The sequence below is a fragment of the Morganella sp. GD04133 genome (assembly GCF_029835375.1).
GTDB classification, from domain to species: domain Bacteria; phylum Pseudomonadota; class Gammaproteobacteria; order Enterobacterales; family Enterobacteriaceae; genus Morganella; species Morganella morganii_B.
Genome location: NZ_JAODZS010000019.1, coordinates 1 through 57671, shown reverse-complemented (window position 1 = coordinate 57671; position 57671 = coordinate 1). Strand labels below are relative to the sequence as shown.

50 protein-coding genes and 3 tRNA genes (1 of these 53 running past the window's edge) are annotated in these 57671 nt (G+C 53.2%); 38 read left to right on the top strand and 15 right to left on the bottom strand.

Annotated features, from left to right (window positions below):
- Together hemD and hemC are read right to left on the bottom strand one after the other, a co-directional pair.
- Positions 1–15: the 5' portion of a uroporphyrinogen-III synthase gene (hemD, locus tag N7387_RS11050; RefSeq protein WP_279798931.1), read on the bottom strand. It extends 723 nt beyond the left edge of the window; only the first 15 of its 738 coding nucleotides appear in the window; it begins with the start codon at positions 13–15; its stop codon lies beyond the left edge, outside the window.
- Positions 12–953 carry a hydroxymethylbilane synthase gene (gene hemC, locus N7387_RS11045; RefSeq protein ID WP_262860426.1) on the bottom strand — a complete coding sequence of 314 codons (942 nt, stop codon included), beginning with the start codon at positions 951–953 and terminating at the stop codon, positions 12–14. Before hemC ends, hemD begins: the two co-directional genes overlap by 4 nt.
- 672 nt (positions 954–1625) lie before the next feature.
- Between hemC and N7387_RS11040 the strand changes: the two genes are divergently transcribed.
- Positions 1626–4226, top strand: coding sequence for a class I adenylate cyclase (locus N7387_RS11040; RefSeq protein WP_279798928.1), 2601 nt, complete (start codon positions 1626–1628; stop codon positions 4224–4226).
- 38 nt (positions 4227–4264) lie between these two features.
- Here N7387_RS11040 and cyaY read toward each other — a convergent pair whose 3' ends face one another.
- Positions 4265–4582 carry an iron donor protein CyaY gene (gene cyaY / locus N7387_RS11035; RefSeq protein ID WP_025154625.1) on the bottom strand — a complete coding sequence of 106 codons (318 nt, stop codon included), beginning with the start codon at positions 4580–4582 and terminating at the stop codon, positions 4265–4267.
- A gap of 79 nt (positions 4583–4661) precedes the next feature.
- On the opposite strand from cyaY, the gene N7387_RS11030 reads away from it, so the two are divergent.
- The 7 genes from N7387_RS11030 to corA all read left to right on the top strand — a co-directional run bounded on the left by N7387_RS11030 (position 4662) and on the right by corA (position 11397).
- Complete coding sequence (locus N7387_RS11030) at positions 4662–4841, top strand: lipoprotein (RefSeq protein WP_262860423.1); 180 nt, start codon at positions 4662–4664, stop codon at positions 4839–4841.
- A gap of 45 nt (positions 4842–4886) precedes the next feature.
- The gene (dapF, locus tag N7387_RS11025; RefSeq protein WP_025154627.1) at positions 4887–5711 is read left to right on the top strand and encodes a diaminopimelate epimerase; all 825 of its coding nucleotides are present in this window, start codon (positions 4887–4889) and stop codon (positions 5709–5711) included.
- Positions 5712–5735: 24 nt separating this feature from the next.
- Positions 5736–6446 carry a DUF484 family protein gene (locus tag N7387_RS11020; RefSeq protein ID WP_279798923.1) on the top strand — a complete coding sequence of 237 codons (711 nt, stop codon included), beginning with the start codon at positions 5736–5738 and terminating at the stop codon, positions 6444–6446.
- Positions 6443–7360, top strand: a complete 918-nt coding sequence (gene xerC / locus N7387_RS11015; protein ID WP_274371367.1) for a tyrosine recombinase XerC — start codon at positions 6443–6445, stop codon at positions 7358–7360. Before N7387_RS11020 ends, xerC begins: the two co-directional genes overlap by 4 nt.
- On the top strand, positions 7360–8076 hold the full coding sequence (gene yigB / locus N7387_RS11010; protein ID WP_262868435.1) for a 5-amino-6-(5-phospho-D-ribitylamino)uracil phosphatase YigB: 717 nt from the start codon (positions 7360–7362) through the stop codon (positions 8074–8076). Before xerC ends, yigB begins: the two co-directional genes overlap by 1 nt.
- Before the next feature lie 86 nt (positions 8077–8162).
- A complete protein-coding gene (uvrD, locus tag N7387_RS11005) occupies positions 8163–10334 on the top strand; it encodes a DNA helicase II (protein WP_262860419.1) in 2172 nt (723 codons plus the stop codon).
- 112 nt (positions 10335–10446) lie between these two features.
- The gene (gene corA, locus N7387_RS11000; protein WP_025154632.1) at positions 10447–11397 is read left to right on the top strand and encodes a magnesium/cobalt transporter CorA; all 951 of its coding nucleotides are present in this window, start codon (positions 10447–10449) and stop codon (positions 11395–11397) included.
- Between the two features lie 9 nt (positions 11398–11406).
- Here corA and N7387_RS10995 read toward each other — a convergent pair whose 3' ends face one another.
- Together N7387_RS10995 and rarD are read right to left on the bottom strand one after the other, a co-directional pair.
- Positions 11407–11916 carry a VTT domain-containing protein gene (locus N7387_RS10995; RefSeq protein ID WP_072872209.1) on the bottom strand — a complete coding sequence of 170 codons (510 nt, stop codon included), beginning with the start codon at positions 11914–11916 and terminating at the stop codon, positions 11407–11409.
- 52 nt (positions 11917–11968) lie between these two features.
- Positions 11969–12865 carry an EamA family transporter RarD gene (gene rarD / locus N7387_RS10990; protein ID WP_025154634.1) on the bottom strand — a complete coding sequence of 299 codons (897 nt, stop codon included), beginning with the start codon at positions 12863–12865 and terminating at the stop codon, positions 11969–11971.
- Positions 12866–13232: 367 nt separating this feature from the next.
- On the opposite strand from rarD, the gene recQ reads away from it, so the two are divergent.
- From recQ to yigL, 3 genes are read left to right on the top strand one after another with little or no spacing between them, the layout of a single operon-like run.
- Positions 13233–15059 carry an ATP-dependent DNA helicase RecQ gene (gene recQ / locus N7387_RS10985; protein ID WP_262860418.1) on the top strand — a complete coding sequence of 609 codons (1827 nt, stop codon included), beginning with the start codon at positions 13233–13235 and terminating at the stop codon, positions 15057–15059.
- 11 nt (positions 15060–15070) lie between these two features.
- Positions 15071–16072, top strand: a complete 1002-nt coding sequence (gene pldB / locus N7387_RS10980; RefSeq protein ID WP_279798916.1) for a lysophospholipase L2 — start codon at positions 15071–15073, stop codon at positions 16070–16072.
- Between the two features lie 21 nt (positions 16073–16093).
- Positions 16094–16897, top strand: a complete 804-nt coding sequence (yigL, locus tag N7387_RS10975) for a sugar/pyridoxal phosphate phosphatase YigL (RefSeq protein ID WP_279798914.1) — start codon at positions 16094–16096, stop codon at positions 16895–16897.
- Positions 16898–17019: 122 nt separating this feature from the next.
- Here the strand turns inward: yigL and N7387_RS10970 are convergent, their stop codons facing one another.
- From N7387_RS10970 to rsgA, 4 genes are all read right to left on the bottom strand, one after another.
- Positions 17020–17943: a hypothetical protein gene (locus N7387_RS10970; protein ID WP_279798912.1), complete on the bottom strand. Its 924-nt coding sequence runs from the start codon at positions 17941–17943 to the stop codon at positions 17020–17022.
- Positions 17944–18680: 737 nt separating this feature from the next.
- On the bottom strand, positions 18681–22043 hold the full coding sequence (gene mscM, locus N7387_RS10965; protein WP_274371364.1) for a miniconductance mechanosensitive channel MscM: 3363 nt from the start codon (positions 22041–22043) through the stop codon (positions 18681–18683).
- A gap of 12 nt (positions 22044–22055) precedes the next feature.
- The gene (gene asd, locus N7387_RS10960) at positions 22056–22991 is read right to left on the bottom strand and encodes an archaetidylserine decarboxylase (RefSeq protein ID WP_262883869.1); all 936 of its coding nucleotides are present in this window, start codon (positions 22989–22991) and stop codon (positions 22056–22058) included.
- A gap of 89 nt (positions 22992–23080) precedes the next feature.
- Positions 23081–24130 carry a small ribosomal subunit biogenesis GTPase RsgA gene (gene rsgA / locus N7387_RS10955; RefSeq protein WP_262860412.1) on the bottom strand — a complete coding sequence of 350 codons (1050 nt, stop codon included), beginning with the start codon at positions 24128–24130 and terminating at the stop codon, positions 23081–23083.
- 164 nt (positions 24131–24294) lie between these two features.
- Here rsgA and orn point away from each other — a divergent pair, with 164 nt between their 5' ends.
- The 4 genes from orn to N7387_RS10935 all read left to right on the top strand — a co-directional run bounded on the left by orn (position 24295) and on the right by N7387_RS10935 (position 25351).
- Positions 24295–24840, top strand: coding sequence for an oligoribonuclease (gene orn, locus N7387_RS10950; RefSeq protein ID WP_279798907.1), 546 nt, complete (start codon positions 24295–24297; stop codon positions 24838–24840).
- A gap of 214 nt (positions 24841–25054) precedes the next feature.
- Positions 25055–25130, top strand: a tRNA-Gly gene (locus N7387_RS10945).
- A gap of 36 nt (positions 25131–25166) precedes the next feature.
- Positions 25167–25242 (top strand) — tRNA-Gly (locus N7387_RS10940).
- A 33-nt stretch (positions 25243–25275) separates the two neighbouring features.
- A tRNA-Gly gene (locus tag N7387_RS10935) sits at positions 25276–25351 on the top strand.
- A gap of 692 nt (positions 25352–26043) precedes the next feature.
- On the opposite strand, the gene queG is transcribed toward N7387_RS10935, so the two are convergent.
- Complete coding sequence (gene queG, locus N7387_RS10930) at positions 26044–27201, bottom strand: tRNA epoxyqueuosine(34) reductase QueG (RefSeq protein ID WP_279798905.1); 1158 nt, start codon at positions 27199–27201, stop codon at positions 26044–26046.
- Positions 27202–27394: 193 nt separating this feature from the next.
- Here queG and tsaE point away from each other — a divergent pair, with 193 nt between their 5' ends.
- From tsaE to rplI, 16 genes are all read left to right on the top strand, one after another.
- Positions 27395–27859, top strand: coding sequence for a tRNA (adenosine(37)-N6)-threonylcarbamoyltransferase complex ATPase subunit type 1 TsaE (tsaE, locus tag N7387_RS10925; RefSeq protein ID WP_024474246.1), 465 nt, complete (start codon positions 27395–27397; stop codon positions 27857–27859).
- Positions 27860–27872: 13 nt separating this feature from the next.
- Positions 27873–29165, top strand: coding sequence for an N-acetylmuramoyl-L-alanine amidase (locus tag N7387_RS10920; RefSeq protein ID WP_279798903.1), 1293 nt, complete (start codon positions 27873–27875; stop codon positions 29163–29165).
- Positions 29166–29184: 19 nt separating this feature from the next.
- On the top strand, positions 29185–31083 hold the full coding sequence (gene mutL, locus N7387_RS10915; RefSeq protein ID WP_262864326.1) for a DNA mismatch repair endonuclease MutL: 1899 nt from the start codon (positions 29185–29187) through the stop codon (positions 31081–31083).
- Entirely contained in the window at positions 31076–32014 is a 939-nt protein-coding gene (gene miaA, locus N7387_RS10910) for a tRNA (adenosine(37)-N6)-dimethylallyltransferase MiaA (protein ID WP_262882584.1), read from the top strand. The genes mutL and miaA overlap by 8 nt, the downstream gene beginning before the upstream one ends.
- A gap of 107 nt (positions 32015–32121) precedes the next feature.
- Entirely contained in the window at positions 32122–32427 is a 306-nt protein-coding gene (gene hfq / locus N7387_RS10905; protein WP_004241361.1) for an RNA chaperone Hfq, read from the top strand.
- 98 nt (positions 32428–32525) lie between these two features.
- On the top strand, positions 32526–33806 hold the full coding sequence (gene hflX / locus N7387_RS10900; protein ID WP_262882585.1) for a ribosome rescue GTPase HflX: 1281 nt from the start codon (positions 32526–32528) through the stop codon (positions 33804–33806).
- Positions 33807–33892: 86 nt separating this feature from the next.
- Positions 33893–35173 (top strand): FtsH protease activity modulator HflK, encoded by a 1281-nt coding sequence (gene hflK / locus N7387_RS10895; protein WP_279798899.1) that lies wholly within the window; start codon positions 33893–33895, stop codon positions 35171–35173.
- 2 nt (positions 35174–35175) lie between these two features.
- Positions 35176–36189 carry a protease modulator HflC gene (gene hflC, locus N7387_RS10890; protein ID WP_046894248.1) on the top strand — a complete coding sequence of 338 codons (1014 nt, stop codon included), beginning with the start codon at positions 35176–35178 and terminating at the stop codon, positions 36187–36189.
- 191 nt (positions 36190–36380) lie between these two features.
- Positions 36381–37679 carry an adenylosuccinate synthase gene (locus N7387_RS10885; protein ID WP_046894249.1) on the top strand — a complete coding sequence of 433 codons (1299 nt, stop codon included), beginning with the start codon at positions 36381–36383 and terminating at the stop codon, positions 37677–37679.
- A 205-nt stretch (positions 37680–37884) separates the two neighbouring features.
- Positions 37885–38313, top strand: a complete 429-nt coding sequence (gene nsrR / locus N7387_RS10880; protein WP_004241364.1) for a nitric oxide-sensing transcriptional repressor NsrR — start codon at positions 37885–37887, stop codon at positions 38311–38313.
- Between the two features lie 27 nt (positions 38314–38340).
- Positions 38341–40779 (top strand): ribonuclease R, encoded by a 2439-nt coding sequence (rnr, locus tag N7387_RS10875; protein WP_279798895.1) that lies wholly within the window; start codon positions 38341–38343, stop codon positions 40777–40779.
- A gap of 78 nt (positions 40780–40857) precedes the next feature.
- Entirely contained in the window at positions 40858–41592 is a 735-nt protein-coding gene (gene rlmB / locus N7387_RS10870) for a 23S rRNA (guanosine(2251)-2'-O)-methyltransferase RlmB (RefSeq protein WP_262861147.1), read from the top strand.
- A gap of 151 nt (positions 41593–41743) precedes the next feature.
- Entirely contained in the window at positions 41744–42133 is a 390-nt protein-coding gene (gene rpsF, locus N7387_RS10865; protein ID WP_046894253.1) for a 30S ribosomal protein S6, read from the top strand.
- Between the two features lie 5 nt (positions 42134–42138).
- Positions 42139–42456: a primosomal replication protein N gene (gene priB / locus N7387_RS10860; RefSeq protein ID WP_072056886.1), complete on the top strand. Its 318-nt coding sequence runs from the start codon at positions 42139–42141 to the stop codon at positions 42454–42456.
- Positions 42457–42460: 4 nt separating this feature from the next.
- Complete coding sequence (gene rpsR / locus N7387_RS10855) at positions 42461–42688, top strand: 30S ribosomal protein S18 (RefSeq protein WP_004234502.1); 228 nt, start codon at positions 42461–42463, stop codon at positions 42686–42688.
- A 38-nt stretch (positions 42689–42726) separates the two neighbouring features.
- Complete coding sequence (rplI, locus tag N7387_RS10850) at positions 42727–43176, top strand: 50S ribosomal protein L9 (protein WP_025154545.1); 450 nt, start codon at positions 42727–42729, stop codon at positions 43174–43176.
- Positions 43177–43252: 76 nt separating this feature from the next.
- Here rplI and N7387_RS10845 read toward each other — a convergent pair whose 3' ends face one another.
- Positions 43253–43846 carry a LysM-like peptidoglycan-binding domain-containing protein gene (locus N7387_RS10845; protein WP_279798891.1) on the bottom strand — a complete coding sequence of 198 codons (594 nt, stop codon included), beginning with the start codon at positions 43844–43846 and terminating at the stop codon, positions 43253–43255.
- A 217-nt stretch (positions 43847–44063) separates the two neighbouring features.
- Here N7387_RS10845 and fklB point away from each other — a divergent pair, with 217 nt between their 5' ends.
- From fklB to N7387_RS10830, 3 genes are all read left to right on the top strand, one after another.
- A complete protein-coding gene (gene fklB, locus N7387_RS10840) occupies positions 44064–44684 on the top strand; it encodes an FKBP-type peptidyl-prolyl cis-trans isomerase (RefSeq protein WP_262861150.1) in 621 nt (206 codons plus the stop codon).
- Positions 44685–44818: 134 nt separating this feature from the next.
- Entirely contained in the window at positions 44819–45559 is a 741-nt protein-coding gene (gene cysQ, locus N7387_RS10835) for a 3'(2'),5'-bisphosphate nucleotidase CysQ (RefSeq protein WP_025154542.1), read from the top strand.
- 331 nt (positions 45560–45890) lie between these two features.
- Positions 45891–46097, top strand: coding sequence for a DUF1107 domain-containing protein (locus N7387_RS10830; protein ID WP_004234508.1), 207 nt, complete (start codon positions 45891–45893; stop codon positions 46095–46097).
- Between the two features lie 35 nt (positions 46098–46132).
- Here N7387_RS10830 and N7387_RS10825 read toward each other — a convergent pair whose 3' ends face one another.
- Both N7387_RS10825 and msrA read right to left on the bottom strand, forming a co-directional pair.
- Entirely contained in the window at positions 46133–47503 is a 1371-nt protein-coding gene (locus N7387_RS10825) for a hemolysin family protein (RefSeq protein WP_279798886.1), read from the bottom strand.
- 178 nt (positions 47504–47681) lie between these two features.
- Complete coding sequence (gene msrA, locus N7387_RS10820) at positions 47682–48347, bottom strand: peptide-methionine (S)-S-oxide reductase MsrA (RefSeq protein ID WP_279798884.1); 666 nt, start codon at positions 48345–48347, stop codon at positions 47682–47684.
- A gap of 191 nt (positions 48348–48538) precedes the next feature.
- On the opposite strand from msrA, the gene N7387_RS10815 reads away from it, so the two are divergent.
- The 3 genes from N7387_RS10815 to N7387_RS10805 are packed head-to-tail and all read left to right on the top strand — an operon-like array spanning position 48539 to position 54417.
- Positions 48539–50281 (top strand): autotransporter assembly complex protein TamA, encoded by a 1743-nt coding sequence (locus N7387_RS10815; protein ID WP_279798883.1) that lies wholly within the window; start codon positions 48539–48541, stop codon positions 50279–50281.
- On the top strand, positions 50281–54051 hold the full coding sequence (locus tag N7387_RS10810) for a translocation/assembly module TamB (protein ID WP_279798882.1): 3771 nt from the start codon (positions 50281–50283) through the stop codon (positions 54049–54051). The genes N7387_RS10815 and N7387_RS10810 overlap by 1 nt, the downstream gene beginning before the upstream one ends.
- Positions 54052–54054: 3 nt before the next feature.
- Positions 54055–54417: a gamma-glutamylcyclotransferase gene (locus N7387_RS10805; protein WP_025154537.1), complete on the top strand. Its 363-nt coding sequence runs from the start codon at positions 54055–54057 to the stop codon at positions 54415–54417.
- A 67-nt stretch (positions 54418–54484) separates the two neighbouring features.
- Here N7387_RS10805 and ppa read toward each other — a convergent pair whose 3' ends face one another.
- Positions 54485–55015, bottom strand: coding sequence for an inorganic diphosphatase (gene ppa, locus N7387_RS10800; protein ID WP_025154536.1), 531 nt, complete (start codon positions 55013–55015; stop codon positions 54485–54487).
- Positions 55016–55110: 95 nt separating this feature from the next.
- Positions 55111–56124 (bottom strand): class 1 fructose-bisphosphatase, encoded by a 1014-nt coding sequence (gene fbp / locus N7387_RS10795; protein WP_262882592.1) that lies wholly within the window; start codon positions 56122–56124, stop codon positions 55111–55113.
- A gap of 167 nt (positions 56125–56291) precedes the next feature.
- On the opposite strand from fbp, the gene mpl reads away from it, so the two are divergent.
- Positions 56292–57644 (top strand): UDP-N-acetylmuramate:L-alanyl-gamma-D-glutamyl-meso-diaminopimelate ligase, encoded by a 1353-nt coding sequence (gene mpl / locus N7387_RS10790; protein WP_279798878.1) that lies wholly within the window; start codon positions 56292–56294, stop codon positions 57642–57644.
- Positions 57645–57671: the final 27 nt, after the last annotated feature.

The following is a 57671-nucleotide window of genomic DNA, read 5'->3' as shown; positions in this document are numbered from 1 at the left end:
GACCAGGATGGTCATGCAGGCGCGTGCCCCTGATAGACGTCCGTCAGGATAGCCCGCGCACCGTTATCCAGCAGCTCCTCTGCGAGAGAAACCCCGGCAGCGGCGGCATCCTGCGGGTCGCACAGGCGTTCCCCGCGGACAATGTCACTGCCGTCCGGTGCGCCGACCAGCGCACGCAGCCAGATTTTATCCCCCTGCCAGATAGCATAACTGCCGATCGGTACCTGACATCCCCCTTCCAGCCGGGTATTCATGGCGCGTTCGGCACGGACACAGATATCGGTCTGCGCGTGATTCAGGGCGCTGAGCAAAGAGCGGGTGCGTTCATCATCCAGGCGGCACTCAATCCCGACCGCACCCTGACCGACGGCGGGAAGGGACTCTTCCGGCGGCAGCGCACAGCGGATGCGTTCATCCAGTTTCAGGCGTTTCAGCCCGGCAACGGCCAGGATAATCGCGTCATAGTCGCCGTTATCCAGTTTGCCCAGCCGGGTACCGACATTGCCGCGCAGATCGCGGATCACCAGATCAGGACGGCGTTCGCGCAGCTGGCACTGACGGCGCAGACTGGAGGTACCGACGATACTGCCGGGCGGCAGGGCATCCACACTGTCATAATGGTTGGAAACAAAAGCATCGCGCGGATCTTCCCGTTCACAGATAGTGACTAACCCCAGTCCGTCCGGGAAATCGACCGGGACATCCTTCATGGAGTGCACGGCGATATCCGCCCGTTTTTCCAGTAATGCCAGTTCCAGTTCTTTGACAAACAGCCCTTTACCGCCGACTTTCGCCAGCGGCGTGTCGAGAATAATGTCACCTTTGGTGACCATCGGGACGAGTTCGACGTGCAGTCCCGGATGATGCTGTTCCAGTTCCTGTTTGACAAATTCAGCCTGCCACAGTGCAAGCGGGCTTTGGCGGGTGGCAATACGCAGAGAGTGAGTGGTCATGATAATTGTCAGGGATCCTTGTCTTTTTATCCGGTGTTTTTCAGGCGAAACCCGGCCGGAAAAATAAGAAAAACTGCCTTTGTTTTATCATTTTGCTGATTATTTTTCCAGTTACGTGACGAGACCTGCCCGGCAGATAACAACGAAAAAAGACGATCAGGAATAAATAGTCTCAGTCCGGCGGCCGGTATCTGTCAGTAAATAATTAAAACATATTTTAAATAATAAAAATATTTTGTAATTATAAGAAATATATTAATTAATCAGGTTTAATTTAAATAACTATTTCATAGCATAATTAAAATAAATGAACACACCCGGTATGAGTAAGCCGCATTACATTTTTGGTTAAAAAACAGGCAAAAACAGGTGCGCGCAGAATTTCCCGGATATTTCCTTAGATTTTTTGTGTGTATCACGGTGATTTTCAACGAAAATATATATTTTACAACTAGTTATCCGGGTGATAACAACTTTGTGTAATCGTGCCTTTTTTAGTGCGAAGCTTTACCCTTTGTCCCGAAGGTGTTAGATTGATCACGTTTCCGGCAATTTAACTTTGGTTCGATTCTTATCATTTTTCAGCATTACATTATCAGTCTGTATTCATATACGTATAAAGCCGGACATCAGGTCGTTTCCAGTTACATGAAATAAAATCAGGCGAATCCTTTGTATCTTTATATTGAAACACTCAAGCAGCGTTTGGATGCAATAAATCAGCTCAGATCAGAGCGCGCGACCATCGGGATGAGTCGTGCGTTTAAAGATGTGTACAGTCTGTTGCCGGTACTGTTGCATCATCACCATCCGGATATGCCGGGCTATGTGCCGGGTAATGTACCGCACGGTGTCTGTTTCTGGGCGTCCGATGATGACCAGTCACACTGGCTGGCGGAGTTTTCCCGTCAGCACGGCGGGGGCCTGCCATGCAATACCGGCGGGGAATTGCCGATCACCGGTATTTATTCCATGGGCAGTACCTCATCTGTCGGGCAAAGCCACTCTTCTGATCTCGATATCTGGGTCTGTCATCAGTCCTGGCTTGATCACGATGAAAAACAAAATCTGCGCCGCAAATGCACACTGATTGAAGAATGGGCGGCGGCAAAAGGTATCGATGTCACCTTCTTCCTGATTGATGAAAACCGTTTCCGTCATAATGCCAGCGGCAGCCTCAACGGTGAGGACTGCGGCTCAACTCAGCATATTTTACTGCTTGATGAATTTTACCGGACCGCCGTGCGGATGGCCGGTAAGCGCCTGCTGTGGACCATGGTTCCTGCAGAAGAAGAACATCACTATGATGAATATGTTCTTTCCCTTTATGCGCAGGGTGTCTTAACCCCGAACGAGTGGCTGGATCTGGGCGGACTGGGCGAACTGTCGGCGGAAGAGTATTTCGGTGCCAGCCTGTGGCAGCTTTATAAGAGTGTGGATTCCCCGTATAAAGCCGTGATCAAAAGTTTACTGCTGGAAGCGTACTCGTGGGATTACCCGAACGGGCAGCTTCTGGCGACCGAGTTTAAAAAGCATCTGCATGCCGGTGAGATTGTTCACCACGGCCTGGATGCGTACGCGATGATGCTCGACCGCGTCACCCGTTACCTGAAAGCTATCAATGACGAAACCCGTCTTGATCTGATCCGCCGCTGTTTCTACCTGAAAGTCTGTGAGAAACCGCCTGCGGATGTCAGTGAACGCGCCTCCTGCGGTTGCTGCGGCTGGCGCTGTCAGGTGCTGTCTGAGATGGTGAAAGGCTGGGGATGGTCCCCGGAACGGCTGGCGGTGCTGGATCGCCGGAATTCGTGGAAAATTGAGCAGGTGCGGGATGCACATAATGAGCTGCTCGATACCATGATGCAGAGCTACCGCAACCTTATCCGCTTTGCACGCCGTAATAATCTGAGTGTCAGTGCCAGCCCGCAGGATATCGGCGTGCTGACACGGAAACTGTATGCCGCGTTCGAGGCACTGCCCGGGAAAGTCACCCTGGTCAACCCGCAGATTTCACCGGATCTGTCAGAAGAGAATCTGACCTTTATCTATGTCCCGCCGGGCCGGGCCAACCGCAGCGGCTGGTATCTGTATAATCAGGCGCCGACAATCCATACCATCATCGGCCATCAGCCGCTGGAATATAACCGCTATCTGAATAAGCTGGTTTCCTGGACTTACTTCAACGGCCTGCTGACAGACAGAACCCGCGTCTATATTCATAACGGTGAGTCGCACTGCGACGAACAGAAACTGCACGAGCTGGTGCATGATGTATCACAGAATTTCCCTATCCGTCTGCCGGCCCCGACCCCGCGTGCGCTGTACAGCCCGTGTGAAATCCGCCATCTGGCGATTATTGTCAATCTGGAGCAGGATCCGACCGCCGGTTTCGCCGAGCAGGTCGTGCATTTCGATATGAGTAAGCTGGATGTGTTCAGCTTCGGTCAGGAGCAGAAATGCCTGGTCGGCAGTATTGATCTGCTGTACCGCAACTCCTGGAATGAAGTGCGCACACTGCATTTCAGCGGTGAGCAATCTGTGCTGGAAGCACTGAAAACCATTCTCGGCAAGATGCACCAGGATGCCGCACCACCGTCAGGCGTGGAAGTGTTCTGCTACAGCCGCCATCTGCGCGGGCTGCTCAGTACCCGCATCCGCCAGCTGGTTTCCGAATGTATTGAGCTGCGCCTGACCACCAACCGTCAGGATCCGGGCCGCTTTAAGGCGCTGCGCCTGGCCGGTCAGACCTGGGGGCTGTTCTTTGAGCGCCTTAACGTCTCGGTGCAGAAACTGGAAAATGCCGTGGAATTTTACGGCGCGATTTCCAACAACAAGCTGCGCGGGTTTCCGGTGAAAATCAGTACGGAAACCGGTCATCTGCCGGATGTGGTGGACGGCTATGCCAGCGAGGGGATTATTCAGTTCTTCTTTGAAAACCGTGATGATAACGGCTTCAATATTTATGTGCTGGATGAATCAAACCGGGTGGAAATCTATTCCGGCTGTGAAGGCAGTAAAGAAGATCTGATCCGGGATGTCAGCCGGTTCTATTCCTCTTCCCATGACCGCTTTACATACGGTGCCAGTTTTATCAATTTTAATCTGCCGCAGTTTTATCAAATCCTGAAAACGGACGGTAAAACACAGGTCACGCCGTTCCACAGCACGATGTTCTCCCCGCCGGTCACGGAAGAGCCGCGTGATACCCCGTATCCGGATTTCCGGGCGGATGTCCGGCCGTTACAGTACCAGGCCGCCGGGCAACGCGGCTGACATGCGACGGCACAGGCTCTGTGCCGTCAGTCTGATTTTCAGAAGCTGAACGGTTCGCCGCTCTGCTCGCTGATGGCCTGTGCCAGCATGGTAAACAGCTCGCCGCCGCTGCGGTCACAAATCCATTTATCTGATTTCAGATCAAAATGATAGCCGCCGTTGCGCGCCGCCAGCCAGATCTGATGAAATGCTTCCTGCTTGTTGATGATAATTTTTGAGCCGTTTTCAAAACTCAGTGTCATCACGCCGCCGTTGGTTTCGCAGTCAATATCCGCATCGCCGTCGTAATCATCTAATTTTGCTTCAATATCCTGCAGCAGTGTATCCGCTGTCTGATGAAATTCTGTATCGTTCATTGTCATTTCCTATTTGCTTTTCGACATCTAACTGCGATTATAGAGGGTATTGACTGATGATTAACAGGCATGACTGTAAATGAAGAAAAAAATGATCTGTGCGGTATCCGCCGTGATGCTGCTGACCCTGTCCGGCTGCGGACTGAAAGGCCCGCTTTACTTCCCGCCGGAAGAGCCTGCCGCCGCGAAAAGCGCTCCTGCCGCAGAGCAGTCTGCTGTGCCGGCTGACAACGCTGAGACCGGCAAAACGCAAAAATGATCACCGGATAACTCCCGGTTACTGAGGCGCAAACAGGATCTGAACATGCAGTTCACCAAAATGCACGGCCTGGGTAATGATTTTATGGTGGTGGACGCCGTCACCCAGAATATCTATTTTTCTCCGGAGCTTATCTGCCGTCTGGCAGACCGGCACACCGGTGTCGGCTTTGATCAGCTGCTGGTGGTGGAGGCCCCCTATGACCCGGAACTGGATTTTCACTACCGCATCTTTAACGCTGACGGCAGTGAAGTGGCGCAGTGCGGTAACGGCGCACGCTGTTTTGCCCGGTTTGTCCGCCTGAAAGGGCTGACCAACAAGCGGGATATCCGTGTCAGCACGCAATCCGGGCGTATGGTGCTCACGATCGCCGATGATGATAATGTCCGCGTGAACATGGGTGTGCCGGTGTTTGAACCGGCGCTGGTACCGTTCCGTGCGGTCAAAGAAGAGAAAACCTATATTATCCGCGCCGCCGAACGCACTGTTCTGTGTGGTGTGGTGTCGATGGGCAATCCGCACTGTGTTATCCAGGTGGAAAGTACGGAAACGGCGGAAGTTGAGGTTATCGGCCCTGTTCTGGAAAGCCACGAGCGTTTCCCGGAACGGGCAAACATCGGCTTTATGCAGATCCTGTCGCGTGACCATATCCGTCTGCGGGTGTATGAGCGCGGTGTCGGTGAAACACAGGCCTGCGGCAGCGGTGCCTGCGCGGCGGTCTCTGTCGGGATCCGCCAGGGGTTGCTGGCAGAGAATGTACAGGTGGATTTACCCGGCGGCACTCTGTTTATCAGCTGGGAAGGGGAGGGAAAACCCCTGTTTATGACCGGCCCGGCCACGCATGTATATGATGGTGTTATCCATCTTTAATCATCATAAAGAGGATAAATAGCAATGGACAGTCAACAGGATACCGCGGTATTCGCCGCTTCCGGAGAGCCGGATGATGCGACAGTGCTGGCGTATCTGAAAGCACATCCGGATTTTTTCATCCGCAATGCCGCGCAGCTCACGGAGATGACCATCCCGCACCCGGTAAAAGGTGCGATCTCGCTGGTGGAATGGCAGCTCGGACGCCAGCGTGAGCGGATCGGCACATTGACCGGTGATCTGATGCAGCTGATGGTACAGGCCCGTGAAAATGAGCACCTGTTTTCACGTCTGCTGAAACTGCTGGCGTCATTGTCCGCTGCCACTTCTCTTGATGATTTTTCCGAACGCCTGAATCAGTGGGCGAAAGGGCTGAAACTCAGCCATGCCAAAATCCGTCTGTTTACCGACAGCTGGCGGCTGGGCGCGCCATTCCGTCATCAGGATCTGGCCTTGTCCCGCGCACACTTTGAAACCATCCGCCTCTCCCGTTTCGGTGACCACAACCATTATCTCGGGCAGCTGACGGCCCCTGAAATTCAGCTGCTGCTGCCGGACAGTGCGTTTGTCGGCTCAGCGGCGGTATCGCTGCTGGGCGGACAGCATGATCTCGGTGTGGTGATTTTTGTCAGCCGTGATAAGCAGCACTATCAGAAGGATATGGGCACTGCGATGCTGGAACATATCGCGTATTTCCTGCCGCAGCTGCTGCAACGCTGGGTGGAACTGGCATGACAGACAGCACGGCGGATGACCTGCTGGTCACGGCAGAGCAGTTTCTGCAGTATCTGCGGGTGGAGCGCCGGTTAAGTCCGGTCACGATTACCAATTACCGCCGTCAGCTCACCACGCTGGCGGACATGATGGTCAGCAGCAAACTCCGCAGCTGGGCACAGCTGGAACCGGCAACCGTGCGGATGCTGGCTGCAAAAAGCCGCCGCAACGGGCTGCAGCCCGCCAGTCTGGCGCTGCGTCTTTCTGCCCTGCGCTCATTTCTTGACTGGCAGGTCAGTAACGGCCTGCTGCCCGCTAATCCGGCGAAAGCGGTCAGTGCCCCGAAACAGGGGCGGCATTTGCCGAAAAATATGGATGTGGATGACATTGCCCGGCTGATGGATATCAGCAGTAATGATCCGCTGACCGTGCGTGACCGTACCATGCTGGAAGTGATGTATGGCGCAGGGTTGCGTCTATCTGAACTGGTCGGGCTGAATACCGGGGATTTTGATCTGGCCACCGGTGAAGTACGGGTGCTGGGGAAGGGCAGCAAAGAGCGCAAAGTGCCGCTCGGCAAAACAGCGGTGTCTTGTCTGGAACGCTGGCTGCCGCTGCGTGAACTGTATGACCCGGAAGACCGGGCCGTATTTATCTCCACCAAAAGCGGTAAGCGGATCTCAGCGCGTAATGTGCAGAAACGGTTTGAATACTGGGGTCTGCATCAGGGGCTGAACAGTCATCTGAACCCGCATAAGCTGCGCCACTCCTTTGCGACACACATTCTGGAATCCAGCGGCGACCTGCGCGCCGTGCAGGAATTGCTGGGGCATGCTAATCTGTCCACCACGCAAATCTATACCCATCTGGATTTTCAGCATCTTGCCAATGTGTATGATGTTGCCCATCCGCGGGCCAAACGAGGAAAACCGTAATGCGTTTTTACCGTCCCCTTTCACCTGTCCGCGCCATGACGTTCGACCTTGACGATACGCTGTATGATAATCGTCCGGTGATGGATAAAACCGAGGAGGAGGTCATTGCGTTTATCCGTCAGTATGATCCGCGTTTCAGTGACTTACCGGCTGACTATATTAATGTGTTCCGTGACCGGATCCGTCGTCAGCAGCCGGCGATTTTCCATGATGTCAGCCGCTGGCGTTTGCTCTCCTGGCGCACCTTTTTCCTGCATTACGGCTATACCGCCGCCCGTGCTCAGGCCGGGGCGGATGCGGTGATGGCGCATTTTGCACAGTGGCGCAGCCGTATTGATGTACCGCAGTCCACGCATGACACGCTGACCGCGCTGGCGGCAAAAATCCCGCTGGTGGCGATCACCAACGGCAATATGGAACCGGAGAAATGCGGGCTGGCGGACTATTTTGCTTTTATTCTCAAAGCCGGTCCTGACGGGCGCGCCAAGCCGTTCTGCGATATGTACCGCACGGCGGCGCAGCGGCTGGCTCTCCCGGCAGAAAATATTCTGCATGTCGGTGATAACCTGAATACCGATGTGGAAGGTGCGCTGTGCAGCGGTATGCAGGCCTGCTGGATCAACCTCGACGGCCGCGATGTTTATCACGACCCGGAAACCCGCCTGCTGCCGCATATTGAAATTACACAGTTGGATTCTTTAACCGGACTGTTATAATTTTATCTGTATAAAAAACCAGTTCTTCCGGATCCGGCTGTCCGGAAGCCGCTTTTTCTTTCGCGGCGCTGCCGCACAAAACACTGATGGAAATTATGGACGTCTCTTATCTGCTTGAAAGCCTTAATGATAAACAGCGCGAAGCGGTGGCGGCTCCCCGCTCAAACATGCTGGTGCTGGCGGGTGCCGGTTCCGGAAAAACCCGGGTGCTGGTGCACCGTATCGCCTGGCTGCTGGCAGTGGAGAATGCGTCTCCGTTTTCCGTGATGTCAGTGACCTTTACCAACAAAGCGGCGGCGGAAATGCGTCACCGTATTGAAGAGCTGGTCGGCACCAGTGAGGGGGGGATGTGGATCGGAACGTTCCACGGTCTGGCACACCGCCTGTTGCGCGCGCATCATCTTGATGCCGGATTACCGCAGGATTTTCAGATCCTCGACAGTGACGACCAGATCCGCCTGATCCGCCGCCTGATCAAAGCCATGAACCTTGATGAAAAACAGTGGCCGGCCAAGCAGGGCTGCTGGTATATCAACGGCAAAAAAGATGAGGGGCTGCGGCCTCAGCATGTTGAGAGCTACGGCAACCCGGTGGAAGCCACCTGGCTGCGGATCTACCAGGCGTATCAGGAAGCCTGTGATCGTGCCGGGCTGGTGGATTTCGCCGAACTGCTGCTGCGCGCACATGAACTGTGGCTCAACAAACCGGCGATTTTACAGCACTACCGCGACCGTTTTACCAATATCCTTGTGGACGAATTCCAGGACACCAACAGCATCCAGTACGCCTGGGTGCGTATGCTGGCGGGTGATACCGGCAAAGTGATGATTGTCGGTGATGATGATCAGTCTATCTACGGCTGGCGCGGCGCACAGGTGGAAAACATCCAGCGCTTCCTGAAAGACTTCCCGGGCGCGACCACTATCCGCCTCGAACAAAATTACCGTTCCACCAATAATATCCTGAAAGCGGCGAACGCCCTGATCTCGCACAACAGCGACCGGCTGGGGAAAAACCTCTGGACGGACGGCGAGGACGGCGAACCTATCTCCCTGTATTGTGCCTTTAATGATCTGGATGAAGCACGCTATGTGGTCGGGCGCATTAAACAGTGGCATGAGAACGGCGGTGCGCTGGCGGACTGCGCTATTCTTTACCGCAGCAACGCCCAGTCCCGTTTACAGGAAGAGGCACTGTTACAGGCTGCATTACCGTACCGTATTTACGGCGGTCAGCGCTTCTTCGAGCGCCAGGAAATCAAAGATGCACTCGCGTATCTGCGCCTGATTTCAAACCGTCATGACGATGCCGCATTTGAGCGCGTGGTGAACACCCCGACACGCGGGATCGGCGACCGCACACTGGACGTGGTGCGTCAGACTGCCCGTGAGCGGGAACTGACCCTCTGGGAAAGCTGCGGTGTGCTGCTGGAAGAAAAAGCACTGGCGGGACGCGCTGCCTCCGCGCTGGGACGTTTCCTCGAACTGATCAATCTGCTGGCACAGGAAACCGATGGCATGCCGCTGCATGTGCAGACTGACCGCGTGATCCGCGATTCCGGTCTGCGGGCACACTACGAGCAGGAAAAAGGGGAAAAAGCCCAGGCGCGGATCGAAAACTTAGAGGAACTGGTGACCGCAACCAATCAGTTCAGCTATCAGGATGCTGATGAAGGGCTGACGCCGTTACAGGCATTTCTGTCCCACGCCGCGCTGGAATCCGGCGAAGGTCAGGCGGACCGCTATCAGGATGCCGTCCAGCTGATGACACTGCACTCCGCCAAAGGGCTGGAGTTTCCGCAGGTCTTTATCGTCGGGGTGGAAGAGGGCATGTTCCCGGGCATGATGTCGATGGAAGAGAGCGGTCGTCTCGAAGAGGAGCGGCGGCTGGCCTATGTCGGCGTGACCCGCGCCATGCAGAAACTGACCCTGACCTATGCCGAAACCCGCCGTCTGTACGGCAAAGAAGTGTATCACCGGCCATCCCGTTTTATCGGTGAGTTGCCGCCGGAGTGTGTGGAGGAAGTGCGCCTGCGTGCCACCGTATCCCGCCCGGTCAACCATCAGCGGCTCGGCACACCGATCACCGCCAATGACAGTGGTTACACTCTCGGGCAGCGTGTTCGTCATCCGAAATTCGGCGAGGGCACTATCATCAATATGGAAGGCAACGGTGAGCATACCCGCTTACAAATAGCTTTCCAGGGTGAAGGGATCAAATGGCTGGTGGCCTCCTACGCCAAACTGGAAAAACCCTGATTTCCCGCAGAGTAAAGTGTTAACCGGGGAATAACCGGTTGACACTCTTTTTCATCTGCGCATAACATGCGCACACTTTTTCTTTTCCTTTCGTTTCCGGAGGCCGCACACCATGCTGAGCGCATTTAAAGTTGATAATAAGCGTTTGCAACGTCTTGATTTAGAAGAGGGCGACGCCCTGACAGATGCGCTGTGGGTGGATATTTCGGAACCGGAAGAGCATGAACGGCAGCTGATCCAGACCCAGTTCAACCAGGAACTGGCAACCAGCCCAGAACTGGATGATATCGAAGCCTCCGCGCGTTTCTTTGAGGACGATGACGGTCTGCACGTCCACTCCTTTTTCTATTACGAAGATGCGGACGACCACGCCGGAAACTCCACGGTGGCATTTACCCTGCGCGACGGGCGTTTATACACGCTGCGTGAGCGGGAACTGCCTGCATTCCGTCTGTACCGTATGCGCGCGCGCAAACAGACCATGCAGGACGGCAACGGTTACGAAATCCTGCTGGATCTGTTTGAAACCAAAATCGAGCAGCTCGCGGATGAAATCGAAAATATCTACAGTCATCTGGAAACACTCAGCCGGGCGATTATGAAAGGCAAACAGGATGATGAGTTCGATAAAGCGCTGTCTGCGCTGGCTGAACAGGAAGATATCGGCTGGAAAGTCCGTCTGTGTCTGATGGATACGCAGCGGGCGCTGAACTTCCTGGTCCGCCGTACCCGTCTGCCCGCGAATCAGCTTGAGCAGGCGCGTGAGATCCTGCGCGATATCGAATCCCTGCTGCCACACAATGAATCCCTGTTCCAGAAAGTGAACTTCCTGATGCAGGCGGCAATGGGCTTTATCAATATCGAACAAAGCCGCATTATCAAAATCTTCTCAGTGGTATCCGTGGTGTTCCTGCCGCCGACACTGGTGGCATCCAGCTACGGGATGAACTTCAAATTTATGCCGGAACTGGATTGGTCGCTGGGCTATCCTGCCGCGATCGGGGTGATGGTTGCCGCTGCACTCGCGCCGTATCTTTATTTCAAACGCAAGAACTGGCTGTAACCGCCTTCCTCAGAAAAATGTAAACTCAATGCCCTTTGCAATCAGCATGTAAAGGGCGGTCCAGACCCCGGCGGACAGCAGACAGGTCACCAGCACGCGGGTTTGTGTGAAACGCAGCAAGCCGGCCGCCATCGGGATCAGATAGCGCAGCACCGCAATAAACCGTGAGGTAAACAGGATCAGCAGCCCGCTGGTCTGAAGCCGCGCCTGGGCTTTGCCGAGGGCGGTTTTGTATTTCGCCATCAGCCCGGGAAAATAGTTGCGGGTGACAATCAGACGCCCCAGATAATACGAAATCATCGAACCACAAGCGGCACCCAGCGTAATTACCAGCCAGATAATCACCACCGGAACGACCGGAAATGCCAGCGTTACCACCGTCATCAGCATGACCGAGGCGGGCGGCAGGACGGAGGAAAGAATAATCGTGGATTTGCTCAGGGCGATAACAAACAGAATGGCCAGCAGCCAGAGCGGGTGGTCGTGCAGTACCGCCAGATGATGCGTGATCCAGTCCATCGTTATCCTCCCGGTGACAGCACCGGCACATCCGGCGCTGTCTTACAGGATATCACGCTTTTTTGTAGCGGTGTCGCTGGGTGTACAGCGCATCCAGGGTAAAGACAATCAGCCCTGCCCAGATAAAGGCGAACGTGATCAGCCGTTCGGCGGAAATGGCCTCGCCATACGCGGTGGTCGCCAGCACAAACATCAGGGTCGGGCCGATGTACTGGAAGAAGCCGAGCGTGGAGAGACGCAGATGATTAGCGGCCTCAGTAAACAGCAGCAGCGGCACGGTGGTGATAATCCCGGCGGCAATCAGCAGCAGATTCAGCGTCAGGCTGTTCATGGTCATATTGCTGGTGGCGCTGTTGGCAAAGAAAAGCAGATAAATACCGGCAACCGGCAGCAGCCACAGGGTTTCCACCAGCATACCGGCCTGGGCATCCACCCCCAGCTTTTTACGCAGCAGACCATACAGACCGAATGTCATGGCCAGACTCAGCCCGATCACCGGCACGGTGCCGAACTGCCAGAGCTGGATCAGCACGCCGGTAAAGGCGAGACACACCGCAAACCATTGCAGGCGGCGGAAACGCTCACCGAGAAAGAGCATCCCGAACAGCACATTCACCAGCGGGTTAATAAAGTACCCGAGGCTCGCTTCCAGCATATGGTTGTGGTTCACCGCCCAGATATAGATCAGCCAGTTTGAGGCGATAATACAGGCGGTCAGCGCGAGGATCATGATTTTCTTCGGCTGGCGGATAATCTGGCGGATACGCGGCCACTGGCGTGACACGGTGATCAGCAGGATCATAAAAAAGAATGACCAGATAATCCGGTGTGTCAGGATCTCATCCGCAGGCACCTGTTGGATCAGTTTGAAATACACCGGGGCAATACCCCAGATAAAGTAAGCGCCGAGAGCACAAAGGACGCCTTTTACGGTCTGTTGCTGGCTCATGATAGTCCAAGTCTGAAAGAAAAAGAAAAGAAGATACCTGCCGGTGCGATCATGTTGCGCATTGTCATCACATCATATTGAAATTATATAGTTACAACGTGATTAATCACGTCATTAATTAATTATTCGTAAAATGTGATCGCCTGCGATACGCCGGATGGCGGTAAAGACGTTAAAAAGATGTGAAAGTGTAACGTGCATCACAAAATTACACCAGCAGCTGTACGCAAAAAAACTCAGCACCGATCGAATATTATCACCGTCCGTGCGGATAGTCTGTTATCTGATGGCAAACTGAGCTAGCATAGAAGCATCTTTTTACCGGCAGAATGCACTGCCCGGATTTCTGTTTCACCTGAGGAGCTGCGTGTCTACCGCTGAAGTCATCAATACCCTGCCCGACGCTGACGCTATCCTGCGCCAGGTCTTTGGTTATCAGCAATTTCGTGCCGGACAGTCCGATATTATCGGTACCGTCACCGGCGGACGCGATTGTCTGGTGGTCATGCCGACGGGCGGCGGAAAATCACTGTGTTATCAGATTCCGGCACTAATGCTGCCGGGGTTGACAGTGGTGGTGTCACCGCTGATTTCCCTGATGAAAGATCAGGTCGATCAGCTGCGCCTGCTGGGGGTGGAAGCCGGTTATCTGAACTCGGCGCAGACCCCGCAGGAACAGCAGAAGGTATTGGAAGGCTGTCACAATAACCGCATCAAACTGCTGTATGTGGCACCGGAACGCCTGCTGATGGGCAGCTTTATCCGTCAGTTACAGCAGTGGCAGCCATCGCTGCTGGCAGTGGATGAAGCGCACTGTATCTCCCAGTGGGGGCACGATTTCCGGCCGGAATACTGCGCGATAGGCGAGCTTCGCCAGCATCTGCCGGGTGTGCCGGTGATTGCCCTGACAGCCACCGCCGATAACACCACGCGCTCTGATATCTGCTCGCGGCTGCGCCTCAGCGATCCGCTGATCCACATCAGCAGCTTTGACCGCCCGAATATCCGCTACACGCTGGTGGAAAAATATAAAGCATTTGATCAGCTGTGGATGTTTGTCCGTGGTCAGAAAGGCCAGTGCGGCATTATTTACTGTAACAGCCGTAATAAAGTGGAAGATGTCGCCGCCCGTCTGCAAAAACGCGGGCTGAGTGTCGCGGCCTACCATGCCGGTCTGGATAATTCACAGCGTGAATGGGTTCAGGATGCCTTCCTCAAGGACAACTTACAGGTCGTGGTCGCCACGGTGGCGTTCGGGATGGGAATTAACAAATCCAACGTCCGGTTTGTCGCGCACTTCGATATCCCGCGCAATATTGAATCCTATTACCAGGAAACCGGCCGCGCCGGTCGTGACGGGGTCAGTGCGGAAGCGGTTCTGTTTTATGACCCGGCGGATATGGCGTGGCTGCGCCGCTGTCTGGATGAAAAACCGGCCGGGCCGCAAAAAGATATCGAACAGCACAAACTGAATGCCATGGGAGCGTTTGCCCAGGCGCAGACCTGCCGCCGCCTGGTATTGCTGAATTACTTTGGCGAGAACCGCCAGACACCGTGCGGCAACTGCGATATCTGCCTGGATCCGCCGAAACAGTATGACGGGCTGGTTGAGGCACAACAGGCGTTGTCCTGTATCTACCGCGCCGGGCAGCGTTTTGGTCTGGGGTATGTTGTGGATGTGCTGCGCGGCTCAAATAACCAGCGGATCCGCGAATACGGACACGACAAACTCGCGGTTTACGGCATCGGCAAAGACAAAAGCCAGGAACACTGGGTGAGTGTGCTGCGTCAGCTGATCCACTTAGGGCTGATAACGCAAAATATTGCCAATTATTCTGCGTTACAATTAACCGAATCCGCCCGCCCGGTTCTGCGCGGCGAGGTGCCGCTGCAACTTGCGGTGCCGAGGATCCAGAATATCAAACCGCGTCAGACTGCCCGCAGTTACGGTGGTAATTACGATAAAAAACTGTTCGCAAAACTGCGTAAACTGCGCAAATCCATTGCGGATGAGGAAAATATTCCGCCGTTTGTGGTGTTTAACGATGCCACACTCATTGAAATGGCGGAACAATGCCCGGTCAGGGCAAATGATTTACTCTTGATAAATGGCGTCGGAGAGCGGAAACTGGAACGATTCGGCGATGCATTTATGGCCCTTATCCGCGAACATCTCACCGGATTTGACGACTAAAGGAGCACCCTATGCTGCCACCGGATACCCTGAAAGCAAGCTGGCTGGAACGCGAAGCGGAATATTCTGCCTTTGTGAACGGTCCGTTACTTGATTTCTGGAACCGGCGGGATGAGCGGGCATTTCAGGGCACGGATGATGTCACTATCCGTTATGTGCAGTTTACTGATCCTGCCCATGACAAAGTGCTGGTGATCAGTTCCGGGCGCAGCGAAAGTTACGTCAAATATCCGGAAGTGCTGTACGATTTTTTCCACCTCGGTTTTGATGTCTTTATTATGGATCACCGGGGGCAGGGGCTTTCTGGGCGGATGCTGGATGATCCGCAAAAAGGCCATGTCGAGCGTTTTGACGACTATATTGATGATTTTTCTCAGTTCACCGGCATCGCGCTGGCGGAGAAAAATTACGCTTACCGCTATGCACTGGCACACTCGATGGGCGGTGCGATACTGAGCGGTTATCTGTTACGCGAGCCGGACACCTTCCGTGCTGCAGTATTATGTGCCCCGATGTTCGGCATCAATTTACCGATGCCGATGTGGCTGGCGAATATGATTGTGAACCGGGCCGATAAACGGCCGTCGGAACGCAATGAGTATGCGGTATCAACCGGGAAGTGGCAGCCGTTGCCGTTTTTAATCAACATGCTGACCCACAGTTACCCGCGGTACCGGCGTTACCTGCGCTGTTATGCTGATTATCCTGCTTTACGTCTCGGCGGACCCACGTATCACTGGTTACGCGAAAGCATTGATATCGGGCAGAAAATAATTGCGCAGGCGGGAGAGATAAACACCCCGCTGATGGTGCTGATGGCATCAGAAGATAAGGTGGTGGACAATCGGGAGTTGCTGGCTTTCTGCGAAAACCGCCGTAAAGCCCGGACAGGACAAGAAGAAGAACATATGCCTCTGACGTTTGAGGGAGCTTATCACGAGATCCTGTTCGAAGAAGACGCGTTGCGCGCTGTCGCGCTCAATGCGATTTGTCATTTTTTCGGACTCCACTAATCAATTTTCAGGAATTTGCATATGTATCATGTGGTTGCTTCAGATTTAGACGGAACGTTATTATCACCTGCCCACAGTTTAACCCCCTACACCAAGGAAACCCTCCGCCTGCTGACCATCAATAAAGGCGTGCATTTTGTGTTTGCCACCGGTCGCCATCATGTGGATGTGGCGCAGATCCGTGATGCACTGGGGATTGATGCGTTTATGATCACCTCCAACGGCGCGCGGGTACATAACACCAAAGGCGAACTGGTATTCAGTCATGATGTGGACCCGGATGTGGCCCGCGAGCTGTGCCTGATGGAGTTTGATAATCCGGATATCCTCACCAACTATTACCGGGGTGACGGCTGGATGATCAACCGGGAAAGCCCGGAACAGAAAGCGTTTTTTCAGGAATCTGTTTTTATGTATGAGCTGTTCGACCGCAATGATTTTCCGGTGGATCAGGTCTGCAAAGTCTACTTCACCTGTGATGACCACGAGAAACTTGTCGCGCTGGAAGCCAAAATCCGTGTGCGTTTCGGTAACAGAGTGAATGTCAGTTTCTCGCTGCGCAGTTGCCTGGAAGTGATGGCCGGGGGGGTTTCAAAAGGTGAAGCGCTGCAGCAGGTAGCAGAATCTCTGGGCTACCGCCTGAATGACTGTATTGCTTTCGGTGATGGTATGAATGACCGCGAGATGCTGGAAATGGCCGGAAAAGGCTGCATTATGGCGGGAGCACATCAGCGCCTGAAAGATATTCTGCCGGAGATGGAAGTGATTGGCTCTAATGCGGATGACGCGGTTGCTCATTATCTGCGCCGGTTATATCAGCAGTAAGTGTTATATTCCGCTGCACAAAAAACCGCCGGATGTTATTATCCCGGCGGTTTTTACCTGAATAAGCGCTAATCACACCCGGCTGGTCTTTTCATTCAGGGGAACATTTTCTCCCCGGTGGCTTACCAGGGATAATTCGCTTCCTGTTTTACCTGTTCAACTGATGCTACCGCCAGCCAGTGGCAATATTGCGGGATAATGCTGCGATCCAGTGTGTCAGGATCTATTGACTGATACGCTCCGTCACGCAGTTTAAATTTAGAAAAGTAGTTAGAGTTATGCACCGCATGAATATGAAAAGTCATTGAATCAATCGGATAATTATCACTGCATGAAATATCCAGAATGCGCTCATACCCGTTATACAGCATGTTCCAGTAATCTTCATTTGCGGCTATTTCTGCGGCATACATGGTCGTCACTCCACGAAACCAGCCGGGCCACTCTCCCCAGTTTTTTGGGTCTTTACCAAACTCATCCATTAATTGCCGGCACCAGTATATTTGGCGGCGTAAAAAAGGAATCATGAGTTCAGAGGAAGACATCAGAGAACTGCCGCAGCCGAAATGACCAAAGTGTTTAACGCCGTGCCGTTGGCAGAAATCCAGCATTTTTTCTTTGAAATCATCATCGATGTGATATCTCCCCCGTCCGTGCACAGGAAAATTGGGGCGAAAATCGGCCAGTTTGGGGGTGAGGAAGATATCTGCATCTGTTCTCAGGAGCCAGGGATACTGAGCTGCAATATCATCAATATGTTCACCTGAAAGACAGCCAATTGAATTAAAATAATGATAGCCTTCAAAAGGTGTCCCTGCTGTAGCGTGTGGCAGGCACGGAATAAGAATAACACCAGGTTCTTTAGGTAAAAATTGTTCCACTTCCGGGTGATGTACTATAAGTAAATCAGAGGAATGATAACAACCACTGTAAATCCAGCTTTTATACAACCAACTGAATTCCTCTAACATTTTTTCTGAGTTATCAATATATGCCATGATACCAAGCGATTTGACACTATCCGTTAAAATATTTTTAATTTCCATATCGTTTTTCTTGTAAGGTGGTTGTAAGTTTGGTCGTTGCCGGTATAAAAATGATAGCGTTTAATTAAACTCTATCATCACCTTAAATTTTTTGCAAAAATACACTTTGTTTATGGGTAGATAATTGAATTAACTTCATAAAATTAAATTCTGCCTGAGAATATACCTGAAAGGGATATGTGTCAGATACAGATATAATAACAAATCATGGTATTATTACTGAATTTTTACTTAAAAAGTAAAGTTAAATCAATAAGATAGTTTTTATTTTTTTTATGTGGTTTTTTGCTTTTTCGACTGGGGGTATGTGCAATGATCATTTCCGGATGAGGCCTCCGGACAGCGGCATATTAAAATCAGCGTTATTATCAGATTGAATACATAGTTTATCTCAGTTCGAACGAGTGGTTAATAAATCTGGCGATGAAAAAAACCTGTTATTAAATGAGGTAAATAAATCAGAAAATAGCTGAAAAAGTGAAAGATATTCTGGTTGACGATTAAAGTATGGTTTTATTGTCAGTAGGAATCTCAGAAATAACATCTAAAGTTCAGGTTGTCCGCATTCAGATTATTACTCATCTTCTGTCGGAAAAAATGTACGATATTATCGGTGCATTCGGTTATATTACTTATGACCCGAATATAAAAGCCGTCTGCAGAGACGGCTCTTATTCTGCCCCGAAAGGACGCGGCACTTGTTCACATCACGGCGGTGTGGATCACTGTCTGTGATATCACAACGCCCCTGATTTCCGTGACGGGTTACGGCCCGACAGATTCTTTGTGCCGCTGCGCAGAATATTCCCCACCATATCCACCCGCGCTTCAAACGGCGGGAACGGCAGAATAATGTTGTTTTCCGCGAAGCTGCGCAGGATATTCTGATGGATCTCATGACGCGCCGGCAGGCGGTGCCCCATTTCAGCGGCGTAGGCGCGCAGTTCAAAGATCTGAATACCTTGTTGTAAATCAACCAGGTAAGCTTCCGGATTTGGCGTATCCAGAATCATTGCCGAGTCCTGTGCTGCCATCAGCAGCAGAATGGTGACCTGCTCCGGATTGGCTTCTGCCGGGACCGGGATGGTCAGGACGATACGGGTGACGGTATCCGAGAGCGACCAGTTGATAAACTGCTCGGTAATAAAGGCTTTGTTCGGAACGATAATCTCTTTGCGGTCCCAGTCTGTCAGCGTGGTGGCGCGGGTGTTGATGCGCGTGATGCTGCCGGTCAGGTCACGGATAGTCACGGTATCGCCGATACGGATCGGTTTTTCGAACAGGATCATCAGGCCGGAAACAATGTTGGCGAAAATCTCCTGTAAACCAAAGCCCAGCCCGACACCCATTGCAGTAACAAACCACTGCATTTTCGACCATTCAATGCCGATCAGTGAGAAGCCGACAATTCCGCCGACCAGTGTGATCGCGTATTTGGTCAGGGTAGTGATGGCGTAACCGGTGCCGGGTGTCAGATCCAGATGCTGTAACAGCGCCAGTTCCAGCAGTGCCGGAAGGTTCCGCACCAGTTGCGTGGTGATGATAATCACCAGAATAGCCACAAAGACAGAGCCGAGCGTGATGGGCTGGAGGGTATCCACGCCGTTGATACTGCTGCTGACATCCCACAAGCGGATATTTTCCATAAAGGAGAAGGCGGTGTGCAATTCAGACCAGAGCAGAATACAGGATACCAGGGCAATCATGGTCAGGATGGAGCGGACCAGCCCGACCGACTGCGCACTGATGGTATCGAGGTCAATGACCTGCTCTTCAATATCAATCACACCTTCCGCGCTGTTGGCATTGCTGTTGACGCCGCTGTCATCATCACTTTTTGCCCGCTGGGCCAGGATTTCAGCACGGCGCTGTTTGGCGCGTTCAAAGGCGATACGGCGGCGCTGGATCAGCATCCAGCGGGTGATGATGTTATAGATCACCAGCAGCATAAACCAGATGGCGACCGAGGTTTCCAGGCGGCCGAGCAGCGCCTGTGAGGTCGCGAGATAGCCGAGCAGAGCAGCAATCGCTGCCACAACCGGAGCCAGCAGAAGCAGCCACCACATCCCTTTGCTGACGGCATTGTCGCCGCTGCCGTGGCGGTCAAGATAGAGCGGAACCCCCGCACGGCGCAGGCTGCTGGTAATGATAAACAGTGCGGCACACAGCAGCAGGAAGCAGAGGCGGCCGAGTGTCGGGGCGAACTCCCGGTCATTGAAATATTCAAAAGTGGTCATTGCCATCATCAGCGGCACAATGACAAAAATAGAAAGCTGATAGAAACGCATTGCCCGTTTAACGCGGGCTTCCGGCCAGCGGAACTGTGCGATAAACAGCCCGTTAGGCCGGGCAAAGGTCGCACAGAACATAAACAGCCACAGCACCGGCGTGGTGGCGCTGACACCGTCACCGATCGCTTTTGCCATCGGGTACTGCCAGGCATTCTGTAACCCGTAGCCGATAGCCGACCACAGCACCGGCAGCGGCAGGGAGACAAGTACAGACCAGAACAGAGTGCGCAGCGTGATAGAGAAGCGATCCAGTGTCACTTTACCGATGCGCTGACTGGTTCTGTCCAGGAATGCCTGATAATGGCGGCGGTAGTTCAGGCCGAAAATCGCCAGCAGCAGGGTGCTGATAATATAGAGTGAAATCTCTTTGTTCTGCCACGAGAACATGGTTTTAAATGCACCGCCGAGCTGCGCCAGGGTATCCAGGGACAGCAGTTTGGTCAGGCTGGTCAGTACTTCAATCGGGTAATTGAGGTAAACCGGTGTGGCATCCGCCACCCAGAACAGATAGCGGTGGGTGTCGTCGCGGACTTCAATCAGCACATCACTGAGCTGACTGGTGGTCACTTTGAGCTTGGTCAGCTCCAGAATTTCGGTATCGTAACCGGAGAGCAGGGAGCCGAGCAGTTCTTTGCGGTTCTGAATCAGTTGCTGATAGAGCGAGGCCTGATCCGCAGGGAGGGAGGCTGTCTGTGACGTATCCGGCTCATTATTATTGCCGGACAGGGCATCGAGCATATTTTCATATTTCAGACGCTCAACACGCAGGTCGGTGATCTCTTTATCCAGCTGCTGCGGTTTCGGCATATCCGGCAGGCGGCTGAGCTGGGCGCGCAGGGCTTCTCCCAGCGCGGTTGAGCCGTTCAGCCACTGTGCCTGCTCCTGAATAGTGCTGAGCACCTGGCGGGCTTTCTGGATATCGGTCGCCGCCTGGCGCTGCATCTCCCCGATATCACTCATGTGCGCGGCCTGATCATTCAGTACCTGCGACAGCTCGCGGTTGATATCAATCTGTTCTTTCAGGTACGGCGGTAAATCACCGGCCTGTTCGGCCAGCAGTTCGGTGCGCTCCAGCGCCAGTTCCGCTTTCTGCTGACGTTTGCCGTTAAGCACGCTGCGCAGCTGCTGAAGTTCGAGATCCAGCCGCTGATAGCGTTTACGCAGCAGTTCGAGACGGATACGGGTCAGTTCCTGGCGGTTATTGGCAGAAAGTTGTGCCAGTTCCAGCTCATTGACCGTTGCTTTGCGTGCCTGGACTTCTGCGGCGGCCAGTGTGGCCTGAGCCTCGGCAAGCGGGGTCAGCGGGGTTGCCAGTCCCTGCTGGCGGGAGGTGGCTTCATTCAGGAGACGGCGGGCTTCGGACTGCTGCTGGGGCAGGAGAGTCAGGGAATCGCTGATTTCGCGGTTTTTGTCCTGCTCCTGCTGTAACAGCCGTCCCTGCTCCAGCAGTTGTCCGCTGAGCTGAATAACCTGCTGCTCAAGGTCGCTGATAGGGCGGGTGGTCAGAATTTTGGCCGGGGAATCACTCTCTTCCAGCAACTGCTGGCGTAACGCTCTGACCAGCTTCGGGAAGTTATCGATGGTGTCCTGATAGCTCTGCGCCCGCTCATTTGCGGCTTTGCTGTCTGCCAGCCAGTTCAGGGTCGCCTGTAACGCCTGCGCCATCTCAATATCTTTCGGATCTTTGCTGCTCTCAATCCGCTTCAGTTCCTGGCGGATCTGCGGCTCGTTGATGTCCGATGCCGCATATACCGCTGTCAGCGGGGAGAAAAGAAAAACCGCCAGTAAAAATGAGATAATCAGGCGCACAGGGGAGAGTCCTCAGTGAGTGGCAGCGGTGTCCGGTTGTGACGGACTTACAGGGCTTTCTTCCGCGCAGGCAGCATCATCTGCGGTGATGCGGGTGGCCAGCAGTTCACCCATGCGGGTGGAAACGCCGTTTGCCAGTGCGCTGTTCAGTGCAACGGTATCCGCCGGGAACAGGTTGATCACGGTGGAGCCGAGCTTAAAGCGGCCCATCTCTTCGCCTTTTTTCAGGTTTACCGCACAGACACTGTCGTGTGCCGGGTAAGTCCAGCGGCGGACAATCCCTTCACGCGGCGGTGTGACCATACCGCACCAGACGGTTTCCATACTGCCGACAATCGTGGCGCCGACAAGAATCTGTACCATCGGGCCGAAATCCGTGTCAAATACACAGATCAGACGCTCGTTACGGGCAAACAGGTTCGGTACATTCGCGGCGGTCAGCGGGTTAACGGAGAACAGATCGCCTGGGACATAGATCATTTCGCGCAGATGACCGTCACATGGCATATGCACGCGGTGGTAGTCACGCGGAGATAAGTAAGTGGTTACAAACTGCCCGTTGCGGAACTGATCCGCCAGCTGCCAGTTTCCGGCGAGCAGGGCTTCCAGGGTGTAGTTATGCCCTTTGGCCTGTAAAATCTGATCGTCACGGATAAGCCCCAGCTGACTGATGGTGCCGTCTGCCGGCAGCGCGAGGGTTTCACTGCCCTGCACGATCGGGCGGACTTCCTCTTTCAGCGCGCGGATAAAAAACTCATTGAAGGTACTGTAAGCGATAAACTCGCTCTCTTTCGCTTCCTGCATATCCACGTTGTAGGCTTTGGCGAATGCTTTGATCGCCAGCTGCGTCAGCCAGCCAAGTTTTTTGTTGGCAAAGCGGCCTGCCAGCTGAGTAAGACACTGTTTAGGCAGCAAATATTGTAATTTTATTTTAAGAGTATCCAGCACATCGACCTCTGGTATTGTTTGTTATCTGCCGGTTTTTCCGGCGAATTCTGAACAAAAGGGGGCTATTGTACCTGTGCTTATTGCGCTTGTCAGTCTTCACCGGCCGTAAAATTACGGCGTGGCTTGACCTGTGCCATACTTTCCAGAATGCGGTGATAATTTTCAAAGCGTTCCGCACTGATTTCGCCGTTCTCCACAGCGTCGCGCAGCGCACAGCCCGGGTCATCCCCGTGTTTGCAGTCCCGGAATTTACAGCCGCCGAGATAATCGCGGAACTCGGTATATCCCTGCGTGACCTGTTCCGGTGTCAGGTGCCACAACCCGAATTCACGCACTCCCGGTGAGTCGATCACATCCCCGCCGTGCGGGAAATGATACAGCCGTGAGGCGGTGGTGGTGTGCTGACCCAGCCCGGAAACATCAGAAACGTTATTGACCAGGATATCGGCGTTTTCCGGCAGCAATGTATTGAGCAGGCTGGATTTTCCGACACCGGATTGTCCGGCGAAGATGGAAATCCGTCCGGCAAGTGCTGCCGTCAGTGCATCAATCCCCTCGTTGGTGTGGCCGGACACTTCCAGCACACGGTACCCGATATTACGATAGATATTCATTAAATCATTGACCAGGTCGCGGCTTTCGTCATTCAGCAGGTCAATTTTGTTGAGGACAATCAGTGGTTCCACACCGAGTGTTTCACAGGCGACCAGATAGCGATCAATAATATTGAGTGATAATTCCGGTAAAATCGCGGAAACAATCACGATTTGGTTGATATTGGCGGCGATCGGTTTTAAACCGTCATAAAAATCCGGCCGGGTCAGTACCGACTCTCGCTCATGCACCGCCTCAACAATGCCGTTAACACGGCCTTCTTCGTTATTCTGCAATGCAGCACGCCAGACCACACGGTCACCGGTGACCAGTGATTTGATGGTGCGGCGCAGGTTGCAGCGCTGTACCGAGCCGTCTGCGGCTTCAATATCCGCATGCTGCCCGAAACGGCTGATTACCTGTCCTTCCTGAGCCTCACCGAACAGGCTGTCTTCAGGCTCCGGGCGGTTCTCTTTGCGCAGTTTGCGCTGCTGGTTTGCCTGAACACGCCGTACCTGACCTTTGGAAAGTTTTTGTTTAGCCAACGAAACCTCGTCTGTTTTGACACCACGTAAAGAAGAAAGTGCCCGCCGGGGTGACTCGCGGCAGGGCGGATTACGCGCTATGATACACCATTCATTTTACCCGTCATCATTCAATCCGTGTGAACAAAAAACAGGCGGATACTCAGGTAACTATAGGATACAACATGGCTAAAAGTGAACAGAACCTTATCTGGATCGATCTGGAAATGACCGGACTTGACCCGGAACGTGACCGGATTATCGAAATCGCCACCATTGTGACGGATGCAAACCTGAATATTCTGGCGGAAGGCCCGGTTCTGGCGGTACATCAGTCTGATGAACAGTTAGGCCTGATGGATGACTGGAATGTCCGCACACACGGTGCCAGCGGGTTAATTGAACGTGTCCGCGCCAGCACGTATTCTGACGCACAGGCCGAGCAGGCGACTATCGCGTTTCTGGAACAGTGGGTGCCGCAGGGGGTTTCTCCTATCTGCGGTAACAGCGTCGGCCAGGATCGCCGTTTTCTGTTCCGTTATATGCCGGCTCTCGAGCAATATTTTCACTACCGTTACCTGGATGTCAGCACCCTGAAAGAGCTGGCCCGCCGCTGGAAGCCGGAAGTGCTGGGCGGCTTCACCAAGAAAAACACCCATCAGGCGCTGGATGATATCCGTGAGTCAATTGCGGAACTGGCTTACTACCGCGAAACCTTTATCCGCCTGTGATAAAAAACGGGGGCTGATTTTCAGCCGCCGATCGGTTAATATTAGTTCGGATTGCGTGTTTTATAGCATATTTGCCGGTTTTATCGGCATCTGAACAAAAAAATTCATTTTTTCGTGCCGGAGGGCTTGCCAGAAAATGAATTTTTCGTATAATGCGCTCCCCGTACCGAGATAGATTTTCAATCGAAAGCGGTGCGGGCAAATTGCAAAATATGCGGGAATAGCTCAGTTGGTAGAGCACGACCTTGCCAAGGTCGGGGTCGCGAGTTCGAGTCTCGTTTCCCGCTCCAATTTTGCAGATTGTCAGGTAATATACCGGTTGTGACGCGGGAATAGCTCAGTTGGTAGAGCACGACCTTGCCAAGGTCGGGGTCGCGAGTTCGAGTCTCGTTTCCCGCTCCAATTTTCAGATAGCCGGATATATACCGTTGTGATGCGGGAATAGCTCAGTTGGTAGAGCACGACCTTGCCAAGGTCGGGGTCGCGAGTTCGAGTCTCGTTTCCCGCTCCAATCTTTTTCTTCTCTTCAGTCCCCCCAAACATTATTTTCTGAATAATCCTTTGCGTGATTTCTGTTACCGGTTCTGCCGGGAAAATTGCTGTGCGGTGCAAATAATCATCACTCACAGGTATCCGCAGCCTAAAACCGGACACACTGAACTTTTGCTGATAATTTAATCGGTTAGATGACTTTTTTTCGTAAATACAGGGAAAAGACTTGCTAATCCCGGCGTGGTGAAATAGAATTTGCGCCCTCTCTGACGAAGGGCAGATGAACGATCACCAGCGGTGATTATTCAGACAGTGAAAGATTACCACCGGCACTTTCTGCACTATCTTTATGTCAGTTTCTGCTTTTCATCACCTTTCATGGGGTGATTAAGTCAAACAGGGACAATTTTTTTGTCCGGATGTCATTTTTTATCCACAGCGCAGCGGGGCATGTTATTCACATCCCGGCGGTTCTGACACACTTTTCTGCACAGAGTTATCCACAGGCCGGTTTTGACGGCTGAATCACAGAATTCCGCGAAATACCGAACGGTCGTATATTTAATATATTGATATTTATATGTTAATTTAATTTATGTGAATTGTGTGACAGCGCTCTTGTATTTTTTCTTCACATTGATAGGCAAGGTCTTTTTATATTATTCACAACACTGAACATTGTGGATAACTTAACGGGATGATGAGGCGGGTTCAGGCGTCGCGCGGTAAACCTTTGGAAATGGCGCGGATCAGGCGTTTTTGTTGTGAAGTCTGTATTTCAATACCTGATTCACCCCGTTTTGCATACTGACGGGTAACCGCCCAGCGGATATGCTCATCAAGCCAGTCAGCCAGTCCGGTTTTTTCTGTCAGCGCAATAATAATTTTATCTTCATACGGTGCGTTGCCGAGCGCGACACTGATGTTTCTCAGCCAGCGCAGATACCCGATGCGCCGGATAGCGGAACCCTCTGTCACCCGCAGGAAAGTGGCTTCATCCCAGGCGAATAGATCCAGCAGTTCCGGTGTATGCAGCCGCTTACGCGGGGAGAAATCCGCCTCGTCTGTCAGTTGTGAAAAACGGTTCCACGGGCAGATAAGCTGGCAGTCATCACAGCCGTAAATGCGGTTTCCCATCAGCGGACGGAATTCTTCGGGGATAGCGCCTTCCAGCTCAATGGTGAGGTAGGAGATGCAGCGGCGTGCATCGACAGTATAAGGCGCGACAATCGCCTGAGTCGGACAGGTGGTCATACAGGCGACACAGCGGCCGCATTGTTCTTCCGCAGGCGTATCAACCGGCAGCGGCAGGTTGATCAGCAGCTCGCCGAGGAAAAACCAGGAACCGGCTTCACGGTTTAAAATAAGTGAGTGCTTACCAACCCACCCAAGACCGGCTTTGGCTGCCAGCGGGCGTTCCAGTACCGGCGCTGAGTCAACAAACGGACGGTAACTGAAGGTATTATCCAGAGCCAGCTCATCACACTCAGCCTGAATCCGCTCTCCCAGCTGCTTCAGGCGCTGGCGCAGAAGCTTGTGATAATCACGCCCCAGCGCATAACGGCTGATATAACCCTGTTCCGGGTTTTGCAGCACAGCAGCAAAAGATGCTTTGGCCGGAAGGTAGTTCATCCGCACACTGATCACCCGCAGCGTACCCGGCAGCAGTTCATGAGGGCGCGCGCGCATCATGCCGTGGCGCGCCATCCAGTCCATCTCTCCCTGATAGCCCGCATCCAGCCATGCCTGCAGCTTCGGCTCTTCCGCACTGAGATCCGTATCGCAGATACCGACCTGCTGAAAGCCGAGTTCGCGTCCCCATTGTTTGATCCGGGTGGCAAGCTGGTGTAAATCAGGGTGAGTGCTCATGAGTGAGTATTTACTTACATTGCAGGTATGATGGTGAATGGTGCGGAGTTTATCACAGACCGTCCGGCACAAAAACTGTGCATTATTGTCGTTTTTCTGCACGCCGTTATGCAGGTATATCACCGGAATGTGGTATGTTTAACGGATTACACGCTCAATTATTTCAATAAAATAACCTGTGACGACAACGAGAATGAAAGAACGTCTGTTTACGCTGGCAGATGAAGCTGCCACTGTCGCGCTCGGCCGTGCATTGGCACAGCAGAGTCAGCGCGGATTTGTCCTGCATCTTTTCGGCGATCTGGGCGCCGGAAAAACCACCTTCAGCCGCGGTTTTCTTCAGGCGCTGGGGCATCCCGGCCATGTGAAAAGCCCGACTTACACCCTGGTTGAGCCGTATGAGCTTTCACCGCGCCCGGTCTATCACTTTGACCTGTACCGCCTGGCGGATCCGGAAGAACTGGAGTTTATGGGGATCCGCGATTATTTCGGGGAAAACACTGTCTGTCTGGTCGAATGGCCGCAAAAAGGGGCCGGTTTTCTGCCGGATGCAGATTTGGAATTGCACTTACGGTATGATGGGGAAGGACGGGAAGCCCGTTTTGCCGCCCGTTCCCCTTATGGTGAAGAACTCCTGGATAAGTTAGCGGAGATGTGAGGAATTACCGATAATGAATGCATATCTGACACGGAAATCTGATGTGGCTGCCGTTTCATGGCTGACGGCGCTGTTTTTCAGCGTGAGCCTGCTGTTCAGTGCAGCCGGAAACGCGGCGTCCCTGACGAACATCAATGTGAGCAACAACGGCTCTCAGGGCACATTACAGCTCAGTTTTGACGGCAAACCGCAATATAAACTGTTTCCGCTGCATGACCCGGAGCGTCTGGTGATCGACATCCGTCAGCCGCAGAAAATTACCGGTCTGCCGATCAATCTGAATAACGGGCTGATTAAAGTGGTCAGAGAGAGCCGCGCGCCGGATGCTCAGCATCAGCGTATCGTGCTGGAACTGGCGGATAAAAATAGTTTCCGTGATGCTGCGGATAGCAGCGGCCTGACTATCACCCTGACCGGCAAAAACAGTTATACCGCCGCCCCGGTGGCTGCCGTACAACCGGTCACCACCACAACCGGTAAACCGCTGCGCATGAACAGCGGCAGTGCGGCTCCGGCAGCAACCACCCCGGCCGCCGCACCGGCACAGGCAAAAATTCCGGTGGTACCGACAGGCAAACTGCCTAAAAACAGTCGTCAGGTCGTGGTGGCGATTGATGCCGGACACGGCGGGAAAGACCCGGGCGCTATCGGTCAGAACGGGCTGAAAGAGAAAAATGTCACTATCAGTATCGCCCGCAAGCTGGAAAAGCGTCTGAAAGATGACCCGATGTTCAAACCGGTACTGACCCGTGACGGCGATTATTTTATCTCGGTGGCAGGGCGCTCAGAAGTGGCGCGTAAATTCGGCTCCAACATGCTGGTGTCTATCCATGCGGATTCCGCACCAAACCGCACCGCGACCGGTTCGTCAGTCTGGGTGCTCTCCAACCGGCGGGCAAACAACGAATTAGGTAACTGGCTGGAACAGAGCGAGAAACAATCCGAACTGCTCGGCGGTGCCGGTGATGCACTGGCAAACGGTGCCGATCCGTATCTCAGCCAGGCGGTGCTGGATCTGCAGTTCGGTAACTCTCAGCGCGTCGGTTATGCCGTGGCGCAGGATGTGATCCGTCAGCTGCGCCAGATAGGCAAAGTACACAAAAGCACGCCGGAGCACGCGAGCCTCGGGGTGCTGCGTTCACCGGATATTCCGTCCATTCTGGTGGAAACCGGCTTTATCAGTAACAGCACTGAAGAACAGCTGTTAGGATCCGATACTTACCAGGAACAGGTCGCTGCCGCGATCCACGGCGGATTACGCGCATATTTTACCGCGAATCCGTTACAGGCTGCACCGTCCAAATAACAGGAGAACGGGGGCAATTATGGCGATCCGGATTTTACCGCCGCAGCTGGCAAACCAGATAGCCGCAGGCGAAGTGGTTGAGCGCCCGGCATCGGTGGTGAAAGAACTGGTGGAAAACAGCCTGGACGCCGGTGCCACCCGTATCGATATTGATATTGAGCGCGGTGGTGAAAAGCTTATCCGTATCCGTGACAACGGCTGCGGTATTGCCAAAGACGAGCTGGCGCTGGCGCTGGCCCGTCACGCCACCAGTAAAATTGCCACACTTGACGATCTCGAAGCCATCATGAGTATGGGGTTCCGCGGTGAGGCGCTTGCCAGTATCAGCTCGGTATCCCGCCTGACCTTTACCTCCCGCACCCGTGAGCAGAATGAAGCCTGGCAGGCGTATGCCGAAGGGCGTGAAATGGACGTGACGCTGAAACCGGCGGCGCATCCGGCGGGCAGTACCGTGGAAGTGCTGGATCTCTTTTTTAATACGCCAGCGCGGCGCAAATTTCTGCGTACTGAAAAAACCGAATTCGGTCATATTGATGAAGTGGTGCGGCGTATCGCGCTGTCCCGTTTTGATGTGGCCATTAATCTCACCCACAACGGCAAACTGATGCGCCAGTACCGGCCGGTTAAAGCGGATGATCAGCAGGAGCGTCGTCTCGGGGCTATCTGCGGTACGGCTTTTATGCAGCAGGCGCTGGCGGTAACCTGGACTCACGAAGCGCTGGAGATCCGCGGCTGGGTGGCCTCACCGGCAGATTACAACGGCCCGGCGGATTTACAGTATTGCTATGTTAACGGGCGGATGATGCGTGACCGCCTGATCAACCACGCCATCCGTCAGGCCTATGAAGACCGGCTGAGCGGCGATCAGCAACCGGCTTATGTTCTCTATCTGACTATCGATCCGCGTCAGGTGGATGTGAATGTCCATCCGGCCAAGCACGAAGTGCGTTTTCATCAGGCGCGGCTGGTGCATGACTTTATTTACCAGGCGGTGCTCAGTGTGCTGAAACAGCATGAGCAGCCGGTCTCTCTGTTTGAACCGGATCCGTCAGCGCCGCAGACGCAGCATGTGCCGGAAAACCGTGCGGCAGCCGGTAAAAATATGTTTGAGCGTGAGGACGTACTCACACCGCCGCCGCACCGGGAAACCACCGGGGGCGGCGCGTCTCACAGCAGCCGCAGCAGCGGAAAACCGGCATATTCTGCGGATAAACCCGGATACAGCCCGAAAGAAGCCGGAATATATCAGTCACTGATGCAGACACCGGCAGAAACTAAGCCGCAGCTGTTTCCGGAAAAAAGTACTTTTCTGTCAGAAAACCGGATCAGCGCCGCAAGTGAGCCGGTGACGGAAAAAAGTGAGCGTGTAAGTTTTGGTAAAATCCTTACGCTTTATCCGCCGTGTTATGCGTTAATTGAGACAGATGCCGGTATTGCGCTGTTTTCCCTCAGCAAAGCATCACATTATCTGCGTTGTCAGCAACTGATCCCGGGAGAGCAGGGACTGAAATCCCAGCCATTGATGATCCCGCTTCAGATGGCGTTAAACGCACAGGAGTGTGAGACATTTACGCGGTTTGCCGGGGTATTGCGTACTTTCGGCATAGAAGGCTCAGTTTTCCGTGGAAAAGCGACGATTCGTACGGTATCGTTACCGCTTCGTCAGCAAAATTTACCGCATCTTATCCCTGAATTACTGCGTTTTCTGGCTGATAACCCGGAGGCGGATGAAAACGCCATTGCCTCGCGGCTGGCAGAGATGCTGGTCAGTGAACCGGCGGTTCAGAGCAAAGCGCAGGCAGTGCAGCTGCTGGCCGATGTGGAACGGCTGTGCCCGCAACTGGTGCGCAGACCGCCGTCAGATTTAGTGCAATTAATTGATTTAACTGAGGTCGTTGCAGCATTACGTCATGAGTGAACAGAATCATCATAAACCCGCAGCCCTGTTTCTGATGGGGCCGACGGCTTCAGGAAAAACCGCGCTGGCGATTGAACTGCGTCAGCACCTGCCGGTGGAAATCATCAGTGTGGATTCCGCACTGATTTATAAGGGGATGGATATCGGGACCGCAAAACCCGATGCTGCCGAACTGGCACTCGCCCCGCACCGGCTGATTGATATTCTCGATCCGTCAGTGGCCTATTCCGCTGCCGATTTCCGCCGTGATGCGCTGGCGGCAATGCATGAGATAACCGCGCAGGGAAAAATTCCGCTGCTGGTCGGCGGAACCATGATGTATTTCAAGGCGTTGCTGGAAGGATTATCGCCGCTGCCGTCCGCTGACCCGGAAATCCGGGCACAGATTGAGGCGCGGGCGGCACAGGAAGGCTGGCAGGTTCTCCATGATGAACTGAGCCGGATTGATCCGGTCGCCGGGGCGCGGATCCATCCGAATGATCCGCAGCGGCTCAGCCGGGCACTGGAGGTCTATTATATCTCCGGAAAAACGATGACAGAACTGACGGAAACGGCCGGGGAAAATTTGCCCTTTAATGCTTATCAGTTTGCCATTGCACCGGCAGACCGTAAAATATTGCATCAGCGCATTGAGATGCGCTTTCAGATGATGCTGGAAGCCGGTTTTGAGGACGAAGTCCGTGCGCTGTATCAGCGCGGGGATCTTCATCCGGATTTGCCGTCGATCCGTTGTGTCGGCTACCGCCAGATGTGGTCATATCTGGCCGGTGAAATCAGTTATGATGACATGGTGTATCGGGGCATTTGCGCCACCCGTCAGCTTGCCAAGCGGCAGATGACGTGGTTGCGGGGTTGGGAAGGCGTTCAGTGGCTTGACAGTGAACAGCCTGAACAATCTCTTAAAGCCGTTATGCAGGTTCTTCGTGCATAGCGCCGTTGATTGTGTACAATTAACGGGTTACGAAAGTTTTTGAGTAGTTATTTTTCGAACCCAGTTTGGGTTTCATTTAAAAAACAACAAAATAAGGAAAATACAGAATGGCTAAGGGGCAATCTTTGCAAGATCCGTTCCTGAACGCATTACGTCGCGAAAGGGTTCCGGTTTCTATTTATCTGGTCAACGGTATTAAATTGCAGGGTCAGATCGAATCATTCGACCAGTTTGTTATTCTGCTGAAAAACACGGTCAGCCAAATGGTTTACAAACACGCGATCTCTACCGTCGTACCTTCCCGTCCGGTTTCTCACCACAGCGGTGGCGCAAACCCGGGGACCGGCGGCAGCAATTACCACCAGTCAGCCGGTAACGGTGGTGCGCAACAGGATACTGATGGCGCTGAATAAGTCAGTGTGCAGTTATCAATCGCGGGAAAACATAGGTAGGGAGACTTTACCTGTGTTTTTTCCTGCGTGTTTTTCACTCAGCCTGAGAGGTTCTGCCGTTGTTTGACAGGTATGAAGGCGGTGAACGGGCCGTACTGGTCCACCTGTTTTTCTCACAGGATAAGAACACTGATGATCTCAGTGAATTTGAATCCCTTGTGACATCCGCGGGTGTGACACCTGTTCAGATAGTCACCGGCAGCCGTAGTGCCCCGCACCCGAAATATTTTGCGGGTGAAGGTAAAGCGGAAGAGATTGCCGATGCTGTCATGGAAAGTGACGCCGATGTGGTGCTCTTTAACCATGCCTTAAGTCCGGCGCAGGAACGCAACCTCGAGCGTTTATGCCAGTGCAGGGTGGTTGACAGAACCGGGGTTATCCTCGATATCTTCGCCCAGCGGGCACGGACACATGAAGGTAAATTACAGGTGGAACTGGCGCAGTTACGCCATCTTTCCACGCGTCTGGTTCGCGGCTGGACGCACCTTGAACGCCAGAAAGGCGGGATTGGTCTGCGGGGGCCGGGTGAGACGCAGCTTGAGTCCGACCGCCGGATGCTGCGGGATAAAATCAAACAGATTTCAGGGCGTCTGGAAAAAGTGGAACGCCAGCGCGGACAAGGCCGTCAGGCGCGCAGTAAAGCGGATATTCCGACGGTGTCTCTGGTCGGTTACACCAACGCCGGGAAATCCAGTCTGTTTAATCACATAACTGATGCGAAAGTCTATGCGGCGGATCAGTTATTTGCGACACTCGATCCAACCCTGCGGCGGATTGATGTCGATGATGTCGGCACGGTGGTGCTGGCGGATACGGTCGGGTTTATCCGCCATCTGCCGCATGACCTGGTGGCGGCATTTAAAGCCACGCTGCAGGAAACCCGCGAAGCGACACTGCTGCTTCATGTGGTGGATGCGGCGGATAACCGTGTGGATGAAAATATTCATGCGGTTAATACAGTTCTGGAAGAGATTGATGCACATGAAATTCCGGTTCTGATAGTGATGAATAAAATCGATATGCTGGACGATTTCGAACCGCGTATCGACAGAAATGAGGATAACCTGCCGGTCAGGGTCTGGCTTTCAGCACAGACCGGAGCAGGGATCCCGTTGTTGTTCCGGGCGCTGACGGAACGCCTTTCCGGTGAGATCGCACACCTGGAATTGTGTCTGCCTCCTTCGGAGGGCCGTCTGCGCAGCCGTTTTTATCAGCTTCAGGCGATTGAACGTGAGTGGCTTGATGATGATGGCCGGATTTGCCTTGAAATCAGGCTGCCCATTGTTGACTGGCGCCGCCTCTGCAAGCAGGAACAACAGTTAGCCGATTACGTTATCTGATTATCAGCGGCGTAATATATTGATTGAGAGCGCGTTTTTGTGCTCTTAGCCCTGAAAAACCGATCATAAAAGAGTGGAGCGAAGGCATGGCGTGGAATCAGCCCGGTAATAACGGACAGGACCGCGACCCGTGGGGGAGCAGCAATAAAGGCGGCAACTCCGACGGTAACAAAGGCGGCCGGAACCGTGGGGCATCTGATCTCGACGATCTGTTCCGGAAAATGAGCAGAAAACTCGGTGGTCTGGGTGGCGGTAAAGGCGGAAATAATAATGACGGGCAGTCCGGCGGAAACAATCGTCCTCCGGTACAGTTTGCCGGCGGACGAATTATCAGTCTCGCCATTGCCGCCATTGTTGTTGTCTGGGCCGCAACCGGCTTCTATACGATTAAAGAAACGGAACGCGGCGTGGTTACCCGTTTCGGTAAATTCAGTCATGTGGTTCAGCCGGGTCTGAACTGGAAACCGACATTCATTGATCGCGTCACTGCGGTTGATGTGGCGACCGTCCAGGATCTGGCGACCAACGGCATGATGTTAACGGCTGACGAAAACGTCGTCCGCGTCAATATGAACGTCCAGTTCCAGGTTGTGAACCCGGAAGAGTATCTCTTCAGCGTCACCAACCCGGGCAACAGTCTGCGTCAGGCGATGGACAGTGCGGTGCGCGGGGTTATCGGTAAGTTCACCATGGAGAAAATCCTGACGGCGAACCGTACCGTGGTCCGTAACGAAACCCAGAAAGTTCTCGAAGAGACAATCAGACCTTATAAAATGGGGATTGCGATTGTCGACGTCAACTTCCAGGAAGCCCGTCCGCCGGCTGAAGTCCAGGCCTCATTCGATGACGTGATTGCCGCGCGTGAAAACGAACAGCAGTCCATCCGTGAAGCGGAAGCGTACTCGAACGAAGTTCTGCCGCTGGCAAAAGGTAACGCGCAAAGCATGATCGAAAGCGCACAGGCGTATAAAGCCAGTATCGTGCTGAAAGCGCGCGGTGAAGTGGCCAGCTTCTCGAAAATGCTGCCGGAATACCGTGCGGCACCGGATATCACCCGTGAACGTCTGTACATTGAGACAATGGAACGTGTGCTGAGCAATACCCGTAAAGTGATTGCCAATGATAAAAGCAACAGCATGATGGTGCTGCCGCTGGATCAGATTATGCGCGAGCAGAGAGCTGCTTCTCAGACTGCACCGGCGAAAGCCGCTGCCTCGTCATCATCCGCACCGGCAACACAGGCACCGGCAGGCCGTCAGGCACAAAACAGCACCCGGAATCCGAATGTACCCGCTGAATACAACAACACGTATGATCTCAGCAGTTCGGGTATCCGTGGTAACACTGAACGCACAGGGAGACAATAATCATGCGTAAGTATTTAGCCGTTATTGTTATTCTGGTTTTAGGCGTTCTGTATGCGTCTGTCTTTACCGTTCAGCAGACCGAGCGCGGTATTGTGCTGCGCTTTGGTAAAGTTCTGCGTGATGCGGAGAACAAACCGATTGTCTATGAACCGGGTCTGCACCTGAAAGTACCGTTTATTGAAACAGTGAAAATGCTGCCTGCCCGTATCCAGACACTGGATATCCAGGCTGACCGTTTCCTGACAAACGAAAACAAAGACCTGATCGTCGATTCTTACCTGAAATGGCGGATTAGTGATTTCAGCCTGTATTATCTCGCAACAAACAGCGGTAATATTAATCAGGCTGAAAACCTGCTGAAGCGTAAATTCAGTGACCGTCTGCGTTCTGAGTTCGGTCGTCTGAGCGTGAAAGAGATTGTGACGGATTCCCGCGGTACATTAACGACGGAAGTCAAAAATGCACTGAACGAAGGGAGCTCCGGTAACGATCCGCAGGCAACTGATGCTGATAACGCTATTGCCGATGCGGCAGCGCGTGTTCAGGAAGAAACCAAAGGCGCACAGCCGCAGGTGAATCCGAACAGTATGGCGGCGTTAGGTATCGAAGTGGTGGACGTCCGTATCAAGCAGATCAACCTGCCGGCGGAAGTCTCCGAAGCTATCTTCCAGCGTATGCGTGCAGAACGTGAAGCTGTGGCGCGTCGTCACCGCTCACAGGGTCTGGAAGAAGCCATGAAGATTCGTGCGGTGGCGGATAAAACCCGCACTGAAATCCTGGCCGAAGCGGAGCGCCAGTCACTCTCCCTGCGTGGTGCGGGTGATGCGGAAGCCGCTAAACTGTTTGCGGATGCATTCAGTCAGGACCCGGATTTCTATGCGTTTATCCGAAGCCTGCGTGCTTATGAGCAAAGCTTCAAACCCGATGGCAACGACATTATGGTGTTAAGCCCGGATACGGATTTCTTCCGTTACATGAAGGCACCGACATCATTGCGTCCGGCTTCAGGCCAGTAAGTCCGGTAACCGCATAACCGGTACTGAAAAATCGTCAGCATGCTGATGGTCGCACTCTGATGAAGAAAGCCCGCTTAGGCGGGCTTTATTATGGACATTGATCAGGTGACTTTCATAAAGTGGATAAAAAGTGCTGAAAGGGCGGTCATGAGATGCTAGAATCCTTTTTTAAGCAACCAGGTAAAAACGAAATGGGTAAGAACGTTGTCGTATTGGGCACCCAATGGGGTGACGAGGGCAAGGGCAAAATCGTCGACTTGCTGACTGAACGGGCTAAGTATGTTGTTCGTTATCAAGGTGGCCACAACGCGGGTCACACTCTGGTTATCAACGGTGAGAAAACCGTCCTGCATTTAATTCCGTCAGGTATTCTCCGCGAAAACGTCGTCAGCATCATTGCTAACGGTGTTGTACTCGCACCCGATGCACTGCTGAAAGAAATGACTGCACTGGAAGAGCGTGGTATTCCGGTGCGTGAGCGTCTGCTGATTTCTGAAGCATGTCCGCTGATCCTCCCTTATCATGTTGCGCTGGATAATGCCCGTGAGAAAGCACGCGGCGCGAAAGCTATCGGCACAACAGGGCGCGGTATCGGGCCTGCATACGAAGATAAAGTTGCCCGTCGCGGTCTGCGCGTGGGTGATCTCTTCGATAAAGAGACCTTCGCTCAGAAACTGAAAGAAATCCTTGAGTATCACAACTTCCAGTTAGTGAACTACTACAAAGAGCCTGCGGTTGACTATCAGAAAACCCTGGACGAAATCATGGCAGTGGCGGATATCCTGACCGGTATGGTTGTGGATGTGTCTGATCTGCTGTACAAAGCCACCGTTAACGGTGAGCTGGTGATGTTTGAAGGCGCGCAGGGTACACTGCTGGATATCGACCACGGTACCTATCCGTATGTGACCTCCTCAAACACCACTGCCGGCGGTGTTGCCACCGGTTCCGGTTTAGGTCCGCGTTATGTGGATTATGTCCTGGGTATCATCAAAGCGTATTCCACCCGCGTGGGTGCCGGTCCGTTCCCGACCGAACTGTTTGATGAAACCGGTGAATACCTGCGTACCAAAGGCCAGGAGTTCGGTGCGACCACCGGACGCAGCCGCCGTTGCGGCTGGCTGGACATCATTGCTATCCGCCGCGCTGTGCAGATTAACTCCCTGTCAGGGTTCTGCATGACCAAGCTGGATGTGCTGGATGGTCTGAAAGAAGTGAAAGTGTGTGTCGGTTACCGTTTACCGAATGGTGAAATCATCGAAACCACACCACTGGCTGCGGATAACTGGGAAGGCATCGAGCCAATCTATGAAGTGATGCCGGGCTGGACTGAAACCACGTTCGGGGCGAAGACCCGCGAAGCACTGCCTCAGGCAGCACTGGATTACATCCGCCGCATTGAAGAACTGACAGGTGTTCCTGTTGATATTATTTCAACCGGTCCGGATCGTTCTGAAACGATGATCCTGCGCGACCCGTTCGACGCATAAGATCGTTCAGGTGATACCAGTCAGGGCCGGGCATGTTTGTCCGGCCTTTTGTTTTCTGACGCCGGGATTTCTGACTGTGTAATGACAGAAAACCCGGCGTTTTTAACGACAAATTTTGCTTAATAAGCAAAAGACACACATAATGATTATCCATTACTTATCATGTGTTCCCCCGTACGGGTTCACAGAATTTCCGGGGTAAAATGTGCAGTTAACCAGTTTTACAGATTATGGCTTGCGGGCGCTGATTTATATGGCGTCACTTCCTGATGGTAAAATGACCAGCATTACGGAAGTGACGGACGTTTACGGCGTATCCCGTAACCATATGGTCAAGATAATTAACCAATTGAGCCATTTGGGTTATGTCGAGGCGATTCGCGGCAAAAATGGCGGGATCCGCCTGGGAAAACCTGCTAATACTATAGGTATCGGTGAGGTTGTCCGCGCGCTCGAGCCGTTAACACTGGTGAACTGCAGCGGTGAATTTTGTCACATTACCCCGGCTTGCCGGCTGAAGTCGGTACTGAATAAAGCCATCCGGGAGTTCTTACAGGAACTGGATAAACACACGCTCGCTGATATGGTGCAGGACAATCAGCATCTTTATAAATTGTTACTGACGGATGAATAATGCCGTTCAGAAACCACGGAGGATACAATGTCAGTGGAAAAACAATCAAACGACCCTTACCGTGAGCGCGAAGCGGAAAAATATGAATCCCCGATCGCGAGCCGTGAATTTATTCTTGAAACCGTCCGCCGCCACACCAAACCGGTGAGCCGCGACGATATCGCACAGGAACTGGGGATCAGCGGTGAAGAGGCTCAGGAAGCCCTGCGCCGTCGTCTGCGCGCCATGGAGCGTGACGGGCAGCTGGTCTTTACCCGTCGTCAGTGCTACGCACTGCCGGAACGTCTTGATTTAATTAAAGGCACCGTGATCGGCCATCGTGATGGTTTCGGTTTCCTGCGTGTCGAAGGACAAAAAGACGATCTCTACATCCCGCAGGATCAGATGAAATTATGCATCCACGGGGATGTGATCCTGGTTCAGGTGATGGGGGCCGATCGCAAAGGCCGCCGCGAAGCACGCGTTGTGCGTGTCGTTGAGCCGAAAACCGGCCAGATTGTCGGCCGTTACTTTACCGAAGAAGGCATGGGATTTGTCGTGCCGGATGACAGCCGCCTGTGCTTTGATATTCTGATCCCGAAAGAGTCGATTAACGGCGCACGGATGGGGAATATCGTGGTGGCGGAACTGACCCGCCGTCCGGGCAAGCGCGTGCAGGCGCTCGGGGTTATCACTGAAGTGCTGGGCGAGAAAATGGGCACCAGTATTGCGGTGGATATTGCCCTGCGCAAACATGAAATTCCGTTCACCTGGCCTGAACAGGTGGAACGCCAGGTCGCGGATATCCGCGAGGAAGTACCGGAATCCGCCAAAAAAGGCCGTGTTGATTTACGCGACCTGCCGCTGGTGACTATCGACGGCGAAGATGCCCGTGACTTTGATGACGCGGTACACTGCGAAGCCAAACGCGGCGGCGGCTGGCGTCTGTGGGTGGCGATTGCTGACGTCAGTTATTATGTGCGTCCGCAGACGGCGCTGGATGATGAAGCCCGCAGCCGGGGAACCTCAGTTTACTTCCCGTCACAGGTTGTGCCGATGCTGCCGGAAGTCCTGTCGAATGGTGTCTGTTCACTGAACCCGCAGGTTGATCGCCTGTGTATGGTATGTGAAATGACGATTTCGGCGAAAGGTAAGCTTTCCGGTTACCGTTTCTATGAAGCGGTGATGAGTTCCCACGCCCGTCTGACCTACACCAAAGTGTGGAAAATCCTCGAAGGGGATGAAGAGCTGCGCGAACACTACGCGCCGCTGGTCAAACACCTGGAAGAACTGCACAAACTCTATAAAGCACTGGCGGAAGCCCGTGATGAGCGCGGTGCGATTGCTTTTGAATCCGAAGAAGCGAAATTTATTTTCAATGCGGAAAAACGCATTGAGCGTATCGAGCCGGTACTGCGCAACGATGCACACAAACTGATCGAAGAGTGCATGATCATGGCGAACGTTGCGGCGGCACGCTTTGTTGAGAAAAACAACGAACCGGCGCTGTACCGTGTGCATGATCGTCCGAAAGAAGACAGCGTCATCAATCTGCGTACCGTCTTTAATGAGCTGGGGCTGACGCTGCCGGGCGGTCTGACACCGGAGCCGAAAGATTACGCCCGTGTCATGCTGGAAGTGGCGGAGCGTCCTGACCACGAGCTGTTACAGACCATGCTGTTGCGTTCGATGAAACAGGCGATTTATGATCCGGATAACCGCGGCCACTTTGGTCTGGCGTTACCGGCGTATGCTCACTTTACCTCACCTATCCGCCGTTATCCGGATCTGAGCCTGCACCGTGCGATTAAGTACCTGCTGGCAAAAGAGCGCGGCGAGGCGAAATCACAGACCGGTGCATGGCATTATGATATGCAGAGTATGCTCCAGCTCGGTGAACACACCTCCATGACGGAGCGCCGTGCCGATGAAGCCACCCGTGATGTGGCGGACTGGCTGAAGTGCGACTTTATGCAGGATCAGGTGGGGAATGTCTTTACCGGGCTTATCACCAGCGTGACCGGCTTTGGTTTCTTTGTCCGTCTTAATGATCTGTTTATCGATGGCCTGGTACACGTATCAACACTTGATAACGATTACTACCGCTACGATAATGTCGGTCAGCGTCTGATTGGTGAATCGTCCTCGAATGTATACCGCCTGGGTGATGAAGTTGAAATCCGGGTGGAAGCAGTACACATGGATGAGCGCACCATTGATTTCGCGCTGATTTCAACCACCCGCCGTGCCCGTAATGAAGGCAAACCCGCGAGAACCCGGGCAAAAACCGGTGAACGCGGGGACAAGCGCCGGGACGGTAAGAAAGGGGATCCGCGCCGCGACAAAAACTTCGAGCCGGACAGTGCGTTCCGTAAGAAGAAAAAAGAAGACGGCCCGAAAGCCCCGAAAAGCAAGAAATCAGCCCGGACCAAAAAAATCGAGGCCAATATAAAGGCGAAACGCGCGAAGAAAAAAGCCGCGAAGTAACTGCCTTTGGTTTATCTCTTCCCGTAATGAGGCGGTAACGCCTCATTACGCTTATTGTCCCGCAACAAACGGAACGTTATGAGTGAAATTATTTATGGTATCCACGCCGTGGATGCTCTGCTGGCGCGTGATCCCAGCCGTTTTCTCGAAGTCTTTATCTTAAAAGGGCGTGAAGACCGCCGCCTGACCCCGGTTGTGCATGCCCTGGAAGCGGCGGGTGTCCGCGTCCAGATGGCCAGCCGTCAGTGGATGGACAGCCAGACCGAAGGTGCCGTTCATCAGGGCATTATTGCCAAAGTCAAAGGCGGCCGTCAGTATCAGGAGCAGGATCTGCCTGATCTGCTGGCAGAGCATGCAACACCGTTTTTGCTGGTGCTCGACGGTGTGACCGATCCGCATAACCTGGGGGCATGTCTGCGTACTGCAGATGCTGCCGGTGTACACGCGGTGATCATTCCGAAAGACCGCTCCGCACAGCTGAATGCGACGGCGAAAAAAGTCGCCTGTGGTGCGGCAGAAAGCGTACCGCTTATCCGTGTTACTAACCTGGCCCGTACACTGCGTCAGCTTAAAGATGAGAATATCTGGGTTGTCGGCACCGCCGGTGAAGCCACTCATGATCTGTATCAGAGCAAAATGACCGGCCCGGTGGCGCTGGTGATGGGTGCGGAAGGGGAAGGCATGCGCCGTCTGACCCGCGACCTGTGCGATGAACTGATCAGCATTCCGATGGCGGGATCAGTCTCTTCCCTGAACGTCTCGGTGGCAACGGGTGTCTGCCTGTTTGAGGCTGTGCGTCAGCGCGCAAAATAATCCCGCATCACACACTTATTACCTTGTCTTTTGAGGCGGGTGTGAGTATAGTTATACGTCAAATTTTTCAGCCGCACTTAAACAAGTTCCTTGCCTCTCAGGGTTGCGGTTGCCCGGACAGGAGGCTAATAATCCGTAAGGAGCACTACTAATGCGTCATTACGAAATCGTCTTCATGGTTCATCCGGACCAGAGCGAACAAGTACCGGCAATGATCGAGCGTTATAAAACTGCTATTACTAACGCAGAAGGTCAGATCCACCGTCTCGAAGACTGGGGTCGTCGCCAACTGGCTTACCCAATCAATAAACTGCACAAAGCACACTACGTTCTGCTGAACGTTGAAGCTCCGCAGGAAGTGATTGACGAGCTGGAAACTATTTTCCGCTTCAATGATGCCGTTATCCGCAGCATGGTTATGCGCGTTAAGCACGCGGTGACTGAACCTTCTCCAATGGTTAAAGCGAAAGACGAACGTCGCCCGCGCGACATGTCTGACGACGTTGAAGAAAATGATGAAGCTGAGGAAACTGAAGAGTAATAACGGTGTCCGCTAACCGTCTGGTGTTATCCGGCACAGTGTGCAGGGAACCCACCCGGAAAGTCAGCCCGGCCGGAATTCCGCATTGTCAGTTTGTGCTTGAGCACCGCTCACAACAGCAGGAAGCCGGACTTACCCGGCAGGCATGGTGCAGAATGCCCGTGGTTGCCAGCGGACAGACGATCCAAACCATTACTCGCAGTATAACGGTCGGCAGTCAGATAACCGTTCACGGATTCATCAGCACCCATCAGGGGCGAAATGGATTATCGAAACTGGTTCTTCATGCCGAACATATTGAATTGATAGATTCTGGAGACTAGCCATATGGCACGTTATTTCCGTCGTCGTAAATTCTGCCGTTTCACCGCAGAAGGCGTTCAAGAGATTGATTATAAAGACATCGCTACGCTGAAAAACTATATCACTGAAAGTGGTAAAATCGTACCAAGCCGTATCACCGGTACCAGTGCGAAATATCAGCGTCAGCTCGCTCGTGCTATCAAGCGTGCACGCTACCTGTCTTTACTGCCTTACACTGATCGTCATCAGTAATCGGCACAGTCCATTAATGACTTTAAGAGGATAAGGTAATGCAAGTTATTCTGCTTGATAAAGTAGCAAACCTGGGCAGCCTGGGCGACCAGGTAAATGTTAAATCTGGTTATGCACGTAACTTCTTAGTACCGCAAGGTAAAGCAGTTCCTGCAACCAAGAAAAACATCGAATTCTTCGAAGCGCGCCGTGCAGAATTGGAAGCTAAATTAGCTGACGTTCTGGCAGCAGCTCACGCTCGTGCAGAAAAAATCAATGCCCTGGGCGTTGTGACTCTGTCTTCCAAAGCGGGTGACGAAGGTAAACTGTTCGGTTCTGTCGGTACCCGTGACATCGCTGATGCTGTAACTGCAGCAGGCGTTGAAGTGGCGAAAAGCGAAGTTCGTCTGCCAAACGGCGTTCTGCGTACTCTGGGTGATCACGAAGTTCACTTCCAGGTTCACAGCGACGTGTTTGCAGAACTGAATGTGAAGATTGTTGCTGAGTAATCGCTGATTACACGGTAAACATCTTTGAAAGACGCTGGCTCAGGCCAGCGTTTTTTTTATGCGGTAAACACAGAGATTAAGAGCGGCGGTAACTGCCGTCTTTCTGTCGTTTAAAGGTGGCGGACTGCCCGTTAGCCTTATCAATTCTCAGCTCTGAAATGGTTTTTCCTTTCCCGTAAATCACCCGGATTTTATCCCCTGCTTCTACCTGATTCAGTGGTTTTTGCGGGCCTTCAGCGGCGGTCATCCGGAATAAATCATCCACCGGTAAACCTTTGCTGCGGAATACCTGCGCAATCGTCTGACCTTTTTTCACCGTAAACTGTTGTGCCACGAGCTGTCTGTCCGGTGCAGCAGGGGCGGAAGGCGGCGGTTCAGCAGCAGGCGTTGTGGTCTCCGGTTGCGGGGCTGGTTCGGTATTCAGTGCGCCGGGCGGGAGATTATCCGGCAGCGGCAAATCCGGGATACCGGATGATGTCTCCGGTGGTGTGCCGGTCTGCTCAGCGATCAGATCACCCAGCGGATCAGCCGGTGGCGTCAGCGTGATATTCTGAGGCGGAACGGTCACCGGTGGTTTCTGTGCAGCGGGCCAGAAAAACAGGATCAGCATGACAATCAGCGCAATGGCGGCGATAGCGTAAAAATGGCGCTTTGGCAGTAGTCTCATCATAATCTCCCGCTGTTCAGCATGAATCATTATCATCCGGTATTGTTCCAGTGTAGCAGCAGACTTACTGAAATTATTCGGAATTAGTCCTGTTTTATAAATTGATTGCGCTGTTTTCCGGGAATCGCCGTGTTGCATCAGCTTTCACTGATTATCGGGTTTACCGGGGTACATCCTGCTGTTATGCTTGTCTGTCTTACTTATTACTCAGGTATCTCTCATGACACAACCGACTTTTGACACGATGGAAGCACAGGCAAGCTACGGAATCGGCTTACAAATCGGCCAGCAATTACAGGAATCCGGGCTGAGCGGATTAGTACCGGAAGCTATCCTGGCCGGTATCACCGATGCACTGGAAAATAACCAGCCGGCGGTGGCGGTGGATGTTCTGCATCGTGCCCTGCGTGAAATGCATGAGCGTGCTGATGCTGTCCGCAATGAAAAACAGGCTGAACTGGTCAAAGACGGGATACGTTTCCTGGAAGAAAACGCGAAGAAAGACGGCGTTTCCACTACAGAAAGCGGCCTGCAGTTCTCTGTCATTAATCAGGGTGACGGCGCTATCCCGGCCCGTACTGACCGTGTCCGTGTTCACTACACCGGTCGTCTGATCGACGGTACTGTATTTGACAGCTCTGTACAGCGCGGTGAACCGGCTGAATTCCCGGTAAACGGCGTGATCGCAGGCTGGATTGAAGCACTGACCCTGATGCCGGTCGGCTCCAAGTGGGAACTGTATATCCCGAGCAACCTGGCTTATGGTGAGCGCGGTGCCGGTGCAGCGATCCCGCCGTACAGCACACTGGTATTCGAAGTGGAGCTGCTGGAGATCCTGTAATCTCTGTCTGTCAGCAAAAACAGAATATGCGAAATGGCCGGTTTTCACCGGCCATTTTTATTTCTATACTCAGGTCTCCGGAGACGTGAACAGGATTACGCGACTCACTAACCGTTTTGTGAAAGAGGTGAAGGATGCTCAATCAAATTTGTCTGCTGGCCCGGCGGGCGGGCGATGCAATCATGGATATCTACCATCATCCCGACACACTGACCATTTCCGCCAAAGCGGATAACTCCCCCCTGACCGCTGCGGATTTAGCTGCGCACCACATTATTGTGCAGGAATTGAAAGCCCTGACACCGGACATCCCGGTGCTGTCAGAGGAAGATCCGCAGCCGTGGTCTGAGCGGCAGCACTGGACACAATACTGGCTGGTGGACCCGCTCGACGGCACCAAAGAATTCATCAGCCGCAACGGTGAATTTACGGTCAATATTGCCCTGATTTCTGACGGCATACCGGTAATGGGTGTGGTGTATGCCCCGGTACCGGACGTGCTCTATCTGGCAGAAGGCAAACACGCCTGGCGTGAGCGGGGCGGGCAGCGGATGGCGATCAAAGTGGTGAACACGGATCTGCCGATGGTGGTGATCAGCCGCTCACATCAGGATGCGGAACTGGCGGATTATCTGGAGCAGCTGGGGCCGCATGAAACCCGTGCTATCGGCTCATCCCTCAAATTCTGCCTGGTGGCGGAAGGTAAAGCCCAGCTTTATCCCCGTTTCAACCCGACCCACATCTGGGATACAGCAGCCGGACACGCCGTTGCTCTTGCTGCAGGGGCACATATCACGGACTGGAGCGGAAAAACGCTCGACTATACACCGCGTGAATCGCTGATAAACCCGGGATTCCGCGTCAGCAGTTTCTGACTGCCATTTTATTCCTGAATAACAGTGTAATTTGCATGGTTATGCAAATTACACTAATTTTTCCCCGCCTGCTACATTCTGTATCTGCTGACACTAATCCCGGTGTTTCAGCCTCACATTATTTATAAAACTTATAGTAATTATGAGGTTATTATTCCGCTGTTATAGTGTGATAGTGATCGATTTTCACTCTGATTTGTGAAGTAAATCGTAGTGAAGTGTCATTTTATGTAAAAATAGTGATTAAATCATTTGATTAATGAACCCGGGTGGTAGAATTGAGTCATACCTTAGGCATGAAAGAAAAGGTAAAGGGGAGGACATAAGTACGATGAAAATTTTCGCCCGTTACAACCCGGCTCAGATCGCCCGCTACGTGAAAACCTTATTCCGTGGCCGCCTGTATATACAGGGGATGGGCGCGTTTGAATTTGACTACGGCAAGATTTTACCGCCGAAAATCAGAGACAAACGCCACCTGAGTGCAATGAGTGAAATTAATCAGCAGGTATCGTTGCTGCAGGCGCAGCTGGCATAAATTACAATACCTGACTGATTGAAGAAGGGTTAGTTTTACGGTTTTTGGTGCTGTTCGCCGTGTGCCACGTCAGACTGACCCTCTTTACTGCTTTCCGCGGCTGACGGACGCGGGACAACCGGTACATCCGGGATCCGTGTAACCAGCAGCTGGTCAATCTTGTAGTTATCGATATCCACCACTTCAAATTTATAGCCTGAGAATTTCACGGAATCTGTCCGTTTCGGGATACGGCGCAGTTTGTACATCAGGAACCCGGCGATGGTTTCGTAGTTGCTGTCATCCGGGAAATCATCGATATCCAGCACCCGCTGCACATCCTCAATCGGGGTACCGCCCTCAATCAGCCAGGAATTTTCATCACGGGCGACAATCTGCTCTTCCTGTCCCTGACCGACCAGATCCCCCATCAGGGTAATCATCACGTCATTGATAGTGATAACACCCATCACCATGGCGTATTCATTCAGAATTATAGCGAAGTCTTCCCCGGCATTCTTAAAGCTCTCCAGCGTGTCTGACAGGCTCAGGGTATCCGGGATCATCAGTGCCGGGCGGATCTGGACACCTTCGTGCAGATTCAGGCTCTGGCCGTTCAGCACGCGGTTGAGCAGATCTTTGGAATCGACATAACCGAGCACATGATCCAGCCCGCCGTCGCACACCAGGAATTTCGAGTGCGGCTGCGTGGAGATCTTCTCTTTGATACTTTCTTCGTTTTCCTGCTTGTCGAAATAGACCACGCTCTCACGGGAGGTCATGGCGGACGGCACGGTACGGGATTCCAGCTCAAACACGTTTTCGATCAGTTCGTGTTCCTGCTTGCGCAGCACACCGGCGACCGCACCCGCTTCCACCACCGCGTAAATATCATCTGAGGTGATATCTTCATTTCGCGCCAGCGGAATTTTGAATAATTTGAAGAACAGATTGGATAACCCGTTAAACAACCAGGCCAGCGGGCGCAGTATCGTCAGGCAAAAACGCATCGGCTGGACAATCCGGATGGCGACCGCTTCCGGTTTGATCATGCCGAGACGTTTCGGAGTCAGATCCGCCAGCAGGATAAACATGGAGGTCACAATGATAAATGACAGTACTGAACCGAGCTGCTGTGCGGCGGCATCAGCCATAAAATTGCCGAACAGGGTGCGCAGCGCCGGTGAAAAGGCGGATTCACCGACAATACCGGCGAGGATCGCCACGGCATTCAGACCGATTTGCACCACGGTGAAGAACATCCCCGGTGCTTCCTGCAAACGGAGCACATGGGCGGCATTGGTATTGCCTTCGTCAATCATGACTTTGAGTTTGATACGCCGCGAGGCGGCCAGTGATATTTCAGATAACGAAAAGAATGCGCTGATCGCGCACAGTAACAGGACGATTAATAAACTATTTAACATATAAGTTCCGAATGGCCGGCACGATTGCCTCTGGGCGCGCTGTTGTTGATTATGCGTGGCGACCGGTTATTTTAGATATATAGAGCATAAGTATCGGATATTAAAAAAGAAAGGCGCACAGAACATCCAATTTGTCTGTGCGCGGATGTGCAGTATAGCACCGGAAGGGGAAAAGCGGCTAGTTTCTCAGCGAAGGCGGCAGGCAAACACCGATCCCGCCGAGTCCGCAGTAGCCTTCCGGGTTCTTATCCAGGTATTGCTGGTGGTAATCCTCCGCCACATAAAACGGGCCGAGCGGGCGGATAGCCGTGGTGATACTGCGGCTGTCGTGACTCTCATTCATCGCCTGCTGATACTGCTCACGTGAGGCAAGGGCCTGCACGCGCTGGCTGTCAGACTGAGTGTAAATTGCCGAACGGTACTGTGAGCCGATATCGCCGCCCTGTTTCATGCCCTGGGCCGGATCGTGGTTTTCCCAGAACAGACGCAGCAGATCGGCGTAGCTGATAACGGACGGGTCGTAGACCACGCGGACAGCTTCAGCATGACCGGTGTTGCCGGTGCAGACACCGTCATAGGTCGGGTTCTTTGTCGTACCACCCGTATAACCGGCGGTGGTGCTGTACACGCCCGGCTGCTGCCAGAACAGGCGCTCCACGCCCCAGAAGCAGCCCATGGCGAAATATGCGGTATCAAAGCCGTCAGGTACATGGTTCACATCATGGCCGGTTACGGTATGGCGCGGGCTGATGCTCAGTGCCACGGCGCTGTCAGGCAGTGCATCAGCGGCGGAAACAGGAGATACAACAGTATCCTGCGGGTATTGAGTGGTGTTTTGTGTCATTTGCGGTGGCTCCTGTTTAAGAATAATCGGTGCATTATCAGCAGATTTCAGGTTATTTATCTTATGTATCTATAGTAAACTTCAAATAATTTTCATTTATACCCTTATTCATTCACATTGCAGGTTCGTTGGCTGTATTCTGAATGAATAAAGGTATATCTCAGTCAAATCTCAGAAATTCAGGAGTTGATGTGATCCGGTACCCTCTTGTTTGTGTTGTCGCTGTGTCTCTCACATCCCCTCTGGCCTATAGTGCAAATCTTCGCTTAAAAGTGGAAGGGCTCGACGGGCAACTTGAAAAAAATGCAAGAGTCCAGCTTTCCACTATCACGACCGATGAAGTCGTGGCTGACGGCCGTTTTCGTGCCCGGGTGGAAAAAGCCATCAAAGAAGGGCTTCGTCCGCTGGGGTATTATGAGCCGGTGATCACCTTTGATTATCAGGACAACGCACCGCCTGCGCGTCCGGTGTTGTATGCCCGTGTCGTCCCGGGGGAACCGGTTAAAATTGCCGGGGTGACCGTGGATATCGAAGGTGCGGCAAAAAAGGATCCCGCATTCAAAAAATTCATTACTAAAAATACACCTGAAACCGGGACTGTCGTCAATCACGGCGAGTATGAAAGTTTTAAAAGCGGATTATCCGGGCTTGCCTTAAAACGCGGTTATTTTGATGCGGAGATGGAAAAAAGCCAGCTCGGTATTGCGCTTTCCCGTCACGCGGCTTACTGGGATTTTGTGTTCAACAGCGGCAAACGATACCGTTTCGGTAAAGTGAATTACCAGGGCTCGCAAATCAGCGATGCCTATCTGGAAGGTTTGGTACCGTTTAAAGAGGGCGATTACTACACCTCGGAACAACTGGCTGAATTTAACCGTCTGCTGGCGGAAACCGGCTGGTTTCAGTCCGCGATCGTCACCCCGGACATTGCAAAAGCGCGGGAGGATAACAGCGATTATCTGACTATGGACGCCTCATTTACGCCGCGTGCGCAAAACTTCGTTGAGCTGGGAGGCGGTTTTGCCACCGATGTGGGGCCGCGTGTTCAGGCGAAATGGAATAAGCCGTGGGTGAACTCAAGAGGCCACAGTCTGACCTCCAGTATCAGCCTGTCCGCCCCGGAACAGATCATTGATACCTCATACCGTATCCCGCTGAAGGTTAATCCGATTGAGCAGTACTACGCCGTCTCCGGCGGGTATAAGCGTACCGATCTGAACGATACCAAAGCCGATACCGCGACAGTCAGTGTTTCCCGTAACTGGGATTTATCCACCGGCTGGCAGTACGGTATCAATATGCGCTGGAGTCTCAGTCACTTTACCCAGGCGGATATCACCAACACCACTATGCTGCTCTATCCGGGGGTGAATGTCAGCCGTGTCCGTTCGCGGGGCGGGATGATGCCGTCGTGGGGGGACAGTCAGCGCTACTCAGTGGATGTTTCCAATGAAATGTGGGGCTCGGATGTGGATTTTTCCATTTTCCGTGCCCGTAACGTCTGGATACGAACACCGTGGGATGGGCACCGTTTTGTGATGCGCGGCAATCTCGGCTGGATTGAAACCAATAATTTCGACAAGGTCCCACCGGATCTGCGTTTCTTCGCCGGTGGCGACGGCAGTATCCGGGGTTACCGTTACAACAAAATCTCACCGGAGGATGCTGACGGCAAACTGACCGGTGGCTCGCGGATGGTGGTCGGCTCACTGGAATACCAGTACAACGTGACCGGCGACTGGTGGGGGGCGGTATTTGTGGACAGCGGTGAAGTGGTGAATGATATCAAGCGGAGTAATTTCAAAACCGGTGCCGGTGTCGGGGTACGCTGGGCATCACCGGTCGGGCCGATCAAATTTGACCTTGCGGCACCGGTCGGGGATGACCAGACGAAAAATATCCAGTTTTATATCGGCTTGGGGGCAGAACTCTGATGAAATGGCTGAAGTATCTGAAATGGCCGGCAATCATTCTGCTGGTACTCATTCTGCTGATTGGCGGCACACTCGGTTGGGTCCTGGGCACACAGTCCGGCCTGCATTTTGCGCTGAATCTGGCGCCACGTGTGGTTTCCGGCCTGGCTATTGGTCAGGTTGAGGGGGATCTGCGTAATCTGACCCTGAAGCAGGTGAAATACACCATGCCGGGTATTGATGTCAGCGTGGATAAGGTGAACCTGGCGTTGCGCCTGAGCTGCCTGAAAGACATGACACTCTGCGTTGAAAACCTCAGCACGGATGGCACGCGGGTTGCTGTTGATACGGCAAAACTGCCGCCGTCAGAAGAAACCCCGCCGTCAGAGCCGCTGACGGAGCTGAATGCACCACTGACCATATTCCTGGATTCTCTCTCCGTGACCAATACACAGGTCACCGTGGACGATATGGCGGTAAATCTGGACACCTTCCGCACCGCCATGACCTGGCAGGGCGACCAGCTGACCCTGAAACCCACGGTGATTAATGCCCTTTCCGTTGTGCTGCCGAAAAGTGATCCGGCTGCGGCAGAAGAACCGGCACCGGCAACGGATGCACCGGAGAAGCCGTTAGGTGAAACCATCAGTGAGATTTTTGCTCAGCCGATGCTGGCAGAACTGCCGGAGGTTATTCTGCCGCTGAATATTTCAGTGGAAGGTATTTCCGGTGAGAACTGGCAGGTGAGCGGTGATACGCCGGTAACGCTCAATTCCCTGCACCTGGCGCTGTTTAACAAAGGTCAGGTGCTGACCCTCAGCGATCTGTCTGCGGATGCACCGCAGGGCAATATTGTGGTCAGCGGGGAAGTGGCGCTCAGTGAAAAATGGCCGGTGGCGTTGTCGGTGAAAGGTCATGTCCGTGATTTTGAGGAATTCAGCGGGCAGGATCTCGACCTTACCCTGAACGGCGGGCTGCTGGATGAGCTGAAACTGGCACTGGCACTGAAAGGGCCGGTCAATGCCACGCTGGATGCACAAACCAACCTGACACAGGCTGATCTGCCGCTGCTGCTGACCCTGGAGAGTCAGAAAGTCAGCTGGCCGCTGACCGGTGAGGCGGATTATCAGCTTGATGGCGTGAAACTGCGCCTTAACGGAAAAGTGAGCGGTTACGATCTCTCCCTGCGTTCGGATATCAAAGGAAAGGACATCCCGCCTGCGCTGCTGACCCTGGATGCGAAAGGGAATACTGAACAGCTCAATCTCACCCGGCTGCGCCTGAATGCGTTACAGGGCTTTGCGGAAGTGACCGGGGTGGCGGACTGGCAGAAAGCCATCAGCTGGCAGGCTGTCCTGACGCTCTCCGGCCTGAACACGGCGAAAGCCTATCCGGAGTGGCCGGCCAAAGTGGACGGCAAAATCAGTACCCGGGGCAGTTTGTACGGCGGTAACTGGGAGCTTGAAATCCCGGATATCACCCTTGACGGTAAAGTGAAGACCTATCCGCTGAAAGCGCGCGGTAATGTGAAAGGTAACGCGGGCGGCCAGTGGACGATCCCGGATCTGAAACTGGCGCTGGGTAACAATAAACTGGACGTGCGGGGCGAGCTGGCGGATAACTGGAAGCTGGATGCGGATATCAATGCACCGGCGCTCGGCGGCCTGGTTCCGGGGCTGGCGGGAACCATCAAAGGGAAGCTCAATGTTCGCGGTAATATGGAAAAACCACAGATCCTTGCCGATCTGGTCGTCAGCAACCTGAAATGGCAGAACGACCTATCGGTGGCGAATGCGAAAATCAAAGGGGATATCACCTCCGCAGAGCAGATCAAAGGTCAGCTGGATGTGACCGTGAATCAGCTGAAACAGGCTGATCTGGTGATCAGCAATCTGACCCTGAATGCCAAAGGCACCGAAGCACAGCACCAGCTGAAACTGACCATGAAAGGCGAGCCGGTCTCGGCACAGCTGATGCTGAACGGCGGGTTTGACCGCAAAACCGAAACCTGGAAAGGGACGCTGAATAATACCCGCTTTGACACACCGGTGGGTGAGTGGTCACTCAGCAAGGCAATGGCGCTGACCTATCTGAATGAAAAACAGGAAGTGACCATCGGCACCCATTGCTGGGTGAATCCGGATGCCCGAATCTGTGTACCGAAACCGATCACTGCCGGAGCTTCCGGTAATGCATCGGTTGCCCTTGAACGTTTTGATCTGGCGATGATTAAACCGTTCCTCGGCCAGGATACCCGGCTGGACGGTGTATTCAGCGGTAATGCCAATGTCCGCTGGTTTGCGGACGGTTCACAGCCGGTGGTGGATGCATCTCTGAAAGGCAACGGCGTGAAAGTGGTGCAGAATCTCGACGGCACAAATCTGCCGGTCGCATTTGACACCCTGACCATGACCGCCGCCATGAAGAACGGCAAACTCAATCTTCAGTGGCTGATTGCTATCGCCGGTAACGGGAAGATTAACGGTAATGTCCAGATTTCTGATCTGGAGAAACGCCGCCAGCTGAGCGGGAATGTCGGCATCGATAATATCTCGCTGGATCTGCTGAAACCGCTGCTGGGCAAAGGCGATAAAGCCACCGGACGGCTGAACGCAGGCCTGCGTCTGGGCGGTAATGCCGCGTCGCCGCTGCTGTTTGGTCAGCTGGGATTATCGGATCTCGCGGTCAGCGGTCGTCTGCTGCCGTTTGATATCACGACCGGCGGGCTGACGGTTAATTTCGATGGCGCCCGTTCTGATCTGAGCGGAAACATCAAAACGCCGGAAGGGTATCTCAACCTCAGCGGTAACGCGGACTGGCGCAGAATGGATGCCTGGAGTGCGAAGATTTTCGCGCAGGGTGACAAACTGCGCGTTTCTCTGCCGCCGATGATCCGGATTGATGTCAGCCCGGATCTGATCTTTGAGGCGACACCGTCGATGCTGAAACTGGACGGGACGGTGAATATTCCGTGGGCACGGATTACCGTGCATGAAGTCCCGGATTCCGCTGTCAGCGCCACATCCGACGAAGTGATGCTGGATGACAACTTACAGCCAATCCGTGAGAAACAGACCAGCATTCCGATCCTGAGTAATCTGCGGATCCATATCGGTGATGATGTGCTGCTGGATGCCTTCGGCCTGAAAGCAAGACTGACCGGGGATTTGAAAGTCGCTCAGGATAAACAGGGACTGGGACTTAACGGACAGGTGGATATTCCGCAAGGGCGCTTCCATGCTTACGGGCAGGATCTGCTGGTGCGCAAAGGTCAGATCCTGTTCTCCGGTCCGGCTGACCAGCCGTTCCTTAATCTGGAAGCGATCCGTAACCCGGATAACACCGCCGACGGCGTGATTGCGGGTGTCCGCGTGACCGGGCTTGCTGACAGACCGAAAGTGGAAATATTTTCAGATCCGGCCATGTCCCAGGAAAATGCGCTCTCTTACCTGTTGCGTGGTGAGGGGCTGGATTCCGGTGATGCAGACAGTTCGCAGATGACATCCATGCTTATCAGTCTCGGGGTGGCACAAAGCGGGCAGTTAGTCGGAAAAATTGGTGAAACATTCGGTATTTCGGATCTGGCACTGGATACCCAGGGCGTGGGCGATAAGTCGCAGGTTGTGGTCAGCGGTAAGATAACCAATGATCTGCAGGTAAAATATGGTGTCGGTATATTTGACTCTTTAGCAACCTTAACGTTACGCTATAGGTTAATGCCCAGGTTATATCTGGAAGCGGTGTCTGGTCTTAACCAGGCGATCGATCTGCTTTATCAGTTTGAGTTTTAATATATGCGAGTGATCGTTTATGGCAGTTTGCGGCAGAAACAGGGCAACCATCATTGGATGACCTATGCCGCCCTGCTGGGAGAATATACGCTTGAAGGCTATGACCTGTATGATTTGGGACACTATCCTGCGGTGGTACCGGGAACCGGTTCGATCGAATGTGAAGTGTACCGGATCTCCTCGTCGATCCTGACTGAGCTGGATGAATTAAAAAAAGATGGTCAGGATTACCGGCGTGAACTGGTTTCAACGCCTTACGGCAGTGCCTGGATTTACTTATATCAGCGTCCGGTGGACGGACTGGTGAAGATAAACAGCGGTGACTGGCTGAAACGGCACGAGGCAGAAGACCCGGAAAGCGAATGATTTCCCTGTGAATAAAAAAACCGCTGTGAAAACAGCGGTTTTTTTTGTCTCTGAAACGGACTGCGGATTATTTTTTCGCGGCGCGTTCGAAAGAAGCAATGATTTCAGCTTTAGCGGCGGCGGCATCTTCCCAGCCGTCAACTTTCACCCATTTGCCTTTTTCGAGATCTTTGTAGTGCTCGAAGAAGTGGGTGATCTGTGCTTTCAGCAGCTCAGGCAGATCGTTCACATCGTTGATGTGATCGTATTCTTTGCTCAGTTTGGTGTGCGGAACCGCAACCAGTTTGGCATCTTCACCGGATTCGTCGGTCATTTTCAGCACGCCGACAGGACGGCAGCGGATCACTGAACCCGGCTGTAACGGATACGGCGTCGGGACCAGCACGTCTACCGGGTCACCATCCAGAGATAAGGTGTGGTTGATGTAACCGTAGTTGCACGGGTAGAACATGGCGGTTGACATGAAACGGTCAACAAACAGTGCGCCGGATTCTTTATCAACTTCGTATTTAATCGGATCTGCGTTGGCAGGGATTTCGATAACGACATAGATATCTTCTGGCAGCTCTTTACCTGCCGGAACATTATTCAGGCTCATGAACGGATTCCTTAATCTTCAGAACAAATAGCGTGGCGGATATTATAACGAAAAAAAGGCGGTGGTATACCGCCTTTTCCTTCTCTTACTGTTGGTTACTTCCCGTTTTCGTCCGGGAATTCCGCCATAAAGCTTTCTGCTTTCTCGACCATGGCGCGGGTACCGACAAAGTACGGCGAACGCTGGTGGAGTTTTTCCGGAATGATATCGAGGATACGGTTTTTACCGTCACTCGCTTTACCGCCTGCCTGTTCCGCGAGGAATGACATCGGGTTGCACTCGTACAGCAGGCGCAGTTTGCCGCTCGGATGGCTTGCGGTGCTCGGGTAGATGTAGATCCCGCCCTTGAGCAGGTTACGGTGGAAATCCGCTACCAGAGAGCCGATATAACGGGTGGTGTACGGGCGATCTGTCGCAGGATCTTCTTCCTGACAGTATTTGATGTATTTTTTCACGCCGACAGGGAAACGGATGTAGTTCCCTTCGTTGATGGAATACATTTTGCCGTTTTCCGGGAATTTCATATCGGCCTGACACAGGCAGAACACACCCAGAGACGGGTCATAGGTGAAGGCGTGAACACCGTTGCCGGTGGTGTAAACCAGCATGGTGGACGAGCCGTACACCACATAACCGGCAGCAACCTGACGGTTACCCGGCTGGAGGAAGTCAGCTTCGGTGACCGGCTGGCCCAGCGGAGTGATACGGTGATAAATAGAGAAAATAGTACCGACTGACACATTCACATCAATGTTGGATGAGCCGTCGAGCGGATCCATCAGAACCACATATTTGGCGTTTTCCGCACGGCCGCCCTCAAAAACAACAATGTCGTCTTCTTCTTCGGAGGCAATACCGGCAACTTCACCACGGGCTTTCAGCGCGGCTTTCAGTTTCTCGTTGGCATAGAGATCCAGTTTCATCTGGACTTCGCCCTGCACGTTAGAGATACCATTAGTACCAAGGATATCAACCAGCCCGGCTTTGTTAATATCACGGTGAATAATCTTAGCGCCTAACTTAATCGCGGAGAGGAGTGCAGTCAGTTCTCCGGTGGCGTGAGAAAAGTCCTGCTGTTTTTCGACGATAAATTCGCCTAATGTTTTCATGACGTACGTCCTGAAGTGGGTGAAATAAAAGTATTACGAAAGCGGTTGCCCGTAAACGCGGGTGCAAGTTTAGCCAAAGAAAATCATAATTGATAGGCTAATCCGTTTCAGTTCTTTTGAGAGATGGTTAGAATAGTGACCAACGTCATGCTATTGGATAAAAAATAATGCATATTCATATTCTCGGTATCTGCGGTACCTTCATGGGCAGCCTGGCTATCCTGGCCCGCGCACAGGGGCACAAAGTGACCGGTTCGGATCAGAATGTCTACCCGCCGATGAGTGATTTACTGACAGAGCAGGGGATCGAACTGATTCAGGGGTACGACCCGGCTCAGCTGACGCCGCGCCCGGATATGGTGGTGATCGGCAATGCCATGAAACGCGGAAACCCGTGTGTTGAGGCGGTGCTGAACCAGGGGATCCCTTACACCTCCGGTCCGCAGTGGCTGCATGACCATGTATTACCGGAGCGCTGGGTGCTGGCGGTTGCCGGGACTCACGGCAAAACCACCACCGCCGGTATGCTGGCGTGGATTCTGGAAGACTGCGGCTATCAGCCGGGCTTTCTGATCGGCGGTGTCCCGGGGAACTTTGATGTTTCCGCCACGCTGGGTAACAGCCCGTTCTTTGTTATCGAAGCGGATGAATATGATTGTGCATTCTTTGATAAACGCTCAAAATTCGTGCATTACAGCCCGCGTACGCTGCTGCTTAACAACCTCGAGTTTGATCACGCGGATATCTTTGAAAACCTCGCCGCAATTGAAAAACAGTTCCATCATCTGGTGCGCGTGGTACCGGGTGACGGCAAAATTATCGCCCCGGCGCAGGATGCTAATCTGAAACAGGTGCTCAGTATGGGCTGCTGGAGTGAGGAAGAGTACACCGGCGACAACGCCCGCTGGCAGGCAGAGAAAGTCACCAATGACTGCGCTGAGTTTGATGTGCGCTATGACGGTGAAATCAGCGGTCGTGTGACCTGGGGACTGGTGGGTGAGCATAATATGCAGAACGCCCTGATGGCGGTGGCTGCCGCACATCACGTTGGTGTACCGGTGGCGGAAGCCTGCCGTGCGCTGGGCAAATTTATCAACGCCCGCCGCCGCCTTGAGCTGCGCGGTGAGGTGAACGGTATCAGTGTTTATGATGACTTTGCGCATCACCCGACCGCGATTCTGGCCACATTACAGGAGCTGCGCAGTAAAGTCGGCGGTACGGCCCGCATCCTCGTGGTTCTGGAGCCGCGTTCGAACACCATGAAAATGGGGATCAGCAAAGATGATATCGCGCCTGCGCTGGGGCGTGCGGATGAAGTCTTTATCTTCCAGCCGGCGAATATTCCGTGGCTGGTCAGTGAAATTACCGAGCGCTGTGTACAACCGGCATACTGGACCGGTGACCAGGATACACTGGTCAATATGGTGGCTGAACATGCACAGCCGGGGGATCATATCCTGGTAATGAGCAACGGCAGCTTCGGCGGTATCCACGATAAGTTGCTGGAAAAGCTGAAGTAATCTGAGAAGACATAAAAAACCGCGTGG

Bases quoted from the DNA above. Each gene is read 5' to 3' on its own strand.
- N7387_RS10995 (WP_072872209.1), bottom strand. From the start codon at position 11,916: ATGGACTGGATCACGCATCATCTGGCGGTACTGCACGACCACCCGCTC.
- fklB (WP_262861150.1), top strand. From the start codon at position 44,064: ATGACACAACCGACTTTTGACACGATGGAAGCACAGGCAAGCTACGGA.
- queG (WP_279798905.1), bottom strand. From the start codon at position 27,201: ATGAGCACTCACCCTGATTTACACCAGCTTGCCACCCGGATCAAACAA.
- rarD (WP_025154634.1), bottom strand. From the start codon at position 12,865: ATGAGCCAGCAACAGACCGTAAAAGGCGTCCTTTGTGCTCTCGGCGCT.
- xerC (WP_274371367.1), top strand. From the start codon at position 6,443: ATGACAGACAGCACGGCGGATGACCTGCTGGTCACGGCAGAGCAGTTT.
- orn (WP_279798907.1), top strand. From the start codon at position 24,295: ATGGCTAAAAGTGAACAGAACCTTATCTGGATCGATCTGGAAATGACC.
- fbp (WP_262882592.1), bottom strand. From the start codon at position 56,124: ATGAAAACATTAGGCGAATTTATCGTCGAAAAACAGCAGGACTTTTCT.
- corA (WP_025154632.1), top strand. From the start codon at position 10,447: ATGCTGAGCGCATTTAAAGTTGATAATAAGCGTTTGCAACGTCTTGAT.
- N7387_RS10805 (WP_025154537.1), top strand. From the start codon at position 54,055: ATGCGAGTGATCGTTTATGGCAGTTTGCGGCAGAAACAGGGCAACCAT.
- cysQ (WP_025154542.1), top strand. From the start codon at position 44,819: ATGCTCAATCAAATTTGTCTGCTGGCCCGGCGGGCGGGCGATGCAATC.
- N7387_RS10920 (WP_279798903.1), top strand. From the start codon at position 27,873: ATGAATGCATATCTGACACGGAAATCTGATGTGGCTGCCGTTTCATGG.
- mpl (WP_279798878.1), top strand. From the start codon at position 56,292: ATGCATATTCATATTCTCGGTATCTGCGGTACCTTCATGGGCAGCCTG.
- N7387_RS11030 (WP_262860423.1), top strand. From the start codon at position 4,662: ATGAAGAAAAAAATGATCTGTGCGGTATCCGCCGTGATGCTGCTGACC.
- N7387_RS11020 (WP_279798923.1), top strand. From the start codon at position 5,736: ATGGACAGTCAACAGGATACCGCGGTATTCGCCGCTTCCGGAGAGCCG.
- uvrD (WP_262860419.1), top strand. From the start codon at position 8,163: ATGGAAATTATGGACGTCTCTTATCTGCTTGAAAGCCTTAATGATAAA.
- dapF (WP_025154627.1), top strand. From the start codon at position 4,887: ATGCAGTTCACCAAAATGCACGGCCTGGGTAATGATTTTATGGTGGTG.
- N7387_RS10830 (WP_004234508.1), top strand. From the start codon at position 45,891: ATGAAAATTTTCGCCCGTTACAACCCGGCTCAGATCGCCCGCTACGTG.
- rlmB (WP_262861147.1), top strand. From the start codon at position 40,858: ATGAGTGAAATTATTTATGGTATCCACGCCGTGGATGCTCTGCTGGCG.
- hflC (WP_046894248.1), top strand. From the start codon at position 35,176: ATGCGTAAGTATTTAGCCGTTATTGTTATTCTGGTTTTAGGCGTTCTG.
- N7387_RS10970 (WP_279798912.1), bottom strand. From the start codon at position 17,943: ATGGAAATTAAAAATATTTTAACGGATAGTGTCAAATCGCTTGGTATC.
- rnr (WP_279798895.1), top strand. From the start codon at position 38,341: ATGTCAGTGGAAAAACAATCAAACGACCCTTACCGTGAGCGCGAAGCG.
- N7387_RS10810 (WP_279798882.1), top strand. From the start codon at position 50,281: ATGAAATGGCTGAAGTATCTGAAATGGCCGGCAATCATTCTGCTGGTA.
- hflK (WP_279798899.1), top strand. From the start codon at position 33,893: ATGGCGTGGAATCAGCCCGGTAATAACGGACAGGACCGCGACCCGTGG.
- hemC (WP_262860426.1), bottom strand. From the start codon at position 953: ATGACCACTCACTCTCTGCGTATTGCCACCCGCCAAAGCCCGCTTGCA.
- cyaY (WP_025154625.1), bottom strand. From the start codon at position 4,582: ATGAACGATACAGAATTTCATCAGACAGCGGATACACTGCTGCAGGAT.
- N7387_RS10825 (WP_279798886.1), bottom strand. From the start codon at position 47,503: ATGTTAAATAGTTTATTAATCGTCCTGTTACTGTGCGCGATCAGCGCA.
- yigB (WP_262868435.1), top strand. From the start codon at position 7,360: ATGCGTTTTTACCGTCCCCTTTCACCTGTCCGCGCCATGACGTTCGAC.
- pldB (WP_279798916.1), top strand. From the start codon at position 15,071: ATGCTGCCACCGGATACCCTGAAAGCAAGCTGGCTGGAACGCGAAGCG.
- N7387_RS10845 (WP_279798891.1), bottom strand. From the start codon at position 43,846: ATGATGAGACTACTGCCAAAGCGCCATTTTTACGCTATCGCCGCCATT.
- hfq (WP_004241361.1), top strand. From the start codon at position 32,122: ATGGCTAAGGGGCAATCTTTGCAAGATCCGTTCCTGAACGCATTACGT.
- yigL (WP_279798914.1), top strand. From the start codon at position 16,094: ATGTATCATGTGGTTGCTTCAGATTTAGACGGAACGTTATTATCACCT.
- tsaE (WP_024474246.1), top strand. From the start codon at position 27,395: ATGAAAGAACGTCTGTTTACGCTGGCAGATGAAGCTGCCACTGTCGCG.
- rpsR (WP_004234502.1), top strand. From the start codon at position 42,461: ATGGCACGTTATTTCCGTCGTCGTAAATTCTGCCGTTTCACCGCAGAA.
- rplI (WP_025154545.1), top strand. From the start codon at position 42,727: ATGCAAGTTATTCTGCTTGATAAAGTAGCAAACCTGGGCAGCCTGGGC.
- N7387_RS10885 (WP_046894249.1), top strand. From the start codon at position 36,381: ATGGGTAAGAACGTTGTCGTATTGGGCACCCAATGGGGTGACGAGGGC.
- mutL (WP_262864326.1), top strand. From the start codon at position 29,185: ATGGCGATCCGGATTTTACCGCCGCAGCTGGCAAACCAGATAGCCGCA.
- msrA (WP_279798884.1), bottom strand. From the start codon at position 48,347: ATGACACAAAACACCACTCAATACCCGCAGGATACTGTTGTATCTCCT.
- ppa (WP_025154536.1), bottom strand. From the start codon at position 55,015: ATGAGCCTGAATAATGTTCCGGCAGGTAAAGAGCTGCCAGAAGATATC.
- miaA (WP_262882584.1), top strand. From the start codon at position 31,076: ATGAGTGAACAGAATCATCATAAACCCGCAGCCCTGTTTCTGATGGGG.
- rpsF (WP_046894253.1), top strand. From the start codon at position 41,744: ATGCGTCATTACGAAATCGTCTTCATGGTTCATCCGGACCAGAGCGAA.